The 42,440-nt window shown below is 69.0% G+C and carries 35 protein-coding genes and 4 pseudogenes (1 of these 39 running past the window's edge); 17 read left to right on the plus strand and 22 right to left on the minus strand.

Features of this window, described 5'->3' with window-relative positions:
* Together ACIQOE_RS07640 and ACIQOE_RS07645 are read right to left on the minus strand one after the other, a co-directional pair.
* Nucleotides 1–109 carry the beginning of a thiamine pyrophosphate-dependent enzyme gene (locus ACIQOE_RS07640; RefSeq protein WP_401410319.1) on the minus strand. 1,646 nt of this gene lie to the left of the window's left edge, so 109 of the gene's 1,755 nt are visible here — the first part of the coding sequence; the start codon lies at nt 107–109; the stop codon falls past the left edge of the window.
* Nucleotides 110–123: 14 nt separating this feature from the next.
* Nucleotides 124–1,707 carry an FMN-binding glutamate synthase family protein gene (locus tag ACIQOE_RS07645; protein WP_401410321.1) on the minus strand — a complete coding sequence of 528 codons (1,584 nt, stop codon included), beginning with the start codon at nt 1,705–1,707 and terminating at the stop codon, nt 124–126.
* A 469-nt stretch (nt 1,708–2,176) separates the two neighbouring features.
* Between ACIQOE_RS07645 and ACIQOE_RS07650 the strand changes: the two genes are divergently transcribed.
* The 6 genes and pseudogenes from ACIQOE_RS07650 (at nt 2,177) to ACIQOE_RS07675 (ending at nt 6,394) form a co-directional block, all read left to right on the plus strand.
* A complete protein-coding gene (locus ACIQOE_RS07650; RefSeq protein WP_401410323.1) occupies nt 2,177–2,380 on the plus strand; it encodes a cold-shock protein in 204 nt (67 codons plus the stop codon).
* Between the two features lie 795 nt (nt 2,381–3,175).
* The gene (locus ACIQOE_RS07655; protein WP_401410325.1) at nt 3,176–3,649 is read left to right on the plus strand and encodes an ATP-binding protein; all 474 of its coding nucleotides are present in this window, start codon (nt 3,176–3,178) and stop codon (nt 3,647–3,649) included.
* Between the two features lie 300 nt (nt 3,650–3,949).
* Nucleotides 3,950–4,324, plus strand: coding sequence for an STAS domain-containing protein (locus ACIQOE_RS07660; RefSeq protein ID WP_401410327.1), 375 nt, complete (start codon nt 3,950–3,952; stop codon nt 4,322–4,324).
* Between the two features lie 651 nt (nt 4,325–4,975).
* A pseudogene (locus ACIQOE_RS07665) lies at nt 4,976–5,266 on the plus strand (DUF6192 family protein); the annotation flags it as partial.
* Nucleotides 5,267–5,272: 6 nt separating this feature from the next.
* On the plus strand, nt 5,273–5,686 hold the full coding sequence (locus ACIQOE_RS07670) for a SpoIIE family protein phosphatase (RefSeq protein ID WP_401411530.1): 414 nt from the start codon (nt 5,273–5,275) through the stop codon (nt 5,684–5,686).
* A 348-nt stretch (nt 5,687–6,034) separates the two neighbouring features.
* Nucleotides 6,035–6,394 (plus strand): ANTAR domain-containing protein, encoded by a 360-nt coding sequence (locus tag ACIQOE_RS07675; protein ID WP_401410329.1) that lies wholly within the window; start codon nt 6,035–6,037, stop codon nt 6,392–6,394.
* Between the two features lie 300 nt (nt 6,395–6,694).
* Here the strand turns inward: ACIQOE_RS07675 and ACIQOE_RS07680 are convergent, their stop codons facing one another.
* Nucleotides 6,695–7,048, minus strand: a complete 354-nt coding sequence (locus ACIQOE_RS07680; RefSeq protein WP_399013449.1) for a PRC-barrel domain-containing protein — start codon at nt 7,046–7,048, stop codon at nt 6,695–6,697.
* Nucleotides 7,049–7,385: 337 nt separating this feature from the next.
* A complete protein-coding gene (locus tag ACIQOE_RS07685) occupies nt 7,386–7,553 on the minus strand; it encodes a hydrophobic protein (RefSeq protein WP_351313579.1) in 168 nt (55 codons plus the stop codon).
* A 177-nt stretch (nt 7,554–7,730) separates the two neighbouring features.
* Here ACIQOE_RS07685 and ACIQOE_RS07690 point away from each other — a divergent pair, with 177 nt between their 5' ends.
* Nucleotides 7,731–7,907: a CsbD family protein gene (locus ACIQOE_RS07690; RefSeq protein WP_401410332.1), complete on the plus strand. Its 177-nt coding sequence runs from the start codon at nt 7,731–7,733 to the stop codon at nt 7,905–7,907.
* A gap of 144 nt (nt 7,908–8,051) precedes the next feature.
* On the opposite strand, the gene ACIQOE_RS07695 is transcribed toward ACIQOE_RS07690, so the two are convergent.
* The 5 genes and pseudogenes from ACIQOE_RS07695 to ACIQOE_RS07715 all read right to left on the minus strand — a co-directional run bounded on the left by ACIQOE_RS07695 (nt 8,052) and on the right by ACIQOE_RS07715 (nt 14,644).
* Complete coding sequence (locus ACIQOE_RS07695) at nt 8,052–9,224, minus strand: PP2C family protein-serine/threonine phosphatase (RefSeq protein WP_401410334.1); 1,173 nt, start codon at nt 9,222–9,224, stop codon at nt 8,052–8,054.
* Nucleotides 9,225–9,527: 303 nt separating this feature from the next.
* Nucleotides 9,528–9,905 (minus strand): annotated as a pseudogene (locus tag ACIQOE_RS07700) (hypothetical protein); the annotation flags it as partial.
* 207 nt (nt 9,906–10,112) lie between these two features.
* On the minus strand, nt 10,113–11,009 hold the full coding sequence (locus ACIQOE_RS07705; protein ID WP_401411532.1) for a DUF5655 domain-containing protein: 897 nt from the start codon (nt 11,007–11,009) through the stop codon (nt 10,113–10,115).
* 2,151 nt (nt 11,010–13,160) lie between these two features.
* Complete coding sequence (locus ACIQOE_RS07710; protein ID WP_401410336.1) at nt 13,161–13,661, minus strand: cupin domain-containing protein; 501 nt, start codon at nt 13,659–13,661, stop codon at nt 13,161–13,163.
* 38 nt (nt 13,662–13,699) lie between these two features.
* A complete protein-coding gene (locus ACIQOE_RS07715) occupies nt 13,700–14,644 on the minus strand; it encodes an NADP-dependent oxidoreductase (RefSeq protein WP_401410338.1) in 945 nt (314 codons plus the stop codon).
* A 222-nt stretch (nt 14,645–14,866) separates the two neighbouring features.
* Between ACIQOE_RS07715 and ACIQOE_RS07720 the strand changes: the two genes are divergently transcribed.
* A complete protein-coding gene (locus ACIQOE_RS07720) occupies nt 14,867–15,850 on the plus strand; it encodes a helix-turn-helix domain-containing protein (protein WP_401410340.1) in 984 nt (327 codons plus the stop codon).
* A gap of 442 nt (nt 15,851–16,292) precedes the next feature.
* Nucleotides 16,293–16,421: a hypothetical protein gene (locus ACIQOE_RS07725; RefSeq protein ID WP_401410342.1), complete on the plus strand. Its 129-nt coding sequence runs from the start codon at nt 16,293–16,295 to the stop codon at nt 16,419–16,421.
* Nucleotides 16,422–16,450: 29 nt separating this feature from the next.
* Here the strand turns inward: ACIQOE_RS07725 and ACIQOE_RS07730 are convergent, their stop codons facing one another.
* Entirely contained in the window at nt 16,451–16,702 is a 252-nt protein-coding gene (locus ACIQOE_RS07730) for a chaplin (RefSeq protein ID WP_363020516.1), read from the minus strand.
* 150 nt (nt 16,703–16,852) lie between these two features.
* Here ACIQOE_RS07730 and ACIQOE_RS07735 point away from each other — a divergent pair, with 150 nt between their 5' ends.
* Complete coding sequence (locus ACIQOE_RS07735) at nt 16,853–17,167, plus strand: hypothetical protein (RefSeq protein WP_401410344.1); 315 nt, start codon at nt 16,853–16,855, stop codon at nt 17,165–17,167.
* On the opposite strand, the gene ACIQOE_RS07740 is transcribed toward ACIQOE_RS07735, so the two are convergent.
* From ACIQOE_RS07740 to ACIQOE_RS07755, 4 genes are all read right to left on the minus strand, one after another.
* Complete coding sequence (locus ACIQOE_RS07740; protein ID WP_401410346.1) at nt 17,137–17,691, minus strand: hypothetical protein; 555 nt, start codon at nt 17,689–17,691, stop codon at nt 17,137–17,139. The two genes, ACIQOE_RS07735 and ACIQOE_RS07740, sit on opposite strands and share 31 nt — an antisense overlap.
* Complete coding sequence (locus ACIQOE_RS07745) at nt 17,655–18,914, minus strand: molybdopterin-dependent oxidoreductase (RefSeq protein WP_401411534.1); 1,260 nt, start codon at nt 18,912–18,914, stop codon at nt 17,655–17,657. Before ACIQOE_RS07745 ends, ACIQOE_RS07740 begins: the two co-directional genes overlap by 37 nt.
* A gap of 296 nt (nt 18,915–19,210) precedes the next feature.
* The gene (locus ACIQOE_RS07750; RefSeq protein WP_401410348.1) at nt 19,211–21,337 is read right to left on the minus strand and encodes an MMPL family transporter; all 2,127 of its coding nucleotides are present in this window, start codon (nt 21,335–21,337) and stop codon (nt 19,211–19,213) included.
* Nucleotides 21,338–21,726: 389 nt separating this feature from the next.
* Nucleotides 21,727–22,038, minus strand: coding sequence for a hypothetical protein (locus ACIQOE_RS07755; protein ID WP_399013440.1), 312 nt, complete (start codon nt 22,036–22,038; stop codon nt 21,727–21,729).
* 199 nt (nt 22,039–22,237) lie between these two features.
* Between ACIQOE_RS07755 and ACIQOE_RS07760 the strand changes: the two genes are divergently transcribed.
* The 3 genes from ACIQOE_RS07760 (at nt 22,238) to ACIQOE_RS07770 (ending at nt 24,251) form a co-directional block, all read left to right on the plus strand.
* A complete protein-coding gene (locus ACIQOE_RS07760) occupies nt 22,238–22,735 on the plus strand; it encodes an ATP-binding protein (RefSeq protein ID WP_401410350.1) in 498 nt (165 codons plus the stop codon).
* Nucleotides 22,736–22,959: 224 nt separating this feature from the next.
* Complete coding sequence (locus ACIQOE_RS07765) at nt 22,960–23,529, plus strand: sigma-70 family RNA polymerase sigma factor (protein WP_401410352.1); 570 nt, start codon at nt 22,960–22,962, stop codon at nt 23,527–23,529.
* Nucleotides 23,526–24,251, plus strand: coding sequence for an anti-sigma factor domain-containing protein (locus ACIQOE_RS07770; RefSeq protein WP_401410354.1), 726 nt, complete (start codon nt 23,526–23,528; stop codon nt 24,249–24,251). The genes ACIQOE_RS07765 and ACIQOE_RS07770 overlap by 4 nt, the downstream gene beginning before the upstream one ends.
* Before the next feature lie 1,154 nt (nt 24,252–25,405).
* Here ACIQOE_RS07770 and ACIQOE_RS07775 read toward each other — a convergent pair.
* From ACIQOE_RS07775 to ACIQOE_RS07795, 5 genes and pseudogenes are all read right to left on the minus strand, one after another.
* Complete coding sequence (locus ACIQOE_RS07775) at nt 25,406–25,714, minus strand: hypothetical protein (protein ID WP_363020476.1); 309 nt, start codon at nt 25,712–25,714, stop codon at nt 25,406–25,408.
* A 76-nt stretch (nt 25,715–25,790) separates the two neighbouring features.
* A complete protein-coding gene (locus tag ACIQOE_RS07780; RefSeq protein ID WP_401410356.1) occupies nt 25,791–27,185 on the minus strand; it encodes a DUF4331 domain-containing protein in 1,395 nt (464 codons plus the stop codon).
* A 73-nt stretch (nt 27,186–27,258) separates the two neighbouring features.
* On the minus strand, nt 27,259–27,579 hold the full coding sequence (locus ACIQOE_RS07785) for a hypothetical protein (RefSeq protein WP_401410358.1): 321 nt from the start codon (nt 27,577–27,579) through the stop codon (nt 27,259–27,261).
* 926 nt (nt 27,580–28,505) lie between these two features.
* A pseudogene (locus ACIQOE_RS07790) lies at nt 28,506–29,262 on the minus strand (transposase).
* Nucleotides 29,263–29,337: 75 nt separating this feature from the next.
* Nucleotides 29,338–29,754, minus strand: a complete 417-nt coding sequence (locus ACIQOE_RS07795; protein ID WP_401410360.1) for a hypothetical protein — start codon at nt 29,752–29,754, stop codon at nt 29,338–29,340.
* 24 nt (nt 29,755–29,778) lie between these two features.
* On the opposite strand from ACIQOE_RS07795, the gene ACIQOE_RS07800 reads away from it, so the two are divergent.
* Together ACIQOE_RS07800 and ACIQOE_RS07805 are read left to right on the plus strand one after the other, a co-directional pair.
* Nucleotides 29,779–30,753, plus strand: a complete 975-nt coding sequence (locus ACIQOE_RS07800; RefSeq protein ID WP_401410362.1) for a transketolase family protein — start codon at nt 29,779–29,781, stop codon at nt 30,751–30,753.
* Between the two features lie 390 nt (nt 30,754–31,143).
* Nucleotides 31,144–31,329 (plus strand): annotated as a pseudogene (locus ACIQOE_RS07805) (DUF317 domain-containing protein); the annotation flags it as partial.
* A gap of 105 nt (nt 31,330–31,434) precedes the next feature.
* Here the strand turns inward: ACIQOE_RS07805 and ACIQOE_RS07810 are convergent.
* Entirely contained in the window at nt 31,435–33,636 is a 2,202-nt protein-coding gene (locus tag ACIQOE_RS07810; RefSeq protein WP_401410364.1) for an MGH1-like glycoside hydrolase domain-containing protein, read from the minus strand.
* Nucleotides 33,637–34,074: 438 nt separating this feature from the next.
* Here ACIQOE_RS07810 and ACIQOE_RS07815 point away from each other — a divergent pair, with 438 nt between their 5' ends.
* Nucleotides 34,075–35,694 carry a DUF4038 domain-containing protein gene (locus ACIQOE_RS07815; RefSeq protein ID WP_401410366.1) on the plus strand — a complete coding sequence of 540 codons (1,620 nt, stop codon included), beginning with the start codon at nt 34,075–34,077 and terminating at the stop codon, nt 35,692–35,694.
* A 60-nt stretch (nt 35,695–35,754) separates the two neighbouring features.
* On the opposite strand, the gene ACIQOE_RS07820 is transcribed toward ACIQOE_RS07815, so the two are convergent.
* Nucleotides 35,755–38,268, minus strand: coding sequence for a glycoside hydrolase family 2 protein (locus tag ACIQOE_RS07820; RefSeq protein ID WP_401410368.1), 2,514 nt, complete (start codon nt 38,266–38,268; stop codon nt 35,755–35,757).
* Nucleotides 38,269–38,328: 60 nt separating this feature from the next.
* Nucleotides 38,329–39,318, minus strand: coding sequence for an acetylxylan esterase (locus ACIQOE_RS07825; protein WP_363020604.1), 990 nt, complete (start codon nt 39,316–39,318; stop codon nt 38,329–38,331).
* A gap of 647 nt (nt 39,319–39,965) precedes the next feature.
* Here ACIQOE_RS07825 and ACIQOE_RS07830 point away from each other — a divergent pair.
* Complete coding sequence (locus ACIQOE_RS07830) at nt 39,966–42,293, plus strand: hypothetical protein (RefSeq protein WP_401410370.1); 2,328 nt, start codon at nt 39,966–39,968, stop codon at nt 42,291–42,293.
* Nucleotides 42,294–42,440 lie beyond the last annotated feature (147 nt).

Genomic DNA, 42,440 nt, shown 5'->3' on the forward strand with positions numbered 1-42,440 from the left:
GGATGGCGTCGGTCAGGGGATTGAGCGCGTCTCCCACGACGCCGAACACCTGTCGTACGCCGAGTTCGCTCAGCGCGTCCACGATGACGCGGGCAACGGTACGGGCCATGTGAGTCCTCCGGTTCAGACGGTGAAATAGTCGGGGTCGGCTGCGTTCCAGTCGGCTGCCCAGGAAGCCGGCGGCTCGGCGAGCAGCTGCCCTGGCGCCAGCCACTCGTACAGCTCCTCGTAGGACCGCTCGGTGAATGGGTCGACGCGCCGGCGGAGCATGTACGGACGCAGTTGGGCGGGATCGGTGACACCCATGGCAGCCATGATCTGCAGGGCGCTGGCGACGGTCGCTTCCTGGAAGCGCTGTACGCGCGCCGTCTTGTCGGGGACGTGGAGGGCACGGGCCCGGCGGGGGTCCTGGGTGGTCACGCCGGTGGGGCAGGTGTTCGTGTGGCACTTCTGCGCCTGGATGCAGCCGACGGCGAACATCATCGCCCGCGCGGCGTTGCCGTAGTCGGCACCTTGCACCATGCGTTTGACCAGGTCGGCGCCGGTGGCGATCTTGCCGCTCGCCCCCACTTTGATGCGTTCGCGCAGGCCCGTGCCCACGAGGGCGTTGTGCACGGTGAGCAGCCCTTCGGTGAGCGGGGTGCCCACGTGGTCCGCGAACTCCAGCGGCGCCGCACCGGTCCCGCCCTCGGCGCCGTCCACCACGATGAAGTCAGGCGCCGTGCCTTCCTCCAGCATGGCCTTGCACACGGCGAGGAACTGCCGGCGCGAGCCCACGCAGAGCTTGAACCCGGCAGGCTTGCCACCGGACAGCTCCCGCATGCGGGCGATGAACCGCACGAGTTCGCGCGGGGTGGAGAACACACGGTGGTACGGCGGGGAGATGACCGTCCGTCCTTCGGGAACGTCCCGGACCCGGGCGATCTCGGCGTTCACCTTGGCACCCGGCAGGACGCCCCCGATGCCCGGCTTGGCGCCCTGTGACAGTTTCAGGGACACGCACTTGACATGATCGTGCGCGGCCTTGTCGCTGAATTCGGCGGCGTCGAAACCGCCGTCCTCCGTCCGGCAGCCGAAGTACCCGGTGCCGATCTCCCACACCAGGTCGCCGCCCGGCCGCAGGTGGTACTCGGACAGTCCGCCCTCACCAGTGTCCTGTGCGAACCCTCCCGCCGCCGCGCCCCCGTTGAGCGCGAGAACCGCGTTGGCGGAGAGCGAACCGAAGCTCATCGCCGAGACGTTCAGCAGCGCCATCTCGTAAGGACGTCCGCAGTCCGGGCCACCGACCCGCACCCGCGGCGGGATCTCCGGCACCGAGCGGGGCGCCATCGACGGCACCAGGAACTCGTGGCCGGGCCGGTACACGTCCCGTTCGGTGCCGTAGGGCTCCTCCGCGTCCGTGCCCTTGGCGCGCTCGTAGACGATGCTGCGCACGTCCCGGTCGTAGGGACGTCCGTCGAAGTTCCGCTCGATGAAGTACTGCTGCAACTCCGGACGTATGCGCTCCATGAGGAAGCGGGCATGCCCGAGGAGCGGATAGTTGCGCAGCACCGAGTGCCGGCGCTGTACCAGGTCCCACACGCCCAGCGCACCCACGAGCGTGAGAGGGAGGGCCGCAAACCACCAGTAGGGCGAGATTCCGATCGCTGCTGCCGAAGTCCCGAGGGCGGCCAGCAGCGTCAGGCCGATAGTTCCGACGCGTATCACACCCGACGCATTGCCGGAATATCGATCACCATGCGCGCCGACGGAATGCAGTACGGCCAGGCACCGTAGACACTGAGAACCACGTGTGGACGCGGGTCGGAAGCGAAGGGTCATGGTGCCCGATGTCCTTGCACGGCCGCCGTCTGGTTCGTCAGCCCGGTGGTCCCGAATCGAGCCGCCCTCCGGGGCCGCCTCAAAACGCCTGATCTTCACGAATCATCTTAGAAACGGGGCCGATTCGGCTCGCCTTGGTGGGTCCGCTGATGACCGCCCCAGCCACCTCTCTGAGAGTGCCGAGGCACGGTTCAGTCGGCGATACGTGTGCCAGACCCCGACACGACACGCCCCGTGCGGAGCCGGGTCCCCGAAGCGGCGCCAGGATAGAACTGGGTGCGGGCCCCGTCCGATCGCGGACAGCACCGCACCCAGACGAGCCAGCGATTCCCGGCAGGATATGAAGGGCACGAGTATGGCCAGCGGCACCGTGAAGTGGTTCAACGCCGAGAAGGGCTTCGGATTCATCGAACAGGACGGCGGCGGACCGGATGTGTTCGCGCACTACTCCCAGATCTCCGGCAGCGGGTTCCGGGAACTTGTAGAGGGCCAGCACGTCGTGTTCGACGTGGCTCAGGGCCCCAAAGGTCCCCAAGCCGAGAACATTGTCCGTAGCTGAGTTCATCAGTAGACAGTCGGCGTAGTACGAGGCGGCCGGAAGTTGTGGCCTCCTGAAGACGTGAGGCCAGGTGACCAGGAAAGAGGTCCCTGGCCCTAAGTACGTCGGCAGCACGACCGGCAGCCGCGTCCAGTACATCGTGGTAGCCAGCCGCGTGGAGGCAGCAGACCGTCAGTGGCTGCTCGGCGTTCATGGCCTGCACAGGCTTGGGTGTCGAAGTGAATACTGTGGGTGACGGTAACGGGCTGTTGATGGATGTCCGCCGGACGCTCGTGCGTGCCGGATTCGATCTGGCGTCGTCCGATGAGGACGCAGAGGGCCTGCGGGTGCGCCAGGATGCGAGTGGTGTCGACGTCACCTCGGAGCCCGGATCCGGTCTTGACTCTGGGGTCGGCTCCAGGCAGGTGACGAGGGCATGCGCTCGGCTCTGCGTCACGCGCTGACGTGGTCCTGGTGCAGGCCGGTCATGCCGTCCACGGTGCCGTTCCGGTCGCCTGCCATATCTGCGTCGGCCTGACGGTCCTGCCGTGCCTACTGGCTGGTGAGCATGCCTTCACGGATGTCGGTTGCGGATGCTGTTGCGCCACGGTGTTGCGGCTGATGTTGCACCAGAGGTTGCGCGACCCCGAGAGGTAGACCTGTGACCTTGCAGGTCAGGTGTCTGTTCTGGCGTGGTCGGGGCTGCTGACATACCCCGCTGCGCCACTCCTGCTAACCAGGCCCCCGCATGATGTGAAGGTTCCGGGGCATCCGGGTCGAAGCATGTTTGGGCGCGGAGGCGGGGGGCGGACCGGTATGGAACAGAGAGCAGGCGGCGAGGGCAGGCTATCGCTGCTGGGGGACGTCCAGGCGGTGTCCGGCGCGTTTGAGGGCAGCGAGGACATCGCCCTCGCCCGCGACCTGGCCCGCACCTTCCTTACCGACGTGCAGGCCGTGCACGGACTGCCGGTGTTCGGACGCGCGATGGGCGTGGTGCAGCTTGTGGTCAGCGAGTTGGTGACCAACGCCCGGAAGTACGCACCCGGCCCTTGCCTGCTCACCCTGGGGATCAACGGCGGCGCCATCGAGGTGACCGTCTGGGACAGCAACCCCACCCCGCCCGCGATCCTCGCGCCCGACCCGAGCCGCGTCGGCCAGCACGGGCTGGAGATCGTGATGGCCGTCGGCCAGAGCTTCGCCGTCCACCGTGAACCGGTGGGCAAGCGGATCACTACGACGATCGCGCTGGCCGACGATCCCGGTGGGAACGCTGCCGGCCGTCAGCTGTGACCGGGTGATGTCTCGGGCAGGCGGTCACAGATGCTGGCATGACCCCGGGGCACGCCGTGAAGAACGCACCATCCTTGGCAAGCGCCTGGCGCGCGGTCTCGGGTGTGTTTGGGCGGAGCTACTCGTGCGGCATACGACATCGGTTGCTTGCCGGTCGAGGTGCGCCAGGGTCGCGCGCAGGCGCGGGGCGTCCGACGGCAAACCGCTCATGGGTTCGATTCCAGGGGGTGCGCTCCAGGCTCTGCCCGACCCTCAGTGCGCTCTATCAGGGACCGGGATCTTCGCGGCATACTCAGTTATATGGGTACCGCGAACGATGACGTCGAGAGGTCGGGTCGCATTACATCGCGCGCGGCGGCGCGGCCATATCTGACTCAGTACGAGCAGGGCGGTGTGTGGGTCGTGGCGGCCTATGGCGCGTTCGACCTGAACTCCGTTCCTCTGCTGGTTGGGGCTTTGCAGGAGGCGACCGTCACGCATGCGACGGTCGTCGTGGACGCGGCCGGATTCACGTTCGCCGACTCCACCGTGCTGAGTGCGCTGCTGGCCTTCCGGCGTTGTCATGATCTGCGGCTGGCCAGACCGGCGCACAATTTTCAGCGGGTGCTGGAGCTGACCGGCGCGGACCAGGTCCTCGACATCCGGCCGACCGTGAATGACGCGATCACTCCCTGACCCGGGCAGGGAAGGCGGCTTGCTCGGAAGGGGCAGCGTTTCGCGCGGCGGGCTGCCGGCCGTCATACGATTCGTGTGTGGAGGGCGTCCGGGACGTGATGGGGACCGGCGTTCTTCGCGCCGCTTCACCCCCTGGCGGCCCGCCCTGACTCCCACAGGGCGGGCTGCTGTCACGTCCGGCCGGGCGACTCGCTGGGTGAGGGGGTGACGCGGTTGGTGCCGAGACTCGAGTTCATGCCGGGCAGCCGACGGGGCTCTCCCCTCAGGCGCCGAATCCGGCCGCAGACGGGTTCTCCTCATGCCGTGGCGAAGGCCACGTCCAGCTTCGGGCCAGACCAGGCCGGGGGATCCTAGGGCCGTGGGCCCGCCTGCAGTGCCAGGGACGCGACGGAGGCGCCGGAGTCCCACGCCCCAGCCGGCGGGGCCGGGTGGCCGACGCCCACAAGGCTCGCCCTGCTCGAGTAGCGGTCGAGGCGAGCACCAACTTCTGCCGTCAGTGCGCACTCCGGACCGGTCTCGGGGGGCGGTGACGGCTTCGGCGAGGAGGACCTCGGCGCAAGCGTCGCAGCCGTTCATGTCGGCGTCGGTCCAATTGAACGCCGGCGCGTCGACAAGCCCGTCACCGTTGCATGAGCAGGTCAGGCCGTCGCCGACCTGCCCCGGGGTGACGAGGTCTCTGCGACGGTCACCGCTGACCTGCTGCGCTGGCCTACCGCGGCCGCCTCGTTGCCGCCGGCCGAACGGGTCCGGGTGGTTCAGGAACTCTCCCGGGACGAGGAGGTCGCCAAGACGGTGAGCCCGAGCCGCTGCGCAGGCCGGAGGCCGCGCGGGAGAGACTGCGGGGACAGCACGACCAAATGCTGTTCAAATGGGCCCAGTTCGACAACTCCGAGCGGCTACGTGGTCATCCGCCAGCGCACGCCCACGGTCAGGCAGATCGAGCACGCCTTGGAATGCAGACATCGCGGTGGACACGATCGGCCTGCCGGTCATGATCAACGTCACGCCCGCCGACATGACCGATCGGGACGCGGCCCGCGAACGGCTCTGACGCCTGCCACTCCCAGCCGCACCTCAGACGACACCCTGTTGATGGTGACCGACGCACTGGTCGAAAGCCCCGACCTCGACCTGGAGGCGGGACTGACGATACAAGCCGACGCCGTTCAAACAGCCGTGAGCTGCGGGCCGGGAACCGAACAGATCGCAGACCGGCTGATCGACATCATGCTGCCCGTTGAGCACTCCGACGACATCACCCTCCTCGTCGTCCAGCGCCTCGCCCGTGAACCGGACGAGCAACCGGACGAATCCGGCGCGGATGACAGCTGCCCTGGCCGGCCCTTCGGCTTTGCCAGATGATGCGCTCATGACAGACACGCGACGCTTGACCCGGTACCCGGGCCAGGCCCTGGGCTGGGCTGGGCTGGGCTGGGCTGGGCTGGGCTGGGCTGGGCTGGGCACAGAGTACGTCCGGGTTGTGAATGTGCGGCCCGTCCCATGAGCGCTCTGCGGCGGGTAGGTGTGAGCGAGGCGTCTGTGGCCACTCGGGCATGGGTTGGGACAGCAGCCCCTGGTGTCCCTTCGCCGCCGCGGTGGCGAGGGGACACCGCCTGCGGCGGGTGCGAAAATGTGAATACGAGGGGCTGGCGCCGCTTTGGCGGGGCAATCGTTTTTACGGCCCTGTTCCCGGTTTCAGAGGACTCTGTCATGCAGCCGTCGCGTGAACCGTCCGCCCCGGACGATCCTCAGAACGAGGAGAAGATGGCCCGGCTGCAAGAGGAGAACGCGCAGTTGCGGCAGGCGGTCGATTCCCATGCAGTGATCGACCAGGCGATCGGCGTGCTCATGGCGGTGTACCGGACACCCCCGGCCGACGGGTGGCACGTGCTACGCGAGGTCTCACAGCACGCCAACGTCAAACTTCATGCAGTCGCCGACGAGATCACCGGCTGGGCCCTGGGCGCACGACCGATGTCGGCGCCGGTGCACAGAGAACTAGAGGCCGCCCTGCAAAGCTGGCGGCTCAGCGACTCCTGCCGCCTGTCCCAGGAGAACGGACATGCGTGACCTGGGAGTGAACGCATCCGTCAAGGACGCAGGCCGGGCAAGGTGAGTGCGCGGCGCGCAACGGCCGTTCCGGTCCGTTCGTGCTCGCGACCTGGGCGGACGGTTACACGGCTCTGCCGCATCAGCCGTATGGGGGACACAGACTGAGCGCCACCCGCAAGCACACGGCCTCCATCAGGCAGTCGTGTCAGCTATACCGGGGCCGGTACCCCGACTGCACGCCGTCCTAGGTCAGGGGCAGCACGGGAGGGGCCCGCCAAAGTGTTCTTTGGCGGGCCCCTCCCGTGCTGCGGCGTGGGGTCAGATGCCCCGGTGGGTCTCGTAGTAGCCGCCGACCTGCTGGTGGTAGCCGGCGTCACCGAGGTGCTTGTCCTTGTCAAACTCCGGGGAGTCCTTGATCTGGTCCTTGGTGAGGCCGACGTAGATCTTGCGCTCGTCCGGGTCGACCGTGCGCACGGTGCCGGCGGGCAGCAGGACGTGCTTGCCGAAGATCCACACGCCGGTGTCGACGACGAGGTAGGCGGAGTCGACGTCGTCCGAGTGCTTGTCGACCTTGCCGATGCTGCCGTCGGTGGCCTCGACCTTGTAGCCGGTCAGGTCGGTGCCCGCGGTGTAGCCGGTGGTCGGCTGGTAGCCCCAGATGCTGTCACTCATATTGCACGGCTCCCTTGCAGAGATTCGCTACGTCCCACAGCTATACCGCGGGTTCGCTTTTCCGGAACGCCTTCCAATAGGTGACGTCCCCTCAGAATGCCGGGTGCCCCGGCCTTCGCGGCTCACACCTTCGCGTCCTGAAAAGACGGGACGGCCGGAGACGGCGTGCTGGAGGCCGTGGTTCCCGGCGTCACGGCCGTCTCCGGCCGTTTACTTCCTGTACCACGGATCGACAGGAAAACCGCTCCCCTCACGACAGCAGCACCAGAACGCCGCCAGGGGGGTCCCGACGCCTTGGCGTCGGGACCCCCCTGGCGGATGGGCTGTTGGGGGCCGCCTACCAGCGGTACCAGCGGCCGCGCTTGCCACCGCTGGTGGGACGGATCACGAACCCGAGGACCCACACGATCAGCACGATGACCGCGATCCACCACAGGGCCTTGAGTGCGAAACCGGCACCGAAAAGGATCAGAGCAAGAAGAAGAACAAGCAGAACGGGAACCATAGTTATCAACCTCCGACCCACCGTGTATCCCGCGAATCGATCTTCACTCCTGCGGATCTTATATAGTTTTTATAACGCCGATGACTGCGACTGACCGTGCCACAGACCGTCAGGTTTGGAAATGCCGCCGGGGGTCACACGCAGGGCGAACGTGAATTCCGAGCGAGGCAGGAGTGAATGGCTGCGGACGAGAAGGCTCAGGCCAAGGGCGAGCAGGCCAAGGGCAAGGTCAAGAAGGCTGTCGGCGGGGCTGTCGGCAACGAGCGCCTGAAGGCCGAAGGGCAGGCCGAGGAGTCCAAGGGCGACCTGCGCGCGGCCAAGGAAAAGGCCAAGGACGCGATCAAGCCCAAGTAGGCCGCACCACCACAGATCCCGGGCATCACACGACGCCCGGGATCTGTGCTGTCTCGCACTGCTCCAACCGCTGCCCCTCCACACTCGTCCTCCTGGTGCTGCCGCCTGGCCATGTGGTTGCCGGGCGGAGCCGCAGTAGTGCGGTCAGGGTTGTTGCGGGGACGCTGCGGAGGCGTCGGCGAGGTTGGCGCCGGTGTCGGCGGTGCGCCGGGAGGTGTCGGTGCCGTGCCAGTCCAGGCAGATGACGGTCGCGTCGTCCGTCAGGTGGCCTTCGCCGGCTTCGAGGACCGCGCCGATCAGGGCACGGGCGGCCTCTCGCGGATGAAGGTCCCGGGTACCGACGATCGCGCCGGGGAGATCCAGGGCTTTGGCGTGGCGTTCGAGCATGCCGTCGCTGAGCAGCACCAGCCGGTCGCCGGGCCGCAGGTCGAGTGTCTGCGCCCGGTAGTCGTGCAACGGGTGGAAGCCGAAGGGAAGGTCGACCTTGGGAGTGATCTCTTCCACCCGGCCGTCGCGCAGCCGCAGCGGCCAGGGGTGGCCCGCGTTGACGAACTCGGTTGTGCCGTCGGGCAGATTGATGCGCAGGAGCTGACCGGTCACGTATCCCGTCCGGTCGTGCTCCCGCAGCGCCTTGTCGGCCTGGAACGCCTGTTCCACCAGGTCGGCGCCTGCTCGTCGGGCCCGGCGCAGGGCGCTGACAGCCAGCGTGGCCAGCATCGCGGCGGCCACGTCGTGGCCCATGGCGTCGGTGATCGACAACTGCACGGTGTCGCGGTCCAGGACGTAGTCGAAGGTGTCGCCTCCGACGTGGTCCGCGGGTTCGAGCGCTCCGGCGACCGCGAACTGGGCTCCCTCGCACGTCAGCGACGACGGAAGCAGGCGGTGCTGGATCTCTGCGGCCAGACTCAGCGGCAGGGTGCGCCGGCCCCACTGGTACAGGTCGGTGAAGGGCCGGTTGGCGATGACGATGTACGCCAGCGCGTGCGCCGCCTCACCGATCTCCTCCAACACCCGCGCATCCGGCGCCACCGGCAGGTAGAGCTCCAGCAGCCCGATGGCATCCCCGCGGTTGGTCACTGGTGCCACGATCCGTGCTTGCCCGCCGGTGTGCTCCACCGTGGGACGCTGGGTGCGGATCACGTCGTCGTAGACGGTTCCCGCCAACGGGATCCGCCGAGCCCGCTCACCTGTGTCGACAGTGCCGGCAGCTCCCAGGCGGACCACCGAGCTTCCGGTGAAGTCGGTGATCAGAAACGACACCGAGAGCGCCCCGAGCCGCTTCTGCAGGATCCGGGCGACCACATCAAGTGATTCCACCGGCGGCGCGCTCTCGGCCGCCTGCAACAGTTCCGCCGCCGTCGTCGCGGCGCCATCGTGACCTCCGCGCACATCCCGGCGCGAAGGCCGCCCGGCGTCGGTGTCCGATTCACCCAGGGTCACTCCGGCACCTCACTCCACGATGGCGCCCAGGCAACCAACCCCAGGCATGGCAGGTCCGCGCCGAGGATGACACGGACAGCACATCGTGCCACGGGAGCCCAACGCCGCCGCAGGAGGTCCTCAGCCCTGTCCGCTGCCCGGGACGCCCCCAGCCGCTGCACGAGGCGCGTGCGGTGCCGCTCACCCAGGTCGGGACACTGCAGGCTGAGACCGGCACCGCCCCGGTCGGCGCGGTCGCCGGTGATGCCGCTGCAGCGGAAACAGCAGGCGTCGGTGGCCCGGCGCAAAGCTGGGCAGGTTGATGTGCGCCACCAAGCCTGCCCGCCGTCCGGCGGGAATCCAGTCACGACAGTCATGGCACTGACGCGGGACCCCCGGAGGCAGCAGCGCTGGGCCGCAGCGGCAGGTTGCGACCGTCGTGATGCCGGGCCCTACCTCCACGACCGTGGCCGGCCCTTCTGCGAGATCGGCCACGATGGGCAGCGGACACTCCAGCGCACCGTCAAGGATTTCCAGGTCAGTGCGGCAGATGCTGGACGACTCGATGCGCATCAGGACCTCACGGGGCCCACGGCCTGGACGAGCGCCGCCTCATCCCGGCGCGGCGGCAACATAGCCCAGGATCGCCGGTTGGCCAAACCGGCGATCCCGCGGACCATAGATACTCCACCGCCACTACCTGCTCGGACGTCGAAAGAAGCCACCCACACCCTCAAACACGACACCAAGCTCAGCCAGTCGAGTGAGATGCGCAGCCGTAGCCGTTCACGCGGCCGCGTAGCTCGCCCGGAACAGATCCTGCGCCCGCTCCACGTCCCGCGGCGTCCGTAGCTGGACCTCTAGATCGCCCGTCCCGTGGTGCCCGAGACCCGACACGTCCCGGGTGAAACCCGGAACGAGGTCGACATCCTTCGGGTCGACCTTCAGGTAGACCAGCAGCTTGCTGCGCTGCGGCGGGCACAGGCAGGCGAAGTTCCGCAGCCGCTGATACGCCCGGTACTGCTTGCGCTCCACGCGGTTCACACCGTCCCCGAGCCCGAGCAGGACCTCGTCGACAGCGCCCGCCAACTCCATCATCGCCGCACCTCGGACGTCGACCGCTGCCTGGGCAACGGACTGGCGCCGCGCCCGGCGGCCCATCGCCATGCCACCGCTCACGGAGGCAACCGTCTCAAGGCCGAGCAGGTCACTGCCGAAGAGTCGGTAGCGGACCAGGTCGATCGAGCGCCGGTGCTCACGCACAGCGTGCACGTCGTAGCGGGTGAAGTCGCCGGCGACGCAGATCAGGCGCGGGCCGCTCCACAGGACCTGGGACGCGGCCGTCACCCCGAGCCGGTCGCGGACCAGGCGCTCGAACTCCGCTCGGTGGTCCATCAGCCAGGCCAGGTAGAACAGGCCCTGGTTGATCACGCCGGCATCCGTGCCGCGCTTGTACTCGACGATGCACGGCGAGCCGTTCTCGTCCAGCCCGAGCGAATCGATTCGGCCCCCGTGCACCGGTCCGGTGCTGTACTCGCTCGCCAGGAACCGGACGCCCAGCAACGTCTCCATGTGCGCCTCGACGAGACCCTGCACATCGGCTTCGACCTCAGCAAGACGCGGCGTGACCTCGGTCATGCCGGCATGCGCCACGTCCCTACGGAACAATTTCAGGCCCGACACCTTCCCCTCCTCGGCTTGATGATCACCAACGCCAAGCAGGGGCGGGATTATTTCCGCGAGAAGCCCCAGAGCCACGACCGTAACGTGAGACCCTGAGTACAGACGACCGGAGAGCACCCACGTCCCCCGGTCACCGGGAACCAGCAATTCCCCCATGCGTCCCCCACGCTCCGGGAGACAGCACCGAGAGACTACGTTTCCCCAGGTCAGCCCCCGTAGCTCAGTGGATAGAGCACGTGCCTTCTAAGCGCCTGCTCTGAGTTCTTGCACCCAAAGCCCCAACTTCGACACCGCCCACATCGCCGAGTCCGGCACGCAGGACAAGGTCGCCCAAGCTAATGGCGGAATAGCCGAAGCCATACCCAACAAGGGGGCTCACCGTCCTCAACGCCCCCCATTTCACGGCCGTAACGCGCGCCGACGCCCACGTCACCACCTACGGCATGGACGCTCCGTCGGCATCCCTGCCACCGAGATCGCCTTCAAGGGCCAGGGCTGGCCCTCCTACGCGGGCGTCCCTCCCGAGGAAGCGGTCTCTTTCTGATCGCCGTCATCTGGCGAGGTGGCAGCCTTCACAACCGCCCCCAGGAGGTCTGTGACGGTGTTTCGATATGCCTCCGCAAGTTCGGCAAGCACTTCGATAACAGCGGCCGTGCCGGGTTCGTCGGCATCGGCATCGGCTGCAAGGAGACCAAGCCAGAGACGGCCGGGTCACCTCGGCTCGCGCGGAGAGCAGCCCGACGTGCTCGCCCTCGACTTCGAGGACTACGGTTCACCTCCGCTCGAGCGGAGGTGAACCGACCTGCCCGGTGTCGTAGGAGCGGCCGTCGGCGTCCTCTCCGCGCGAGCGGAGGTGGGTTGCCCCCGCGACGTCGTCGACTCGCTCGGACGACTCCCGGTGGTCCCCGCGCACGCGGGGTTGATCCCAGTCCCGCGCGTGACGGGTGTGGGTCCAAGACGTGATCTCTGCGCACGCGGGGCTGGTCCCGAAGTCGCTCTTCCCGTCCATTGTTGACGAGCTCGCATGGGCGTACAGAACTGAAAGGGCACCCGTCAGCAGCGAGAGTCCTCTGGGACTTTTCTGGGACTTCCGGCCCCATCAGTCGGCACGAACGTGAAAGCAGCTGAAAGTTCATTCGCGCAGGTCAGCGGTCATCAATCACGCATCGCGGCAGGTCACCGCGTCGGCTGGTCTCTTCCGGGACATCTGATCTGCACGATCCGGCGGGCCCCGCATTGAGCGTCACCAGCCCTCGGCGTCACATCGTCGCTCGCAGCTTTGACGCCACCTGACCTGCCCAATGCACACCTGACACCCCATCAGAACGAGCGTCAAATGAGCGTCACGAGCGTCATTTCAGCGTCAAGATATCGCCTGTAACGCCCACACCGCACATAATGCGCACGACCAAAACCACAGGTCAGGCGCCCTTTTTGACCGGTTCAAGGATGGCCACGCACTCCACATGATGCATCATCGGAAACAGTTCAAATGGAACTCGCTTCTCGCTCGTGGAGCTCGCCAGCAGATCGAGCCGGAGCCAGCGACGTCACGCGCCAGTCCTCGTCGCTGGCGGGGAGGGCACAGTCAAGCGTCACCGAGCCGCGTTGCTATACCACCTCCGAGAGGGCCGCTGGGTCTTCAAGCCCCACGCTACGAGCGGCGAGGGTCACATCGTCCCGCGAGAGCGGAGCCAAGCCGACCGCTGCCACACGGTCCTCCGGCCAGAGCCGCGCAAGGTCCGCTGGGCCTTGGGACGACGTCGGCGAAGGTCGAGGGGGTGCGTTCCGGGGCCAGGCGTCTGGCAGAACGCGGGTGGCTCCTGCTGGAAGCATCGACGATGTTCAGTGCCGGCCTGCGGCCCGTGGCCGTGCTGGACGCCGGCTCATCCACGTGACCGTCTACCACCGGATCACCGCCTCGCCGCTGGGCGGCAACGTCTCGTAGTCCCGGGCCAGACGGCGGGAGTTCATCAACCATGCGAACGTGCGCTCTGCCACCCGGTGTCTGGGGAGCACCACGAACCTGTCATGTCGTCGGTGCACTTGACGATCACCAAGGTCAGGGCGAGTTTACCCACGGGAGACCAGTGCCGGGCATGCCGGGCATGCCGGGCATGCCGGGCATGCCCGGCATGCCCGGCATGCGAGCTACAGGAACTCGCTCCGGTAGATCGACGCCAACTCGGCGGCTCGGTGGCGGCGTTCGGCGAGTTCGTTGTCCGACAGCTGCGGGGGCGGTGCGCCTTTGCCGACGACGACGTCACCGATGCGTGTGAAGTACTCGTCCTGGCCGGCGGGGGTGCACATGCACAGCATGCGGGCGGGCGCACCCGATGCGTTGCGGAAGTTGTGCGGCGCGTTGGCCGGGATGTTGATCGTGGACCCGGCCCGTACGGTGTGGTTTTCGCCGCGGAATGTGAACTCGATCTCGCCCTCGAGGACCGTGAACATCTCCTCGAAGTCGTGCCGGTGCGGCGGCGGGCCGCCACCGTCGGGGATACGCATGTCGATCAGGCAGTATCGGCCGTCGGTCTGCTCGCCGGTGATCAGCATGCCGTAGGTGTTGCCCACCAGTGAGATGTACGTCGTGCCGGGGTCGTCAGGGTTCGCCATGGTCAGCGAGCGCGACGGATCGTCGTCGGGGATCATCGGGGTCGTCTCCTTCACAGCGCAGTCAGGTGGGCCAGTCAGGCGCCGGGCGTGACGACGACCTTGCCGCTGGGCAGTACACCCGCGGCAGCGTCGGCGTGCAGGGCCGGCAGCTCGGCCAGCGGCACCCGCCGGGCGACCTCGACGCGCAGCTCGCCGCCGTCGATCAGCTCCACCAGGTGCGACAGCTGCTCCGCGTCGCTGCGGACGAACAGGTCGATGCCGCGTACGTTGCGCTCCTCGTCGGTGGGAGCGGGCATCCACACGGTGGTGTTCACCAGGACACCGCCGGGGCGGATCAGGCCGAGGAGCGCGGCCAGTTGTGCCGGTTCGACCGGCGCGAGGTTGAGTACGACGTCGACCGGCTGGCTAACCGCTGCGACGACGTCGGCGGTCGTGTGGTCGATGATGTCGTCCGCGCCCGCGTCCGTGACGCGTCGGCTGCTGTGCGGACCCGCCGTGGCGATCACGTGGGCGCTGGCCTGCTTGGCCAACTGCACGGCGTAGCCGCCGACCGCTCCGCCCGCACCGTTGATCAGCACGCGCTGTCCGGCGGTCAGCTTGGCGTGCTCGAACAGCGCCTGCCATGCGGTCAGGCCCACCAGCGGCAGCGCGGCCGCGTCGGACAGCGCGACGCTCTTGGGCGCGGGCGTCAGGGACTCAGCCGGTGCCAGAACGTATTCCGCTGCGGCGCCGGGTCCCGCCATCGGCAGGAAGCCGATGACCTGCTCCCCGGCCTGGATGCCGGTCATGCCTTCGCCGAGCGCGTCGACCGTGCCGGCGACGTCGATGCCGGGTGTGTGCGGCAGCGTCACAGGGATCGGCCCCTGCATGAAACCGGCGCGAATGTTGGCGTCGACCGGGTTGAACGACGTCGCCGCGACACGGACCCGCACCTGCCCGGCGCCTGGATTCGGCTGTTCCACATCCTCGTAGCGCAGGACATCGGGGTCGCCGTACTGGTGGAAGCGCACTGCCTTCATAGTTCTTCTCACTTTCGCCCGCGAGGTCGCGGTCGCCCCTGCGCCGCGCGTGAGATCAAGACTGAAAACACGGTGGCTGCGACGCCAGGCACGGTCGGCAGGCGGTAGATCGTCGTGGAGGTTGAATCGCCACCAAGCGTAGGAACGGGCATACATAGAACGGGTGTACCTTCACGACACGGAATGGGATTACGACGACATCCTCAAGGGGGCGGAGGGCGCATGACGAGCAGGCCGCGTTTTCCTGGCCCTGCCACCAAGGTGGGTACGTTCAACGTCGACGCCGACTCCACCGGCACCGGTCGGGGCACGTGGGAGCCGTTCATCGACACCTGGAACGACCGTATGGGAGACCTGTACCCGCTGCCGGAATTCAGCGCTTCCACCGTCGACGGCTTCCAGGGCTCGATGCGCTCGGTGACGCTGGAAGACACCGCCGTCAACGAGCTCTGGGCATCGTCACCCGTGAGCACCCGGGCAGTCGGGAGGTACGAGCACGATGAGATCAGGTTGTACGTCGGGTTGCGCGGTGTGGTGGCCCTACAGGACCCGCATGATCAGGGCGGTGACGCGTACGTTTCGGCCGGCACCTACTTCATGCACCACGTCGTGACGGAGAACCACTTCCACACCACGCCCGTGATCGGCACCCGCATTTTCATCTTTCCCGGCGACGCCCTGCGGCCCCTGGTCGCCGGGAAACCGCGCACCGGTCAGGCCACATCGCCCGTGGCGCAGATCCTCATGGCGCACACCAGCATGGTGCAGCGGACCGTGAGCGGCCTCGGCCCGGCGGGAGCGCACGCGTCCCGCAACGCCCTGCTGGAACTCGCCAAAGGGCTGATCCTCGACCACTTCGACGACCGCGAGCCCGCCTTCACCCCGGCGCTGGCGCAGGCGGCCAAGGACCTGGCAGATGCTCGGCTCACCGACGCCGAGTTGTCGCCGGCCGCAGTCGCCGCGCAACTGCACGTCTCCGTCCGGACCCTGCAACGGTCCTTCGCGAGTGTGGACGAGTCGTTCAGCGCCTACATCCGCCGCCGACGCCTGGAGGAAGCGGCCGCGGCACTCACCGTCTCCGGGGCACGGCTCACCGTCTCCGAGGCGGCCGCGCGTTGGCACTTCACCGACAGCAGCCACTTCATCCGCGCTTTCAAGAAGCAATACCACGCGACACCAACACAATTCGCACGCCGCCTGACGTAACGCCCCACCCGGCCGCCGCGCGGAGCAGCGCCGGGAAGGCCGCGAAGCTCTCCACCACGTGCTTCGGTGTGACCACGCGGCTACCCATCAGTGCCGGCTGGCGGCCCGTGGCCGTGCCAGACGCCGGCTCATCCGCGTAATCATCGACCACCGGATCATCGCGTCGCTGGTAGCGGGCAGAGTTTCGTCATCGGACGCATCCCCGACGGCGGCGGCCACAAGGTTCGCTGTACGAGGGCGGGGCAGCCCTCGACCGATAGCGCTGGCGCCCTGGCTGCCGCCCGGCGAGCCCACCGGGCACCTGCGGGGCAAGCGCGCCGTCGTACTGCACGGCACCCGCGACCGGATCACCAGTGCCGACGCGTCCGCCGACTACGTCCGCCGAGCACGGACGCAGCAGACCCGCGCCGGCATCATCCTCGTCCGCCGAGGCGACCACGCCATGCTCCGCCGCTCCCCCCTGTGGCACCGCACCGTCGCCGAACTCGTCGGCGGCCTCCTGCACCCGAGCGAGCAGCTCACGGGCCGGGCCGCCGCGAGCTGCCTGTCCACCGGGCCGATCTTCCTGTAGGCATCACGGCGGCCGAGGGGGTCAGCCGGTCACATGCCCCGGCCGAGGTTGGCGCAGGTGTTCCCGAAGGCCGGGTTGAGCAGAGCGATCACGTTGACCGAGTTGCCGCAGGCGTTGACGGGGATGTGCACCGGGATCTGGATGACGTTGCCGGACAGCACGCCCGGAGATCCCACGGCCGCCCCCTGGGCGCCCGCGTCGGCGGACGCCACGGCGGCACCGCCCAGCACCACGGCGCCGGACGCGGCCAGCAGGGCAGCACCGCGCATCACGCGAGACATCATGTTCTTCTCCTTCACAGAGCCGGGATCGGCGGATCCGGCCGCCGTCCGACGCGCTGTTCGCCTCGGACGGCGGTAATCCGGGCCCGCGCCGCCCATGGACGGGTCTCTCGGCTCGTATTCACCCGAAAGGCGCAGCAAGCGATTCATATGGGGGACACGGCGCTGCTGATCGACGGGAACATCGGGATCGGCGGCGCGCCCCGCGTGCTGCTGTGGCGGATCAGAGGCCTCGTCCATGGCCGGGGACTGCTCATCGTGGAGTGCGTCGAGAGCGACGTGGACGAGTGCCGCCGTGTCCGCATGCACGCCGGGCAGCGGCCCGTCGGGCCCTTCTTCTCCTGGGCGACCGTCGGTTCCCCCGCCCTGGTCCGGTACGCCCTGACGTCGGGCTGGACGGTCGCCGAGCAGTGGACCCCCTCTTCGACGGAACGTCACTTCGTCGCTCTGCGCGCCCGCGCCTGAGTCCGACGTGCCCTGCGCTGCGGCCGCAGGTGCAGCCAGGTCCGCACGGCCCAGACCAGGGCAGAGGCCAGGAACGAGGCGGCGCTGATCAGCAGCCAACGCGCCAGAAACCCGTCAGCGGACAGGCTGGTATCGGCTGTGTAGTGGCCGCCCCGACGCAGGATCAGCGGCCACCACACAAGGAGCAGCAGCCCTGAGACGAACGCCGGCACCCGTAGGTAGTTGACGCTCTGCCGGTGCGTGCTTCCGTCCGGTACCCCTCCAGCCCGAAACAGCGACTGGGCGGCGCGATCGGTAAGCGAGTAGCAGGGCAGCAGGACCAGGTCGTGCAGCAGGGCGGCACCCACGAACCACAACACCACCCCGAGGGTGTCCCCCTTCAGCAGGCGAATCCCCGCGTAGAGGGCGACCGCGAAGGAGGCGAGGACGAGGACGAGATGAAGGGGGGAGGCGGCGTAGCGGCTGCGGAAGGCGTCGGTCAAACGCTTCACGCGTGCTCCCCGAAGGTGAGACGGCTGACCCATTTGGTGTTGTGCACCCCCGGAGCGCCCGGGATGATCACGCGCGCCGGGAAGCCGTGGTCAGGTGACAGGTCGGCGCCGTTCACCCGCATCGCGAGCAGGGAACGGTCATCGCGGGCCTGGTTGGCCGCAAGCACCACAGAGGAGAACGCGCCGCCGCGCTGAACCGACTCCACCAGCACCTGAGGAGTGTCCGTGCCGAGTCCCACCAACGCGGCCAGATCCGTGAGGCGCACACCTGACCACTGCTGGTCGGGGGTGGACCAGCCCTCCACACAGGCGATCGGTAGCGCGGAGTCATGCTGCGGCATGGTCAGCAGCATCTCCCGGGTGAGCACCTCCTGGCGGCCCGCGCCGCGAACGGTCAGGCGCCAGGCGGGACCGACGTCGCTGGGCCGGATACCGACCGAGGCGGCTGTCTTGTTGATCTGAAAGCCATTCGGCCCTGAACCAGGATCCCGACCATGCGGTGCCAGCAGGGCCGTCCTGCGCCACCAGCCTCCGATGCTCTGCCCTGCCGTGACCGCCAGCAGGGCAAGCGAGCCGGCCCCGACCATGGCGACCGCTCCTCGCCGGGAGATCGTCGCGGGTGCGGGACGCGGTGTCACGAGTCCCGCCGCTTCCCTTGAGCCGGGTACCGGACGGGAGCGGTGTCCGGCCCGGACACCGCGCACCGCGCGGGAGAACCGAAAGGCGACATGGATGGCGAACGCGCCGATGAACACCCAAGCGCCGTAGAAGTGCAGTGGGTAAAATGATCCGGGGAAGACATAGTCCAGCTGGATGTTGAGGATCCCGGTGGCGAAGGTGAACCCGGCACCGCCCACGAGGAAGAGCAGCGACAACCGCTCCAGGGCGTTGCTGACGGAGCGGACCGGCGGCCACTCGAACAGTTTCGGGATCACCGACCACAGCTTCGCCAGAAGCACCGGGACGAGGACCACACCCAGGACGACGTGCGTGCCCTGGGTCAGGCGGTACAACCAGTACGGCGAAGTGGGCCACGTGAACAGGTAGAATCCCAGCCAGCCCTTGTCCGGAGTCGGATCGTTGCGTGCGGCAAGGTCTGGGTTGTAGGCCGCGTACGACAACAGACCCGTGACGAAGAGCGTCGTGATCCCCACCAGCAGCACCAGTCCGAACACGCCGGTTAGCCACGGACCGCGCAGGGGGCTGCGCCAGAATCCCGGTCGCGCGGGTCCGGGCGGCGGCTCCGCCGACCGCACCCGGTCACCAAGGTCGCGGAGTCGTTCGCGGGCCTTCACACGCGACGGCGTCGACCTCGGGGGGACCGTGCGCGGTCGCTGAGAGGATCTGTCTTCCGGCCGGTCGGGCCTGCCGTCGCTCGCCGCCACTCGAAGCCTCCACCAATTCACCTTGAAACGGACCCAGCCGACATAAGTGCTGGGGTGAACATCCCGCACCCGGTGCCCGGACCGGCACCGCGACACGCCCGGTTCAGCGCTCGGTACTCCGCCGAGGCCGGCCGGGCCTTGGTGGAAAGAGACCAGCGCCGGGACGTTCAGCGGCGGATGAGCGGTGTGGAGGAGGTTGTGGCTGCAGTCTGAGGCTGCACTTCGCCGGGGCGGAATGGGTGTCGGACGGATGGCAGTCGGGTGGGCCACCACAGGCGCGGGCCCGCTTCGAGGACGAGGGCGGGAAGCAGGAGGAGGCGGACGAAGAGGGTGTCGAGGAGGATGCCCACGGCGATGATGATGCCGATCTGCACCAGGTAGCGCAGCGGCATCACGGTGAGGGCGGCGAAGGTTGCGGCGAGGATGACGCCCGCGGAACTGATGACGCCGCCGGTGGCGGTGACTCCCCGGAGAGTGCCGCTGCGGTGACCCGCCGACAGGGACTCCTCGCGCACCCGGTGCATGAGGAAGATGTTGTAGTCGACGCCCAGAGCGATGAGGAAGACGAAGGAGAACAGGATCAGGGACGGCTCCGTCAGGGCGGAGCCGTAGGCGAGACGGAAGATCACCGCCGAGATGCCGAGCGCGGCGAGGAAGTTGGCCACCGCGGCACCCGCGAGGAGCAGAGGGAGGGCCAGACTGCGCAGGAGGGCGGCCAGCAGAATGACGACGATGATCAGCACGGCTGGCATCACGCGAAGCTCGTCGTCCTGCGCGGCCTTTTGCAGGTCGTGCACCTGAGCCGGGTACCCGCCGACGTCCGCGTGCTGGCTCCGCACAGCACTGGCGGCCTGGCGCACGCGTTCCACGGTCTGCTGGGCGCGCTCGCTGTCGGGTGCGCTGTCGAGCGTAGCCTGGATCACCGCACGACTTGCCGCAGGCGCCGCGCCCTTGATCACCTGTGCTTCTGCCACGCCCTTCGTGGAGACGATCCGTTCTCGCACCTCTTGGACGGCGGAACTGCTCGTGAGAATGATCAGGGGACTGCCCGTGCCGGCGGGAAAGTGCGCCTCGACTGCTGACTGGGCGCGTACGGAAGGAGCTTGCGCGCCGAGTGCCTGGGCCAGTGGCACACCCAGGGGAGCCAGGAACCCGGCCAGGGCCGCGCAGCCCGCCAGCGCGGTGAGCCCGAGCAGCCATACGGCGCGAGTGCGACGGCCAACGATCTCTGTCGCATACGACCAGATACGTTGACTTCTCCGGCTGTGGTGGGGTTCGCGAGGGCCAGGTGTCGCGCGCGCTCCCAGAAGCGCCGCAGCAGGGACGAATGTGAGCGCGGACAGAACGCAGCAGCCCATCGCCACGGCACCGGCCGGCGCGAGGGAGCGGTTCGAGGGCAGACCGCTGAAGAGAAGCGCGGCCATCGCGCACGCCACGGTTGCTCCGCTCGCGGTGATCGGCGCCCAGTTCGCCGCCCAGGCCACGCGCATGGCCTGGGCGCGGGGCATCGATTGCGCGAACTCGCGGTAACGGGACAGGAGCAGGAGACCGTAGTCGGTGGTCGCGCCGATGACGAGAACCGACAGAATGCCCTGCGTCTGGCCGTCGACCGCGACCCACCCGCGAGCCTGCATCGCGTACAGGGCCGCGCTGCTCAGTGTCAGCGCTAGGACACCGGAGGCGATGACCACCAGCGGCATCAGCAGACTCCGGTAGACCCACATAAGGATGCCACCCACCATGATGAGGGTGATGGCCAGGAGCCTGCCGTCGATCCCCTCGAAGGACGCCGTCAGGTCTACCTGTGCTGGAGCGGGGCCCGCCAGTTCGACCCGGGAGCCGGGCACCGTCCTCGCGGCCCGCCTGATCCGCTCCAACGTGGCACCCAGCCGAGCCTCGTCAGGATCGTTCAGAGTGACGACGCAGAGGAGGGACCGCCCGGTGCGGGATGCGGTGACCGGCCCGGAAGAGGCCAGCGAGGCGGGCAGTGAAGACAGGGCACGCCGCGCTGCGCTCTCCGAGAGCGTCCTGGAGTGACGCCCCGTGCGATCGGTCCGGTCGACGGCGTCCCACACCAGAACCACCGGCAGTCCATCCGGCTCACTCCCGGCTTCGAGTTCTTCGGCCACCCGACTCGATTCGGCATCGGCGGGCAGCGTTGCCGAGGGCCGTTGCGTGGCTGCAGACCCGAGCCGGAAAGGAAAACCCGCTGTGCTCACCCCCGCGGCCAACCAGACGACGACGATCAGCAACGGCAGCTTCACGCCGATGAAAGACCCGCGGAGCAAACGCACGGCACCACCTCACACTTGTGAACCAACCGGTCACGGCCCGCGGAGAGGCTCGGGCAAAACCTCCAGACGCACTACTGCTCCTCGTCGGGCTCACGCGCCCTTTCCCCTGGCTATCCGAGGCGAATCCCCACCCCGGCTTGGTGGTGCCGCGCGTATTCACACGATCGGAGGCAGGAGCCGGCACCCGAACACCCGGAAGGTCGCTCCGTTCAGGGGTGGCAGTACCTGACGCCCTGTCCGGCCGGAGCCTTTTGTCCCGAACGGCCACACTCCATGCCGGTCCGCTAGTGACAGGGCGTACATGCCTGCCGCTGCGCTGCCCAGCACGGAAAGGGCGGCCACCACAAATATTGGTGGCCGCCCTGGCCGGTACTCGACAATATGCCGGATCAGTACCAGTACCCGGAGTGCCAGCAGCCGTCACCCCACCAGCCGTCATGCCAGCGGTGATGTGAGTAGCCGTAGCCGTAGCCGTACCCGTCGTGGTACCCGTAGTACTGCCGGTCGCTGCGCCATTGGCCATGCCGGTAGCCATCGTGGTGGCCCCCGCCACGGTCGCTGTGAAGCTGGCCGAGTGAGGCGGGCGCGGAGGCGGGTACGGACGCCACGGCAGTGCCGGCGGTGCCGATGGCTGCACCGCCGGCCAGCATCGCACCCGTTGCCGCCAGGACGGCGAGCCTCTTCATCTTCAGTGGTCGCATCCGATACATCTCCTCCCGAATCCCGGAGAATCCATGCCTGTGATTCGGAACCAGAGACGCCATGGTTTGGTCACCTATGCAACTTTTGTCGCGGCTGCGTCGTGTTCGCAGAACATATGAGGGCGATCTCACCTCCCGCAGGATCGGACGCGAAGCTGCTGAGCTGAGTCCCGTGCAGACAGGGGCCGGGCCTGCCCCCATGCCGACCCGAGAGGGAATCCGCAGCGCTGCCGGCAACGAATTCTCGGCAAGCCCCTTGAAGGTGTTCGCGATGTACCTCGATTCCTACCGGCTCTGCTACGCCTCGGCCGATTCCACCGCAGTGCTGCGTGGAGACCTGCGCGCCTGCCTGGCGCGCTGGCAGATGGAGGATCTCGCAGACGACGCCACCGTGGTCGCCAGTGAACTGCTGTCGACTGCCCTTCGCCACGGCCGTCCACCCGTACACGTCGAATGCGCGCTACGCCGCCGGTTCCGTCGGCGACCCATGTTGAGAGTGAAAGTCATCGATCACGGTCCGAGTTTCGACAGCAAGGTGCAGCGGGCCAGGTGGAGACACCCGTCCTTCACGCTTGAAGAGTCCGGCCGGGGCCTGTATCTGGTCGATGCTCTGTCCAGCCGATGGGGCGAGCGGCCGACACCAGAGGGGCACGTGGTGTGGGCGGATCTCTTCGTCAGTGACGGCACAACCAGGTGACCATCCCGGCCTGTGCTCGTACCCGGGATCGTGCAGCGAATCATCACACGCCCCGCCGGCAGGTCGAGGTCCTCTACGAGCAGGCAGCGACTCCGCGGAGACAGGGCCGAACGGACGGACTCCCCGGCATCCCCGTCTCAGCGGGTGCGATGAAGCGGCCAGGAGACCAGGCTGAAGGCGAAGGCCAGGTCGAAACGCGCGACGGCGGGAGAGGACCGACAGGAATGCACAGGCAGAGGTCCGCCGTCGACCAGCGGTTCGACAGGTACCTGACCGAGACCGCACATGGCAGCGAGGAGGCATTCGCTCTGCTGTACGACGGCTTGTCCGGCTCGGTGCGAGGTCTGGTCCTGCGCGTGGTGCGCGACGCGTCCCAGGCTGAGGAAGTCGCGCAGGAGGTCATGATCGAAGTCTGGCGTACCGCGGCCCGGTTTCATCCCGAGCGTGCGTCGGCCAGGACGTGGGTGTTCTCCTTGGCTCACCATCGGGCAGTGGACCGGGTGCGTTCGGCGCAGGCTTCGGCCGAGCGTGAGCGCAGGGCGGCGCTGTGCAACAGCGAAAGGCCCTTCGACATGGTGGCTGAGCTGGTCGAAGACCGGGACGAGCAACTCAGGCTGTACCGCTGCCTGGCGGCCCTCGGCCGTGACCTGAGGGTCCCCCTGGTGCTGGCCTACTACGAAGGTCTCACCTACGAGGAGGTCGCCCGGGCCTTGAACAGACCGGCCGGCACAGTGAAAACCCGGATGCGTACGGGTCTGCACCGTCTGCGTGAGTGTCTGGAGGCAGGGGAATGAAGGCCGAGCCCAACCTCCACGAAGCCGTGGGCGCCTACGTACTAGACGCCCTCCCGCCCGGTGAACGGGCCACTTTCGCAGCCCATCTGGCAGCCTGCGACAGCTGCCGAAGGGAGGCCCAACAGCTCATGGAAGCGGTCGTCGGGCTCGCCGAGGGCGGCGCGCTCGCTCCGGACGACGGGGCGCGCTCGCGCCTCCTTGACGAGATCCGCCGCACGCAGCAGGAGACTTTTCCCCCTCGTGCGCGCCGCGGACACCGACTCCTGCCCTGGGCGCTCGCCGCATGTGTCGCGGCCACCGCCGCGAGTGGCACGACTGCCTGGTTGCAGCATGAGCAAGTACGGAACGCGGAGCACACCGCGCTCCGAGAGCAGCAGAGCACAGCCGCACTGGCCGAAGTGTTCACGGCTCCCGACGCCACGCTGCGCACCAGCGCACTCAGCAACGGCGCTCAGGCCGGAGTGGTCGTCTCACGGCAAGAAGGGAAGACGGCGTTCATCGCGTCAGGTCTCCCGGCTCTCGGCCAGGAGAAGGTCTACCAGCTGTGGTACGCCAACAACGGTGTCTACCGGCCGGCCGGCCTGCTCTCCGGATCGGGCGGACGCCAGGCCCGCATCCTGCTCGGCGCCCTCGGCCGCGCCACAGCGGTCGGTATCACCACCGAACCCGCGGGTGGCTCACGCCGCCCGACCAGCCCGCCCCTTGCCATCGTCGAGCTGTGACGGCCCTCTTATCCGTCCCCGCCATAGCCGTAGACACCCACGTCTACCGCGTCATTCGTGAGAGCTGATCAACGCGCGTGAGTAGTTGACGGTGTGCCGCACGCTCCACCGACGAGGCGATCGCACGAGACCTGACTGATCTCCGGGGCCTGATACGACGCAACCTCCGGCTGCAGCGGAATCCGGGCCCCAGCGGATGCAGCTCCATCCCGCAACCGTCTGCGCGTGCCTCTTGGCGGCCCACGCCGTCTTTCACCGGCCGACAGGAGGAAAGACCGGCCCTGGCTGCTCCACAAAAAGACCATTCACCTGACGGAGACATCAGAGGCGCAGCCGTCGGAAGGGTCTGAGGGAGTCGTTCTGGTGCGCATCGAAGAGGTCTCCCGTCTCCTCATCGGCCAGCCCGACAGCGGACAGGAACGCACAGATCTGAGTTCGGGCGTGTACCGCAGCCGCTCGGTACCCAGACCCGTCCGCTGCGTCATCCCGCGGCTGTAGCGGCATGCACGGAACCACCACCCACCTCCCAAGTCTCGTCCAGCATGCCGGGGAGCCGGGCCGAGCCGCAGGCTCAAGTCCCGCGTGTCGGGACCGGTGACCATTGGGTGCCGCCACCTTTTTGGCTGTCATCAGGTCTGGATGCGTCGGCTTGTCCCCATACCTGGCCGTAATGGACAGCCTCTCACTGCCACGTCACAGTGGACTGGCCCGCCTCGTCGTGGTCCAGGCCCCGCTCGGCAGCACCTGTTGCGGTGAGTTGGACGGCAGGCTGGTGCAGAATGCCCGCCGGTCCCTTTGCCGTTACGACAGAGCCCGATGTCGGTGAGTCGGTTCTGCCGACGTGGGAGGCAGGCCGTGTTCAGTCACGCGATGGCTCATTCCGCTGGCAGTTACCGACAGCCAGTCGCGAAGTGTCAGGCCACCATCACCACTCCATGCCGATCGGGTGACCGCGGCGAGGACTGCGCAAACCCAGCAGCCCGGGACGGGAACAAAGGCATTCGTGGGTGGCGTGATGTCGAAGCCATCGGGATACATGAGGCAGCGGCTCTCTGGTGCATCGGCACGCGGGCTGGACGAGTGAGGGGCCGCAGTGTGCTCGCCGATCAGTCTGCGGCGGGCGGCCCACCGCGCACCCCTGACAAGTGCGCTAATTACCAGTGATATTCGGCGACGGTTCCTCCGATGAGGCGGGCGGTGCCGTGGGGAGTGCCGTCGCTTTTCCAGACGGTGTACGTGCCAGCGGGCAGAGAGGAGATGAGGACGCAGTGGATCGTTCGGTCGGCAAGAAGGCGGCTGCGTACGGCGGCGTGGGTGCGCTGCTCGGGCCGGTCCACGGGGCTGACGTGGATTTCGACCCCTTCGTGTTCGGGCGCGGTGTGGATGATGAGCGCTGCGGTGTCCTCACCGATGTCCAGGACAACGCTGCCCTGGGTGGAGGCGTGGGAGGTGTGGTGCTGCATGCGGGGCTCTCTTCGCTGGGGAGTGGTGGCGGGGCCGCCGTTGTCAGAAGGGACGGCCCCGCCGGACTTCCGGGGATCAGGAGGCAGGGTGGTGGTAGCCGTCGTAGGGGACGCCTAGGTAGGGGAAGGAGTCCAGGTAGGGGTTGGTGACGTCTGCCGGCGTGAGGCCGTCGGTCACTTTGGATGCTGCTGCGTCGGGGGTGTAGTTCTCGACGAGCGGGAGAGTGGCGCCGGCCAGGGCACGCAGTTCGACGGTGACGACGTCGTCGTAAACGCGGCGGCCGTTGGGGAAACCTGCCGGGTCTCCGCCGATGAGACCCAGGATGTTGGGCTTCTTGGCGGGAGGAATGGCGGTGTTGAGGCGGATCATGTCGGCCTGGGTGGGGCCGGTGTAGTTCTGGAAGCCCGGGACGACGCCCTTGGGGATACCGGTGAGGAGGATGGCGAGCAGGTCGGCGCGGGGCTTGCCGGACTTGTTGTAGGCGTCGAGGTGGGGGAAGACCCCGGGGTAGAGGGTCGGGAACAGCTTGGCCAGTTCGGGGTGGGCGACGTAGGTGGCGAAGCGCTTGTCGTCGGCCGGCGGCAGGGCGTTCCACTCGTCCTTGTGGCCGAGTGGAACCAGGACCTCGTTGAAGAGGGGGTTTCCGAGGCGGGAGACCTGGGTGTAAGGGCCGGTCTCGAGGTCCCGGCCCTGCCGGGGCTCGATGACGCGGGCGCGGCGGCGGCTTGCGGACGTCCACACCCCGATGGTGGCGTGCGGGTCGGTGGCGTCCCTGCCTCGGCGGCCGTGGTGCGTAAGGTCGGTGATGGGAACCTGGATGGCGAGCGAGTGGACGTTGAGTTCCTTGGTGGTGTTGACGCCGTCGGCCGGCTGGGTGAAGACGCTCATCCCGAACTGGTTGTGCAGGTTCTGGAACGGGCGCAGGTTGCCGAGGTCGAAGATGGCGCCCAGGTCGACGTAGAAGCCCTCGGCGCGCTGCCCGGCGAACACGGTGCGGTTCTTGCCCAGGGTGTGCACCGCCTGCTCGGCCAGCCGCTGGTAGTTCGGAGTGGACAGCGGGCCGATGTTGCAGGGGGGGCAGGTCAGGTGCCGGCCCAGCACCGACCGCCGGCCGCTGCTCTCGTAGCGGGTGAGGGTGTAGGTCTGATACCGGTTCCAGTTCGGTGAGTCCAGACTCAGGATCGGCCCCGTGTTGTAGAGGAAGCTGTCCGGATGGCGCAGTTTGGTGGTGAACTCAAACTGGTAGGTGACATCGGCGCGGCCGTCGCCATCGTTGTCGATGTGGATCTCGTAGAGCACGTCGTCGCCGAACTCGTAGAAGTTCGGCCCTCCCGCGGGGTTCTGCAGCGGGATGTAGTTGGCGATCAGCGTGACGGTGTCCGGAGCGTCGGGGCTGACGAAGGCGTAGACGTCGGTGCTGTCGGCGACCGGGTCCTTGGAGATCTCCGGTGCTTCACGGTGGGAGGACATCAAAACCTCACTTGTGTCGCTGGATTCGTTGAACGGGCAGCATCAGCTGCCTGGTGAGCGGGGTGGCGCCGGATCAGCGCGTGTGGCGCAGCAGAGCTGCAGCCAGCTCCCTGTCGACTACGTGGTGGTGCCGCTCTCCGTAAAAGAGGTCCATTTCGCCCTTCGAGGCGTCGCGCACATGGACGACCAACGACTCGTGGGTACTGACCGCCCCGGCCGACGCCTGGGCCACCGCTTCGTCCCGGGGCTGCGCAGCCGCAGCAGCCGGCTCCGCGGCGCCCAGCACCGCACCCGCAGCGAGGCCCGCCAGCCCCAGCTGCGTCGCACCGCGCATCACCCCGCGGCGGTCGAGACCGGAAGGCGCGTCCAGCTGAGACCGGTCGGAATTGTTCATGATCACTCCTGTCGAATAGGGGCGTTGAGAGCGACTGGCTTCGGGCACCAGGCAGGGTCGATCGCGGTAGAGGGCGATCGAACCAACGAGAAGACAAGGGTCACGGGGGGGACGATCCCACGGTTTGAGCGAAGAGACCGTAGGCGCCGAAGAAGCGCCTGACGGCAGACGCTCGGGGCCTGTGGCAGAAGAGGCCAGCGCTTCGCCCCGAATGAAACGCCCAGCATCGTGCTCCGTCAAGCCTGCCGAGCCGCCGCGCAGTTGACGCACACGCGCACAGGTCGCTGCCACCGCAGCTCAGGCCCCAAGTGGATCGGCCGAACGAGGGAATTCTGATTCTCAACCGCAGCTGACCAATCCGATGCTGGACCTGCACCGGATTACTAACGGCAGAAGATCTAAAGGGGCAGGTGATCACCGAGCGGCCGTCAAGCCTGGACAAGGCATGTCACTGCCGCTCGCTACATGACTCATTAGGGAATGCGCTTCAAAACGTCGGCGTAGATGGCGGTTTTCGCCGCTGAATCAATGCCGCGTACCCATTTTCCGAATGCTACGCACTTGCCAAGCAGTCCGCCGTCGCGACAGGAGCTGCCTCCTCTACCCAAATTCGCCATCACGCTGAGCACCACGAAGCCCGCCACCCGGAGTCCTGATTAATTATCGCCGACAGGCAGCCCAGTGACGCGGCCACAGATCCTGAGTAGTGCCGGACGCCTCTCTCGCACATCGACGACGTGACCGCCGAGGTGGGCGCGATGACGTACTTCGGGGCGGCCCAACGGGTCGCTGCCAGAGCTGTTGGGCTCCCTCTCCGAGATGATCTTAGAGGTGGAGTTGTCCGTCGGGCGCGACGTACTGCCCTCCTACTAAGGGCTGTCCCGCAATTGATCTTGTGTGCTCCTGGTAGCCGGGCGCCCGTCCGATCAGCGGGCCTGGCGAAGGTTGTGCAGGTGGGCGATACCCAGGATCGCGTAGTGGACGCCGTCGCCCTTGAGTCGGCAGTCACGAAGGATCTTCCAGGTCTTCATGCGGGCGAAGACGTGCTCGACGCGGGCCCTGACCTGTTTGTGGGAGTGGTTGTGCTCATGCTTCCATCCGCACACTTTGCCGCCGGCGGGCCGGCGATGCGGGATCACCAGGCCAGTGCCCTGGTAGCCGCCGTCGGCGATGGTCGTGGTACTGCCGACAGCTGCCCTCGCACCCGAATCTGCCCACGCCTTGCAGTCGTTGCGGTTGCCCGGCACTGGTCGTCCGACCGCGACGACCAGTCGTGTGTCAGCGTCGACGACCACTTGGTGGTTGGTCGAGTACCTGTAGTTCTTGGACTGCTCGGCGATGCTGTGATCCCGAGTAGGAACCAACGTGCCGTCGACAATGAGCACGGTGTCGGAGTGGAAGCGCTGCCGCGGCTTGAGTGCCAGCAGTGGCCCAATGTGGTCGATGATGCGGTCGGCGGATGACTTGGAGATGCCGAACAGTGGGGCGAGCTGCCGCAGCGTCAGGTTGGTCCGCCAATATGCAGCGACCAGGAGCACCCGGTCCTCCAGCGGCAGTGACCAGGGACGCCCTCGGCGAGTCCGATCAGCGCCCTCTCGGCGCAAAAGCGTGACAATCGCCCAAACGCAGCCCAGTGAACGGGGATATCCAGGACGGTTCCGCTGCCGTGATCACTCCAGCCACAGCGGGATCCTCTCAGGGCGACCTATGCCCTGATTGCTCACATCGCCAGCGCGGCATGCCGCGTCGACGCGACGCTCAGGTCGTATCGCGCTTCGCGCCCGACGGAGAGGGCTGTTGTTCGTCGCGGCTCTCCGCGGTGAAGGCGTCGCGGCGAGCGAGGGTCACCGACAGAGGCAGGCCCAGGCGCTCGGCTGCACGGCGCCGGACACGCACCTGAGCTCGGGTCCGGGGCCGGAAGGAGGGAAGCGGCGAGCAGCCGCAGCCAGGTCGGTGATCGTAGGTCAGCCCCTCCGCGAGCACGGTCGCAACGACGGACCATGCCTTCGTGTCGCGTCGCCGGGGCGCGGCGAAGTCGTAGCCGGCGAAGACGAGCTGTTCACGACAGCCAGGACAGATGCGCTTCCGGATCGGCCAGGTGCTGCCTTTGAAGGAGAGTCGGCACGCGATGCACACGTAGTGCCGGAAGGCGCCGTTGAACGCGTGGTAGCACATAGTCGGACAGGGTATGCACCGTCCGTGGCCGGGCCCAACCGGATTCCTGGTGCCCGATCTGGCCAGTCGGCCGCCCAGTCAGTGCTGCCGGACCACACGAGGGGTGTGGACGCGCGAATAGCGGGACAGCCCTTAGACGGCGAAGTGAGCAACTCCACCCACGCCGACCTCTTCGCTCACACCTATCCCGACCGCTACTTCGAGATGTTCATCGCCGAGCAGCAGTTGGTCGCATCCGCCGTGGGGCTGAGTGTTCGGCACTATGTGCCGTTCGCCTCGACCTTCGCCGCATTCTTCACCCGGGCCTACGACTTCATCAGGATGGCGGCGATCTCCCGGACGGACCTTCGTCTGGTCGGATCGCACGCGAGTGTCGAGATCGGCGCCGACGGACCGTCGCAGATGGCGCTGGAGGATCTCGCGATGATGCGGGCCGTACAAGGGTCCACGGTGCTGTATCCGTCCGACGCGACCAGTACGGCCGCGCTGGTTCGGGAAATGGCGGATACAGAGGGCATCACCTACATGCGGACCACCCGCGGCGCCTACCCGGTCCTGTACGCCGACGGCGAGACGTTCCCCGTGGGCGGAGCCAAGGTTCTGCGATCGAGCCCGGACGACGTGGTCACCCTCATCGGCGCCGGCGTGACGCTGCATCAGTGCCTGGACGCCGCAGACGCCCTGGAGGAGGCCGGAGTCAGGGTCAGGGTCATCGACCTCTACTCGGTCAAACCGGTCGATACGGACGTACTCCAGTCCGCGGTGTCCCAGACCGGCGGTCGCCTGGTGGTGGCGGAGGACCACCACCCCGAAGGCGGGCTGGGCTCCGCGGTCGTGGACGCCCTGATCGCCTCGGGCATCACACAGCCTCTGTGCCTGATCCACCTCTGCGTCAGGGAGATGCCCAGCTCGGGAACGTCAGCGGAGTTGCTGAACGCGGCCGGAATCGACGCTTCCCACATCGAAGGCGCGGCACTCGCCTTGGCCGGGGCGGTCTGAGGGCCCGAGGCCGGAGCCTCCCGGCTCGACTCGGAACTCACCACAGACCGGTCCCGACGGACCGGGGCGGAAGAGTGCCCTCTCTTACATTTTCACCCACTCGCGAGTGCGCGACAGACAGCCGCGGAACGTCGCGGCCATGCACGGTCCATCACTTTCGGCGACGCTGGTGCCACGAACGGCTAGCGAGGTGGAAGCATTTCCGTAACGCGATTGATGCCTGGGATTAGGTCGCTCGCATGGCCCGCATGCGCTGGCCCGCCCCGTCGTGGTCAAGGCCCCGCTCGGCAGCACCTGTTGCGGAGAGTTGGACGGCAGGCTGGTGCAGAAGACGCGCCGGTCCTCTTGCCCTACGACCTAGCCCGATGTTGGTGAGTCGGTTCTGCAGACGTGGGAGGCAGGCCATGTTCAGCCACGCGATGGCTTACACACGCCGTCCACGGGTCCCAGACCCCGCGCATCGAAGGCGCACATGAGGCATATCCCCACGAGACAGTCTGGACCGTGGCTGCCTACGAGACACCTGTCTCCGAAGGAATGTGGCACCTCGCCGCCAACGGCACCACCCCAGCGCCGGTGCTCCAGACCCTGCCCCATGTCCACATCAACAACTCGGGCTCGGAGCAATCATATGATCGTCCGGACACTAGGTGCTGCCCCTGCTCCGTGAACGGCGCCCTGTCAGTCGTTTCGCGCGATGCCTCCGCGGAGCAGTTCGAGAAGGGCCGTCGCGGACCACGTGAAGTTGGTCGTATTCTGACCGGCTCCGGTGAGCGGGTGGTAGTTTTCGCGGATCGGGGCGTCGCCCAGCAACCCTTCGGCGTGGTGAAGCCCTGCCTCGGTCAGCGCTTCGGCGTCCTGGTCATAACCGTAGGTCCGCAGGCCGCTGACCGTGAAGAGGAACTGGTCGAGCCAGACCGGGCCCCGCCAGTAGCCCGGTCCCGTCGGGTCGAAGTCTGGGCTCTGCCGGGAGACCGTGGGCAACGGCAACGGCGTGGCGAACTGTTCGGGGTCGGTCAGCGAGGCGCGGACGGCCGCCGCCTGTCGGGCCGAGGCGAGGCCGGTCCAGAGCGGGATCGCGCCCTCGATGCCCTTGCCGGCCGAGGTGATCAGGCGCCCGTCCGCGCCCAGGTCGTAGAACCATCCGGTGGCCGGGTCCCACATGCGGGCGCGTACGGCGTCCCGCAACCGGTCGGCTTCCTGGTCGAAGGTCCGCCCCGCCTCTCGTCGGCCGAGGGCGCGGGAGATACGGGCGAGGGCGCGTTTCTCGGCGTAGAGATAGGAATTGAGGTCCGCTGAGGCTTGGGTGAGGCTGTAGCCGACGGAAACGCCCTGCGGGTCGGTGGTGGTGACCACGCCGGCGTCGTCGAAGCGGGGTGCGTTGTCCATGCCGCTCTCCCAGCTGGCCGCCGCCCGGCGTTCCTCCGTGCTGTCGTTGCCCGGGTCGAGCGTGGCGCCGTACTCGGCGAGGCCGTCACGGTCGTGATCCCGATTGCGGTACCACCAGTCGTGGTGCGCCAGGAGCTTCGGGTACATGCGGCGCAGGAAGGGGAGGTCCGCACCACGCTGGTACACCCGCCAGGACGCCCAGGCAGCCAGCGGAGGCTTGGAGTTGCGCTCGTTCCACAGGGTGCCGCCGTGCGCGGGGTCGTCGTAGAAGACGACGTCGGGGATCATTCCGGCGTCCCAGGGACGTCTCGGGTCCTCGCTCGTGATCTGGTGGTCGAAGACGGACTCGACGGTCGATGCGGCGAGCCGCGAATCGAAAAGGGCGACGGTGACGGCCGTCTTCCAGGCGTCCCAGGCCCACAGTCCGGTGGCGAACGTGCCGGCGGTGATGGCGCCGGTGACCCCGTCGGAGCGCAACGCCCCCGCCGGGCTGCGCCAGTTGCTGACGACGGTCTGGACTGCCTTGGCTCCGGCCCTGCGGCGTTCGGCGGAGACGCCGTCCAAGGAGTGCTGCAGGTAGTCCTGCCAGCGTTCGTCGCCGCGGGCCGCCTCGCGCCCGGGACGGGTCAGCACGGCGCGGGCTGCCTCGCGTGCGGCTCTCGCCTCGGCGGTGGTGAAGGTGTAGCTCTCCGTCCAGGCGAAGGTCGCTTCCCGGCCCGGCGGGAGCGGGGTGGCGCGACGGGCGGTGGTTCGGTAGGCGTCGCCGTCGACCAGGGTGTGCACGGGAACGGACTGGACGACCTCGAAGCGGGTCTGGGTGGTCGTGAGGTAGTCCCTCTGGAGGCGGACCTCGGCGAAGGTCACGGCGACGCCGTCCGTGGTCGCCCGGAGCGCGGGCGCACTGCGGATGGGTTCGGTGTCGTGCCGCAGCAACGCCCCGTTCCAGTGGGCGCGCAGGACACGCGGGCGGTGACTCTCGTTGACGACCGCCGCCCGGACCAGCGCCGTGCGGTGCGAGGAGTACCGCAGCTCCAGGGTGATCCGCAGTCCGTCGACGGCGTAGGACTGCGTCAGGATTCCGGGGGCGCTGTGCAGCCGCGGTACGGGGTCGCGGGCCAGGTCAACCGGTGATCCGGTCTTCTGGTCGGTCAGCCCGAAGACACTGAAGGCCCTGCTGAGGTACCAGGGGAACTCCTCGGCGAGGTAGAGCGGGCCGCTGAACCCGCCGAGGTACGCGGTGTCGGTGGGGCCGGGTATGCCGTACGCGTGCCAGGCACCGAGATCGCAGAAGAGGTTGAGCGCATGAGGGTAGGCGTCCGTGGGCACGCCGTGCAGGTCGAGGAGGTCCTGGAGGCCCGAGCGGAAGGTATGCCTGGTGGGCTCCCCGTGCTCCGCGGCCGGGTGCCCCGCCACGGCGGACGGGGGACCGAGCAGTGCGGTTCCGACGGGCAGCAGAGCGAGTGAATGGAAGGTGCGGCGGGTCAGGTCGGACATCAGCAGCTCCTGAGGTTCGGTGTCGTTCCGCCGCTCCGCCGGCGGCCCGTCGGATCGGGGCATGAGGCCTGGCAGCAGCAGCCGTTCGCACCTGCCGGGCGCGGGAGCGCGGGTCGCGGCCGGTGCTTGCGGAACGGTCGGGCCGGCGGATTCGCCGTCGGCGGGTCCCGGCGTCCGGCTCATCGGTTCCGGCCGAGTACTGCCCCCGGCGTCCCGGCGTGATGCGGAGGTGCTGGCGGACCGGCACGATCGTCCATGCTCCGGTCAATCCGTGTCATGCGAGCCGCTCCAGGAACGTCGGCAGGGCCCCGGCCTCGCCTGACGGGGGACCGCCGCGGCCCGATCGTCCATGGGCCGGTGCGCGTCCGCCATGGTCGCGTCGGCCTGCTCCGGCCGACGATGGCCGGGTCCGGCGCACGCCGGGAGGGAGGACGGATCATGACCGGGATCGACACGGAGCGGGCCCCGCGGACGGTGCCGCTCGGCTCGGTGGGCGAGTGGCTGCTCGACGCCCGCCGTTCCCACGCCGATCCGTACACAGGGGTGGTGGTGACGGCCCGCTTCCGTGGGCCGTCGGGCGCGGAGAAGGAGATCGAGGGGTTCTTCGACGGCCGGCGCTTCCGAGTCCGGTTCAGCCCCGGCGAGGCGGGCACCTGGCGGGTCCGGACGGCCTCCCGGCCGTACGACGAAGGACTGGACACCGAGGGCCGGTTCGAGGCCGTAGAGGACGGCTGGGTACACCGCACGCTGCGGGCCGAACCGGGCACCGGACGGGGGTTCGTGGACGGCGGGGGCAGCCCGGTGTTCGTCCTCGGTGACACGGCCTACCACCTCTTCGGCATGGCGCACTGCGGGGCAGACGTGGTGCCCTACCTGGAGCGCCGCCGGGCCCAGGGTTTCGATCTGGTGCGTGTCCGTGCGCACGTCAGCCCGTTTCATCCGCCGGAGGGGTTCAGCGACTGGCAGACCCGTTCGTGCTGGCCGTGGGGCGGCAGCCCGCAGTGTCCGATGTTCGACCGGTTCGATCCGGCGTGGTTCGAGACGGTCGACCGGATCGTCGCCGAGGCCTCCCGCATCGGGATCGGGCTGGAAGTGATCGTCGAGGGTTGGGGGATGGAGTTCCCGTTCAACGCCCGCGGGGTGTTCACCGCCGAATGGGAGGACCTGTGGCTGCGCCATCTCGTGGCTCGCTACGACGCCTTCCCCGGCGTCTGGATCTGGACGGTGATGAACGAGTACGAGTACTACCCCGACGGCGTCCCGAGCCACAGCCGCGTCGCCGACCTCTGGGCGCTGCGCATGGCACGCCGGGTGAAGGAACTGGCACCGCACGGGAAGACGGTGGCCGTCCACAACGGTCCGCCCGGCCCGCCGTTCGCCGAGCGCTTCGCCGTCGACCCGGACGCCGTGGACGCCGTCATGGTCCAGTCCTGGGGCAGTCACGACGCCGCCGAGGGATTTCTGGCGACCGGGTTGGAGACCCGGACCGGTGAGCTGCTCGCCGGCTGGCACGGTGCGGCGCTGCTGTCCGAGTACGGCTACGAACGCAATCCGGCGCTGCCGCTGCGCCTGCCGCTGCACGAGCACTGCGATCCCGAGCACACCCGCCGGGGCGCCTGGCGCGGGGCGATGTCCGGTCTCGGCGTGGTGCACGGCTTCGACAACACCTGGGGCCCGTTCCTCGACCTGACGCACGACCAGGAGGGCGTGGCCGCCCTGATGCACCTGGCCCGCTTCTTCCGTGCGCACGTGGCGTTCCACCGGCTGCGTCCCGCGCCGCATCTGGTGGCCGGGCAGCCGACGGCGCCCGGCCGGACGCCTCTGGTCCTGCACGACGCCGACGACGGCACGGTGGTGGTCTACCTGCCGGTGGGCGGTCCGGTGGAGCTGACGCCGGAGGCCGGGCTGCCCGCCTCCGACGCCGTGGTCCGCGTCTACGACCCTCGGACGGGCGTGCTGTCCGGGCCTCGGGAGCAGTGCGCGGGCCGGGTTTTCACCGCGGCGGGCGACGCTCCCGACGACGGCCGGGACCAAGTGCTCCTGATCACCCGTTCCTGACGGGAGCGAGCCGACACAGGCCGGCTCGCTCCCCCGGTCACCCGGCGGACGTCGGCCCGCTCAGCCCTCCTCCGTCAGATCGTTCACGCAGCGCAGGGTCAGGGGGTGGAGCCAGCGCGGGTCGTCGGCCGAGGCGGTGGTGCGTGCCTGGAAGACGTGCTCCTCGCCGGGCAGCAGCGTGATCATCTGCTCGTCCACGACGGCCGAGTCGTCGAGGCGGTCGGCGTTGAGGACCAGGTCACGCAGCAGCGTGTGGGCCCGTACCCGGACGAGTACGCCGTCGCCGCCCGGCGCCGGCTCGGTGACGGCGGTGAGCCGGGCCGGGGGCAGATCAGCGGCGATGTCCTCCTCGGTGAGGGTCCGGTGGAGGACGCCGGTGTCGTCTCGGACGGTCACCACCAGTGCGGCGCGCCCGCCGCGGGAGGGCCGGACGGGTGGCAGAGTGACCGGCAGGGCCGCGGTGGCGCCCGGCGCGAGGACGGTGACATGGGTGTCCTCGGCGAGCAGCTCACCGGCGACCGTGTGCACCTGCGCGGTCAGATCGGTGCGCCAGGTGTCGGCCCCGTTGTTGGTGAGGCGCACGAAGGGGCGTCCTCCGGTGGCCGTAGAGACCGCCGCGTGCCGCGGCCGGTAGGCGGCGCGCAGGGCGTACCACATGAGCTTGCGGTGGCCGTCCCCGTCGACCGCGGACCAGGACGTCACCGGCCAGCAGTCGTTGAGTTGCCACAGCACCGTGCCGGAGCAGCGCGGCCACTGCCCGCGCAGGTGGTCGACGCCGAACCGGACGGCCCGAGCCTGGTTGAGCTGAGCCAGGTAGAGCCAGTCGGACATCTCCACCTCCGGATCGGTGCGGCGGCGTTCGGGCAGGTGCGGCCGGACGCCGCGGGCCAGTTTCACGACCCCGTCCTTGGCCTTCTGGTGGGCGTCGGCGACCGGGCCGAACGGCACCGCGGGTGCGTCGTTCACGGCGCGCAGGACGGTGGGCCGGCACGCCGGTCCCTGGAAGCCGAACTCGGCGACGAACCTCGGCTGATACTCGGCGTAGGCGGTCCAGTCCCGTTCGTTCCACACGTCCCAAATGTGGATCGGGCCGTGCAGCGGGTCGTTGGGGTGGCGGTCCTGCGAGCCGGAGTACGGACTGCCGGGCCAGTAGGGGCGGGTGGGGTCGAGCTCGGCGACGACGGCGGGCAGCAGCTCGGTGTAGTAGCCGAGCCCCCAGGAGCGGCCCTGGAGGATCTCGTGCCAGCCCCAGTCCCGATGCCCCCACAGGTTCTCGTTGTTGCCGTTCCACAGGACGAGGCTCGGGTGCGGCGCGAGCCGTACGACATTGTCGCGCGCCTCGGCCAGGATCTCGCCGCGCAGCGGCTCCTCCTCGCTGTAGGTGGCACAGGCGAAGAGGAAGTCCTGCCAGACCAGCAGGCCTCGCTCGTCGCACAGGTCGTAGAACTCGTCCTTCTCGTAGATGCCGCCGCCCCAGACGCGGACGAGGTTCACGTTGGCCTCGACGGCGTGGTCGAGGGCCGCGGCGTACTCGGGGCGGCCGGTGCGGGAGACGAAGCAGTCGTCGGGGATCCAGTTGACGCCGCGGACCGGCACATGCGCGCCGTTGACGAGGATCTCGAACGGAGTCCCGGCGTGGTCGGCGTCGGTGTTCAGGGCGACCGTACGGAACCCGATCCGGCGCCGCCACCAGTCGAGGGCCCCCTCGGCGTCGCCGAGCGTCATCTCCATTTCGTACAGGGGCTGTTCACCCATGCCGATCGGCCACCAGAGGCGGGCGTCCGGTATGTCGACGGTGACGGTCGCGGTGGACTCGCCGGGTCCGACACGCCCCGCGGCGCCATGGCCCCCGACGTGGGCGTCGATCCGCAGCTCGCGTTCCTCTGCTCCCGGGGCGCGCCGGATCCGGACCGCCGCGGTCACGGTCCCCGGGCCGTCCCGGCCGGGGAGGGGCACATCGACGGCCGGTACGACGCTCTCGAGCCGGGCGCCGCTCCAGCTGAGCAGCTCGACAGGCTTCCAGATACCCGCGGTGACGAGCGTGGGACCCCAGTCCCAGCCGAAGTTGGCCGCCATCTTGCGTACGTAGTTGAACGGCTCGTCGTACGTCGACGGCAGCTCGCCCCGTTCGGCGCGGCGGGCCTCGGTGTACGCGTAGACGGAGGAGATGTGGACGCGCAGCTCGTTGCCCGTCGGGGTGACGGCGTCGGTCACGTCGAAGGTGTGCGTGCGGTGCATGTCTGCGGCTCGGCCGACCACGTGGCCGTTGACTCTGATCTCCGCGACGGTGTCCAGGCCGTGGAAGACCAGTTCACGCCGTGGGTCGTCACCGGGCGTCGGCGGCAGGTCGAAGGAGGTCGTCCAGGTCCAGCCGGAGCGTCCGATCCAGTGCTGGTCGGCCTCGTTGAGACCGACGTACGGGTCGGCGAGGAGCCCTTCGGCCATCAGGTCGGTGTGCACGCATCCGGGTACGGCGGCCGGCACGCTGCGTCCGCGCAGTTCCGCGGGTGCGTCGGCGGCGGGTTCGGTGAGTTCGAGGCGCCATCCGGTGTCGACGGCTGACCTGAGCGTCATGGGTACTCCTGAAGTGCGGTGGATCCGGTGATGTCGGTGCCCGGTGCGCGGCGGGACAGCTCAGGCGGGCCGGTGGGCCGTCAACCCGGCGATGAAAGAGGCGTGTTCCGCGGTCTGGTGGTCGCCGCCGCCCTCGTGTGCGCTGTACTCCCAGACCCGGATGTCCTTGTCGACGCGTTCGGTCGTCCGCTCTCCCCAGCGGTGGTAGGCGGCGAAGACCGTGGACGGCGGGCAGACCGGATCCATGAGGCCGACGGAGAACCGCACCGGTGCGGTCGCGCGCGCCGCGAAGTTGGCCCCGTCGAGATAGGAGAAGGTGTGGAAGACCTCCTCGACGGCCTCCCGGCGGCCCTGGAGGTAGTCGGTGATCTCCCGGTAGGGATGGGCGTCGGTGATCTGTGTGGCGCGCCGGACGTGGCACAGGAACGGCACGTCGACGCAGGCCCCCGCGACGCCCTCGTGCAGCCCTGACACGGCGAGCGCGATTCCGCCGCCCTGGCTTCCGCCCTTGACGACCACCCGGTCCGCGTCCACCTCGACGAGTTCGGCGACCGTGTCGACGGCGCGCACGGCGTCGGTGAACAGCCGCCGGTAGTAGTGGTCGTGGGGCCGTGCGACACCGCGGGTGAGTACGCCGCCGGTCTGCGGACCGATCTCGCCGTCCGGGGTGTCGGCCGCGCCCGTGGCCGAGGACTGGCCCCGGCTGTCCATCAGGAGGTGGGCGTATCCGAGCGAGGACCACAGCGTCGCCCGGAGCGCACCGCCACGGGCTCCGCCGTAGCCCAGGTACTCGACCACGGCGGGCACCGGACGCCGGACCCCCCTGGGCAGCCACAGCCAGGCCCGGACGGGCTGCCCGTCGAAACCGGAGAACGTCACGTCGTACGTGTCGACGTGGATCAGGCCGGTCCGCACGGGGCGCAGCACGGGCGGGCCGGCCGCGCGGCGTGCCTGGCCGAGTGTCTCCTCCCAGAAGGTGTCGAAGTCGTCGGGCTCGGCACCGTCGTAGCGGTAGGCCAGCAGGTCGGCGAGGGGAAGGTCGGTGAACACGGGACCCCTGGAGTGGTGGTGAGGGTGCGCAGCGGCCCGCCCGGCGCACGAAGACGCCGAGCCACCGATCGGTGGCGTCGGCGGGGCCGTCCGGTGCCGAAGAGGCCGTGCACACCGGGTGGGACCCGCTCACCGTAGGCCGACCGAGGTGGTGTCGGACAGCGGTCGCGGCGCACCGGGCACGGACGTCCATGTCCGCGTGCACCGGCGGCGCAGCCGGGCCGGTTCGGCGACAGCCTCGGGGGCGACCGCGCACGCGCGTCCATGGTCCGGGTATCGCCCGCCATGCCGCGCCGCCCCGCGGATTCCTAGGCTCCTGCCGCGCGACGCGGCCACGGCCGCGTCGCGCACTCATCGCACCCCGCCCCTCGCAGCGACGTCTTCGCGGTGGCCAGGGGCGCTTCCAGGGCGCACCGGCGGGAACGGTGCCAGGGACACGGAGGCACGGCATGTACGAACGATCGACGGCGGATCCACGATCCGCCGGAAGCCGCATGCGGCGGATGCTCCGCAGACGAACACGCACGCAGCCGGCGGAGTCCGCGGCGCGGGCAGCCGGCTCGGCACCGGGGGCACGCCCAGCGGGCAGGGCGGGCGGCACGGGCGGAGTGCGGGTTCCGCGGCCGGCCCGGACGTCGCTGGCCGCGGTGGCTGCCGGGCTGTTGCTGGTGGCGGTCGCTCCGGTGCCGGCTCAGCGGGCCGCCGCCTCCTCCCCTGGTACGAGCGCGTGGTGCGCGGGCGTCGATCCCGGCGCCGGATCGACGCCGGTCCGTGCGGCCGACGCCTACCGGTGGAAGCCGCTGCGGATCGGGGGCGGCGGGTTCGTCACCGGTCTCGTGGTGCATCCGCGCACCCCTGGCGTCGTCTACGGCCGGGAGGACGTCGGTGGCCTGGTCCGGTGGGACGAGCGCACCCGAAGCTGGACCCAGCTGCTGCGCGCCGACCGGGTGCCCGCGCCGCGTTCCGCGGACTACGGCGTGGAGAGCGTCGCCGTCGCCGCCACCGACGACCGTGTCGTCTACGCGGCCGTCGGCGACGGGAGCCCGGACGGCCGGGTGCTCGCCAGCCACGACCGGGGCGGGCACTGGAGCGACGGCGGACGGCGATGGCTGGTCGAGGGCAACAACGCCTACCGCACCGGGCCCGAGCGACTCGCCGTCGATCCCGCGGACGCCGGTGTCGTCTTCTACGGCACCCGCACCCAGGGCCTGTTCGTCAGCACCGACGGGACCCGGCACTGGTCCCGGGTGCCGCTCGCCCAGGTGCCGCCGGGGTCGCTCGGTGACAAGGTCGGAGTGGTGTCCGTCCAGTTCGACCCGAGCACGGGCCGGACGCACGGACGCACCCGTGGCATCTGGGTGACGGTCGCCGGAGCCGGCGTCTACCGCTCCGACGACGCCGGGCGCACCTGGCGGAATGTGTACACCGACACCGTCCGCACTCCGACCGACGTGAAGGCGGCGGCGGACGGCACGCTCTACGTCGCCTACGGCTCCGGTGGCACAAGCCCGGCCGGCATCCGCCGGTTCTCCCCCGCCGCTCCAGCCGGGCAAGAGACCACGGCACCGCCGCAACAGGGCAGCGCCTACTTCCTCGGCGTCGACCCCGCCGACCCGGACCGTCTGATCGCCACGGACGACGCCGTCCGTCCGGGCCACCTCTTCCGTTCCACCGACGGCGGCACCACCTGGCAGACGCTGACGTTCACGCTCGACGACGAGGAGATCGCCTGGCCCGGGAGCACCACCGAGGGCGGCTGGCTCTCCACCGGCACGTTCGTCATGGACCCGACCCGTCCCGGCCGGGTGTGGTTCCCGCAGGGCGTGGGTGTCTGGCGCAGCGACGACGTCTTCTCCCGCGGCACCTCCGTGACATGGCACTTCGTCAGTGCCGGAATCGAGGAGACCGTGGCCTACGACCTGATCGCACCGCCGGGCGGCGCTCCGCTCAGCGCGATCGCCGACCGGAACGGCTTCCGGCACGACGACCCGGACCACTATCCGAAGGCCCCGGTCCTGACAGACGAGTTCTCCGCCGGCACGAGCCTCGCCTACGCGGGGCTCAGACCGGACTACGTCGTCGCCGTCTCCAGCGACACCCGGGCCCAGTACGCGCCGCTCGACGCGACCTGGACGAGCGAGCCGGCCTCCGGCTACTCCACCGACGGCGGTGTCACCTGGACCCGCTTCGCCGGCGGCAAGGCCGACATCACGCGTCGCTACGGTGGCAACATCGCGGTGTCGGCCGACGCCTCGTCGATCGTCTGGATGCCGACCATCCCGGCGAACTACGCCGCCGACCCCGCCAATGCGGGCCGTGCGCAGCCCACGCCCCTGAACGTGCCGTACGTCAGCCGCGACGAGGGGCGTACCTGGACGGCGGCGACCGGCATCGCCCCGGGGCCCGGCATCCACGACATGATCTGGTGGGGCACCAAGCGCGCCCTGACCGCCGACCTGGCCACCCCTGGCACCTTCTACCTCGCGACGACCCGCGGCGACGGCGAGTTCTACCGTTCCACCGACGGCGGCGCCACCTGGACGAGGACCGCCGCCGCGCCCCGCAGCGGCGGCACGGACGCCCATGTCTTCGGTCAGGTGCACGCCGTACCCGGGCACGCGGGGCACGTGTGGGCCAGTACCGCGCAGGGCGGCCTGTGGTACACGACGGACGGCGGCGACTCCTGGACGAAGGCGCCCTGGGTGCAGGAGGCCCGGTCGTTCGGCTTCGGCAGGTCGGCCGGGGGCGGCTATCCGACGCTCTACGCGCACGCGCGCATTCACGGCACCTGGGGCGTGTGGCGCTCCGCCGACCGGGGAGCCACGTGGTCGCTCGTAGCGCGGTACCCGGCCTGCTCCTACGCGGGGATCAACGTCGTCACCGGCGACATGGACGTGCCCGGCCGGGTCTACGTCGGATTCTCCGGCAACGGTTTCGTCTACGGCGACCCGGGGAGCCCGCGCGCCGGATCGTGAAGGCACGGAAGGGTGCGGGGGCGCCATGAGACGGCCCCGGCCGCGGGGGGGGCCCCCGGGGGGGGGGGGGCCCCCCCCCCCCGGGGGCCGGGGGGGGGGGGCGCGGGGGGGCGGGGGGCGGGGGGGCAGGGGCCCCAACCCGGGGCC

The sequence above is a fragment of the Streptomyces sp. NPDC091282 genome, from assembly GCF_044757385.1.
Taxonomy (GTDB): domain Bacteria; phylum Actinomycetota; class Actinomycetes; order Streptomycetales; family Streptomycetaceae; genus Streptomyces; species Streptomyces gramineus.

Bases quoted from the DNA above. Each gene is read 5' to 3' on its own strand.
- ACIQOE_RS07650 (WP_401410323.1), top strand. From the start codon at position 2,177: ATGGCCAGCGGCACCGTGAAGTGGTTCAACGCCGAGAAGGGCTTCGGA.
- ACIQOE_RS07655 (WP_401410325.1), top strand. From the start codon at position 3,176: ATGGAACAGAGAGCAGGCGGCGAGGGCAGGCTATCGCTGCTGGGGGAC.
- ACIQOE_RS07660 (WP_401410327.1), top strand. From the start codon at position 3,950: ATGGGTACCGCGAACGATGACGTCGAGAGGTCGGGTCGCATTACATCG.
- ACIQOE_RS07675 (WP_401410329.1), top strand. From the start codon at position 6,035: ATGCAGCCGTCGCGTGAACCGTCCGCCCCGGACGATCCTCAGAACGAG.
- ACIQOE_RS07680 (WP_399013449.1), bottom strand. From the start codon at position 7,048: ATGAGTGACAGCATCTGGGGCTACCAGCCGACCACCGGCTACACCGCG.
- ACIQOE_RS07685 (WP_351313579.1), bottom strand. From the start codon at position 7,553: ATGGTTCCCGTTCTGCTTGTTCTTCTTCTTGCTCTGATCCTTTTCGGT.
- ACIQOE_RS07690 (WP_401410332.1), top strand. From the start codon at position 7,731: ATGGCTGCGGACGAGAAGGCTCAGGCCAAGGGCGAGCAGGCCAAGGGC.
- ACIQOE_RS07710 (WP_401410336.1), bottom strand. From the start codon at position 13,661: ATGATCCCCGACGACGATCCGTCGCGCTCGCTGACCATGGCGAACCCT.
- ACIQOE_RS07715 (WP_401410338.1), bottom strand. From the start codon at position 14,644: ATGAAGGCAGTGCGCTTCCACCAGTACGGCGACCCCGATGTCCTGCGC.
- ACIQOE_RS07720 (WP_401410340.1), top strand. From the start codon at position 14,867: ATGACGAGCAGGCCGCGTTTTCCTGGCCCTGCCACCAAGGTGGGTACG.
- ACIQOE_RS07725 (WP_401410342.1), top strand. From the start codon at position 16,293: ATGCTCCGCCGCTCCCCCCTGTGGCACCGCACCGTCGCCGAACTCGTC.
- ACIQOE_RS07730 (WP_363020516.1), bottom strand. From the start codon at position 16,702: ATGTCTCGCGTGATGCGCGGTGCTGCCCTGCTGGCCGCGTCCGGCGCC.
- ACIQOE_RS07735 (WP_401410344.1), top strand. From the start codon at position 16,853: ATGGGGGACACGGCGCTGCTGATCGACGGGAACATCGGGATCGGCGGC.
- ACIQOE_RS07740 (WP_401410346.1), bottom strand. From the start codon at position 17,691: ATGGGTCAGCCGTCTCACCTTCGGGGAGCACGCGTGAAGCGTTTGACC.
- ACIQOE_RS07755 (WP_399013440.1), bottom strand. From the start codon at position 22,038: ATGCGACCACTGAAGATGAAGAGGCTCGCCGTCCTGGCGGCAACGGGT.
- ACIQOE_RS07760 (WP_401410350.1), top strand. From the start codon at position 22,238: ATGCCGACCCGAGAGGGAATCCGCAGCGCTGCCGGCAACGAATTCTCG.
- ACIQOE_RS07765 (WP_401410352.1), top strand. From the start codon at position 22,960: ATGCACAGGCAGAGGTCCGCCGTCGACCAGCGGTTCGACAGGTACCTG.
- ACIQOE_RS07770 (WP_401410354.1), top strand. From the start codon at position 23,526: ATGAAGGCCGAGCCCAACCTCCACGAAGCCGTGGGCGCCTACGTACTA.
- ACIQOE_RS07775 (WP_363020476.1), bottom strand. From the start codon at position 25,714: ATGCAGCACCACACCTCCCACGCCTCCACCCAGGGCAGCGTTGTCCTG.
- ACIQOE_RS07780 (WP_401410356.1), bottom strand. From the start codon at position 27,185: ATGTCCTCCCACCGTGAAGCACCGGAGATCTCCAAGGACCCGGTCGCC.
- ACIQOE_RS07785 (WP_401410358.1), bottom strand. From the start codon at position 27,579: ATGAACAATTCCGACCGGTCTCAGCTGGACGCGCCTTCCGGTCTCGAC.
- ACIQOE_RS07795 (WP_401410360.1), bottom strand. From the start codon at position 29,754: ATGTGCTACCACGCGTTCAACGGCGCCTTCCGGCACTACGTGTGCATC.
- ACIQOE_RS07810 (WP_401410364.1), bottom strand. From the start codon at position 33,636: ATGTCCGACCTGACCCGCCGCACCTTCCATTCACTCGCTCTGCTGCCC.
- ACIQOE_RS07815 (WP_401410366.1), top strand. From the start codon at position 34,075: ATGACCGGGATCGACACGGAGCGGGCCCCGCGGACGGTGCCGCTCGGC.
- ACIQOE_RS07820 (WP_401410368.1), bottom strand. From the start codon at position 38,268: ATGACGCTCAGGTCAGCCGTCGACACCGGATGGCGCCTCGAACTCACC.